The following is a 45,840-nucleotide window of genomic DNA, read 5'->3' as shown; positions in this document are numbered from 1 at the left end:
AAAAAGCGCAAAATGTGTGGATAACTGAGCTTTTTCAGGGTTCATGTTGAGAATATTTGAAAAAATTGTGGATAACTACAAAGTAGATCCTGGAAAGCTGGACTATTTGGTATTACGCAAAGGTCTTCTCTTTGGTATATCCTTGCTCGATGGCTTTGGAGAGGGTGTCTGCGAAGTTCTGTCTGACATCCGCTTCGAAGTGATTGCCAATCCAGAACAGTTGCTGCTTCTGGATGGTGGAGGAGAGATGCTGATCTTCGATGCCCCAGAGTCCGATGCTGGTCTTGGTTGGGGCTTGCACCTGCGTGTCTTTGAGTCCAAGCCGCACACAGCGGTCTATTATCGCTTTGGTGGGCTCATTGACCAGTGCTGCGAAGTCATCTCCCAACTGGGTATTGATGATGCCCGTAAGCTTATCTATGGAGTTCTGGCTAAGCTTCTCGGCTCTGGGCATATCACTCAGCATCTGGATGGCAAGCCGTGTAGCATCTCTGATCTCGGTCTTCCAGGCATTGTTGAGGACCCGGTAGTACTCAAGCATGAGCTGATCATAGTAGTTCATTAGAAGCTGAATCTCCTAACCTTGACTCTATTCCTTCCAATATCATATTCCGAGAAACGTTCCAAGCATCCTGCCAGTGCATCACAGCCATCGATATAGCCATCAGGATAAGTGAGGAACTGGGATATCAGGGTTGGTGTATCTTGACCTTCCGGAAAGAGCACCTTAGCTGTCTCGATAATTGTCTCGGTTCTCTCGATGCGCAGATTCTTGTTGTCTTTGTTATCAATGCGCTTGATTCTATGACTGATGGGTTGCAAATGATTATCTTGTGCCCACCGATCAAAGTCGGCAAGGATTCTGCCTTGTCCGTAGGTAGTTTCACAAGCAGCTCTGGCTTTCACTCTGTAGATACGATCCAACTCCTGATAGGCATCATAGTAGTATCTGAAGAACTTGGTATTCTCTGTCTGACGTATCCAGACATGAAGCACGTAGAAACGATTACCATCATAGCCAATGGAGATGACAGCCTTGTAACAGCCCTTCTCTCCCCAGGCAGGATCGGCATAGAGCCAGACTCGCTTCATCTGGGATGGCTCAGATAAGGTTCTATACTTGGTGAACCAGTGGTTCTTGAAGATGTTCCCTTCGATCACGGGCTGTCCAAGCATCTCCCTCTGATAACCGGTATGGCCGAACTTGGCTCGCAGATTTGGCAAAGTGGCAGTAGGATATTGCTCTTCCCAGATGGACTTGCCATGCATATCTTCGAGAGAGAAGCGCAATATCGCCTTTTGGTGCGTCTTTAATGCAATCTGGTAGGTAACGTCTAATTCTGGATTATCTGCTCGTAAATCGCCTAGTATGAGATCCTGATACTGGCAGATGGAGTAATTAGGGTGTACCAGGTTACCGAGCCAGACGATCTTACCATTTCCCTCCGGGGAGAGTGCTCCGGCAAGCTCCTGGGTGATCTTCTCCATACGCCTCTTACCGATGGACTGGTTACCCATGTTCTCTTCTTTATCGATATCATCGCAGACGATCAGTCCGGGTCGCTTGGCAGTCTTGGGATTGATAGTTCCACGATGGCTCTGCTTGATACTCCTGGCTCGTATCCTTGCCTTGTTCTTGAGATAGAAATCCAGATCAAAGGCATCCACAGGCTGCAGCTCTGGATAGTCCATTGTGAGCCGCTTATTGTTCTGCAGTTCATGCAAGGTGAAGGCTGTACGCTCCTGTGCCAGATCTACGTCTGCGGCAGTATGGATCACGTATCTCTCACCTCGGATGATCCTCCAGATGGGATAGACCACTCCCATGAGTACCGTTTTGCCCAGTCCACGAAAGCCTGTGATTCCGATGATGCCTGAGCCATTATCAGTCTCATCGAACATAGTCTCATGTGCTGGGCAAAAAGGTAGTGGGAAGATATGCGGGAAATAGGTATGGCAGAAGAACGAGAAGGCATCCCAACCCTCTCCGGTGGTACGCCTGATCCTATCAGTCTTGGCTTCAGGATTATCGTCTATAAAAGGCAAGACGGAGATCGTTTTTGATGCGATCTCCGCCAGTGCCTTGTTATGTCGCTGAATAAACTTCTTAGACATAACCTGTGTCCGGAGGCTTAGGGTAGGCCGGAAGGATCAGGGGAGCCGGAGGCGACGACTCCCCTGTTTGGAGGGTTTGGAGGGTAGGCTTGGAGGCAACCATGTCCGTGGTTGTAAATCTATCCATTTCTCGTCCTCAAGTAGTCGGCCAGGTCTATCACGATGCCCTGGAACTGCTTAAGCAAGGTCTCGTGCCCTTTCTCGATCATGAAGTCGGTCACCTGATCCAGGAAGCGGACGATATAGTCGTTCAGTTCCTTGGATGGCTCAGCGTCTTTCTGGTTCTGCTTGATTAGGCTTACGAGGCTCTGCAAAGCAGTATCGGCAGGGTTCTTGGCATATTCCCGGAGCGCTTGGATGAGCGCTTTCTTGCGAGCCAAGTTGATCTCGTGGTCGAGCTTACGCTCTTCCTTGAACAACTCGTCCCACTTACCGTTCTTGACCCACTTGCGGACGGTGATGTCAGATACTCCGAAGATCACCGCCAGCTCCCTGGGTTCGGTCTTGCCGTTCAGATAGGCTTCTTTGCAGTTGTCCCGCTTGATGCGGAACTCGATGGAGTTACTCATATTCGGGCTTAACCTGGTTCTTGAGGACATATTGGTTGAGGTCTTTACCGGAGCAGCGCAGCTGTCCGTTTTCAGTAGTGCGAAAGGCTCGCAGAGGGTTGGCAATGTCTCTGATCCAACGATAGACGGTTTTCCTGCTCACTCGGAGAGCGGCAGCCACTTCGTCAGGCCGGTAGTTGCGATTGATGTCGAACACTTTCATTGGCTCCTCTGCTGTTATCGATTCTATGGATGCCATGTTTCAATCTCCCTTGCTTTGATCAAATCAGGATGGGCTATCATGAGACAGTATCTACAGGGCACTGAAGTTCAGCACTACCTTGTTGTAGTTACCGGCCTCGTCTCGCACTGCGAAAGAGATGTATTGCTTAGTAGAAGTGACCAGGATGGCCTTGTCAATTAGCTCCATCGCTTCCTTCCAAGTCGGGTCTTTGATCTTGTAACGGCGCAAGGCGAAGATGCGGTAACGAGCCAGTTGACCACGCTTATCCACTTGGAATGCTTCGTTGATGATAGCTTTGAGGTTATCGTTGGAGTCTACTGACCAGGCTTTGATGCACTCGTCTATCTTCTGCTTGGCGAGCTGTAGTTCGATTCCGAACTGAATCTTCTCCCGGAACCGCATCTCGATTTTGTACTTCTCATCGAAAGTGAAGAGGAGGGCATTGCCTTTCCATTCCAGGCCGTTTCTGCGAGCAGCGTCGTTCAGATAGTTCTCGATGATCTGGATCATTTTCTGTTTGTCGGTTAAGATACGTTCTTGCAGTTTGAGTGCGCAGTCCATCGCTTTCTTGACTGCGGCATCCTTTTCCAATATCTCGGTGTGCAGCACCTTCACAGGGATTTCCCTACCTTGAGCATCGGTTAAGGTGCGTTCTTTGACTGGCTTGCTCGCTTTACTCATTTGAATCCTCCTTAGGATCGCTTTGTTTATTTGGTGATTGATTGATCTCTTGTTTCTTGATATAGGACTGGAACATAGCGATGATCGCTCTGCGCTCCTTCTTGGAGAGCAGGTTCCAGTGGCTTTTGGAATAGTGACTGATCGTGAATGCCCGCAGCTGGGACTCGGTCCAGCCGGCTTGCTTCATCAGGGCATGCATGTACTTGCCCTGCTTATCATAGTTGTACTCGAGAGGTCTGCCATGTCTGCGATACTTCAACATAATAGCCTTGAACTCGAGCAGCTTATCTTCAGATAGTGCTGAAAGCGAATCGCCATAGCCCATACCGTTCATGATGTACTTGAATGCGTCCAAGGGCCAGTGGAACTTCTTGACCCTTAGGCCGTGAATCTGTTGACGTAGTTTTCGTTCTCTCTGTTCCTGATCCATAGAATGCCTTCTTTGTGCTTAATTTCTTTTAGGCCAAATACGTACTGTGTTGCGTCTGCTTTGGCCGGGATGCAACCGTTCCCACTCTTCGCTACGAGCTTTCCTGGCTGCTTTTGCCTCAGCCTTCTTTATCTCGGCTTTCTCTTGTCTTATTCTAAGTTTTTCAGGATCGACCGGCTTGGATGTATAAGATGTGTAAGGACGGTTACTAACCTTGGACTTTGAGTAGTAGTCATTATAGATCTGGTTGATGGCACCCTTTACTATCTTCTTGCCGATATCTTTGAGATTACCTCTTGTTTCAACTTTGTAACCATCGGCACTGTAAGTGAGTATTCCAATAGATGCAAGCGCTTCCAGATATACGTAGACCCATTGCCGACTGCGTGGAAAGTCTTTAGCCACCTCTCTTATTGTGAAGAAGCCCCCTTGTTCAATATGATCAAGCAGAGCATTTGCAGCGATCGGGTCAAACTGCCACTTGCCCTTCTGGTGATAACACACACTGGTCAAATACCTGTTATTCCTTACATAGATGCCCTGTTCCGGGTCTACCAATCTGATCCTCCCGGCAGTGAGCAGTACATTTAACACTTCTCTGACCCCCTCCGGTTCTCTATCGATCATGTTAGAGATCATGTTCAGATCAAAGGGCTTGTTGAACTGGTTAACGAAGTTGTTTACCAAGTCACTTGTGGTCATTGCACTACATCCTGGTCCGGGTCGGTGATCATGTCATGGGTAAGATCTAAGTTACCATTCTCATATCCGTGCAGCATCTTAATGGCTCGCCTGAGGCTGCCTTTGGAATACTCGAAGATTCTCTCGACGGTAGCGGCATCCACTTTGACATCGAGGATCTCATCGGCGATCAAACGCAGGTCGGTCTTGGTAGGCGGTTTGAACTGATAGAAGGCATTGCAGCGATCAAAGTAGTGTTCGCTTATCTGGGAGAGGCGATCTTTGGCATTCTGCATTCCCACTAAGATGATAATGGTCAGAGTCTCATCAACGATGTCCCGGATGGCACCCAAGATCTTATCCAGCTTGAAGGCATAGTCTATCTCATCGATGATGATCACCGTATCGGGATGCTCATCGAGGATCTGCATGCTGAGTTTGAAGAGGTTATTGGTCGACCCGCTGGGGATGAAGTTGCCCAGATCGAACTTACGATACAAAGCGGTTAAGAGCATGGTCGAGAAGGCCTTGGGTGTGGTCATCGACTCCAGTCTCAGATAGATGTAGTTTCTTTGAAAGGCGATGCGTTGGGCATAAGTGGTCTTGCCAAGGCCGGGACGTCCATAGATCATCCCAAGACCCACCATTTCAGTTTTTGGCCTGCGTAACAGGTATTGAACACACTGATCCGCTTCCACTACGTTGCTGATCATTACAAGCTTGTTGGCTTTCACGTATCCTCCTATTTGATTCCTATAAACTCGAGCATCTCTTCGAAGCTCTTTTCTTTAGGTTTAATCTGCCCGTTCTCAAGCACGGTTGTTTCCGCTTGTTTGGGTTGCTCCTCCTGCAGAGGTATCTGTTTGATCACCTGCTGTTCCAACTGCTGCATCATCTCTTCCGAGGCATGGCTGGGTTGGGTCAGGATGGGAGCCTGTTCGAAAGTGGGATTGCTCTCAAGAGCCGGTAGGGGCTTCATCAGTCTCTGCACCGCTTCCTGCGATGACTTGATCACCATCTTGGTGCGCTTGGCGATCTGCCGCTGATGCCGTTTGATCGATTTGTATTCCTTGGTGAACTCCGAGTGGGAGATCGGATCATCCATGTTCAGATGAATGAAGGGATCGACTGGTCTGCGGACCTCAGCCTGGCAGATGAAGTTGTCTTGCATGTCATAGACCGCGATCCACCTCAGGTCTGCCAGATCGTATCTGATCACCACTTCTTTACCGATATGCTCCATCAAAGCCGTATCCCAGTACATCAGCTTGTTCAGGGTGATGCCATTGTTACGGAGCGTCTTACGCACTGCAGACATCATCAGGAAGTTGAGTCTGCGAGATTTCACTTTGCGCTCATCCGGTACCGGTGCGGAACTGAATACTTCATAGGGTAAGCGATCATTCAGTCCCCCATGCTGGTTCTCTCCGTAGATATGCCTTACATAGAAGCCAATCATCTGCATGGCTTCCTCTAAGGTAGGCGGCTTGCCTTCGAACATCTTCTTTGCCCACTTCTCGTTACGCATCAGGGTGGCAGGTTTATCATCGATACAGGCACCCCGGAAGCTGACTATGAAGCGTTCAAACTGCTCCTGGAAGGTTTTGAAGAAGCGTTCGATGATCTTGGCTTTGGCATTGTAGCTCTCTGCGAAAGCCACTTTGATCCCCAGTCTGGGGAAGATACCGGCCAGGTCACTAGAGAGGTCATGTTCCTGCCACTTCTCATTGAACAGTTTTGATCTGAAGGCCTTGCCGTTATCGAGATAGACATACTTGGGAACCGCTCCCCAGTTGAGGAAGGCGTTGCGGAAGGCCATCTGAATGTGCTGGCTGTCCTCTGTATAAGCGAGTGCCGCTCCCACCGGATATCTCGATGCCCAGTCCATCACCATGATCATAGTCATGCGTTGGGCTTTCCCGGTCTTAGGATTGACGATATCGAAGGCGAGGGTATGTCCATCCGCTACCCAGACATCGCCCACGCTAAGGAGGTTGTTATCCCGGTAGATGGTCTTTACGATATCCTCGGCTACTGCTTTGCTGCCCAGTCTGGCTTGGGTCCAGATCGCTTTGTTGTTATGCTCGTAGTCCTGGCACCATCGAACCAGCGTGGGAATCGAACTTGGCGATTCCAAAGCTCCCATGCGTGCATAGGCCTTGAGCGCATTGACTGCGGTATAGATCTTAACCTTCTGTGGACTGAGCAGTATCTTCTTGAGGAAACTCTGTTCCAGGAAGGTTACTTTCCGACCCCGCATCTCTCGTTTGGCTTTATGGATCAGAGCGAACATATCCTGATTGTTTTCCAGATATAGATCGATCCACTTACGCAGGGAGCGTTCGGTTCTGTTACCCTTGAGTTGGTATAGCTCCGGAACCAGACTGCCGTTGTTGTATTCGTCGGCGATGCTCTTCCAAGTCTCAATCTTGGACTCGGCAGACTCCAGGCGATCCAGCACTGTCTCGCAGAACTGGGCATACAACTGAGCCTCACCCATGAAACTGAGCAGTTCCTTCGATTCCACTTCCATATTGATCGTCGGCTTCTCTTCCTTATATATGGGAGCCGGTAACGACTCAATCGGCTGAGGGGAAGGCACAAGCTCGACTGCTTTAACAGGATGCTCTGTTTGAGCCTGATTTCTTGTTTTGGCTCGTTTCTTCTCCATACGGATAGATTTCTGCGATCCAGAGTCGTACTTGGTGAACTTGATCGGGACTCCGGACTTGATCAGATCAGCTATCCTCCGGCAGTCAGCGTCATATTCCGCTCTGTCATACTGCCCGATGATCTCTTCCAAGGTCTGCATTATTCCTCCTTCCTGCCTACCTTAATATATGACGTGATGAACAGGCAGTCCCGTTTATCGGGGCCGATGTCCATCAACTCCCGATCCAGGCAGACTCCCTGTTTGTTCTTACTCTTGCAGTCGGCTATCTCCAGGTCGAGAAGCTCGTTTACCGCCATGACAAAGGTCTTGGTAGTATGGCTCTTCCCACTAGGCACCAATCTGTTGATGGCGGCCATGTTCCCTTCTTTCACCAGTCTGCGGATCGTCTTTACCGATTTGCCTGTCAGTTCTGCTACCCTCGCAAGGGGCAGCCAGATCAGTGTGTAATCTCTCTCCATTTCATATCCTTCCCATGATATCCGATTACCTGTAATTGGACTTGGACAAATTGAAGGTGCCGGACATGGACTTGGACATGGACATTCCTCTGGACTTGGACACGGACTTGGACATGGACTTGGACATTTTTCGTAGCACTTGGACACAATTTCGCACAAAGAATGGATATTGTGCCCGGATGCTATACGCAGTGAGAGCTTGAAGCTGTTTTGTCCAAGTCCGAGTGGATATTTTTGGACTTGGACATTCTGCGATTGGCAGGCTTCGCAGCTCGACTTTTTGCACTGTTTCGCGGTCATTTTCACCTCTCTAGTTAGTTTTAACATGGTGCTAACTATCTTGCATCCAATATCTTGGGAAGTCCTTTCTACAGTCCGGCGGATTTTTCCGGCACTTTTCTGAAGGGTCTCAAACTCGCCGGCACGAATGCCATTGAGATAAGAGCACCCCGAAAATTATCATTGACACAACTATACGGCTTTTTATCATTGTTCCAGAACAAGGATGTATGCCGTATGGATAAAGTCAATGAAAAAGATGCCTAATGGAGGAATTATGGCGAGCAACGAGATTGGTGAGAGACTGGCAAAGCTCTTAAAAATAATGCGCTTGAAGAACTACCAGTTTGCTGAAAAATTTGGTATTTCTACGGCCTCACTCGCCCGTTATAAATCCGGAGATCGACTCCCCGAAGCCCAACTTCTGCTCGATCTGTGCAAAGCCAGAGTGAACATAAACTGGCTGCTTACAGGGGAAGGTACCACCCAGATTACGCAGGATTTTGATGGTTGGATGAAGGAGAAATTGGAGAAGCGGATGCAGACCGTCGATACCAAGACCGGGTTAATCCAATCCCCTACAATCGATTACACTCGCACAATTACCCTCCCGATTTCTGGCGAAATTTCCGCCGGCCCCAGAGAGGACATCATAGACTGCCGGGAATTAGGCGAAACCATAGAGGTACCGAGAACGCTCGCACCCGGAAACGATAGTCAGTACTTGGCTTTCAGGGTTAACGGCAGGAGCATGGAGCCCAATATTCTTCACGAGGACATCGTGATCATCAAACAGAGCATCGACTGGGAATTGGCTGATGGAAGAGTGTGCGCAGTCCGAGCTACCGACGGTGTGACACTTAAGAAAGTGGTACTTGATCCGGCTAATAGTCGTATTATTTTACAGCCATTTAATATGGACTATAACGTCCAGATTATAGACCCGGATCAGGGTTTGGAATTATATCTGATCGGGATTTTGTCACTTCAGTTGCGGCTTTTTAAACTCGACTGATTTCGGCCTACCCCTCGGATGTCCAAGTCCAGTCCAAAATCGGCCTGAATTTGAAGTAAAGGTGATAAAAATACGTCCAAATACGTCCAAACCCTCGCATGTCCAAGTCCAAACATAGTCCATCATATCTCCGCACCACATAAGGATTTATCCCTGTTTGTCCAAGTGAGGGTCATTTGAAGTTTGGGGTGAGGGTTTATACCAAGATGTTGGCACTCTGCCTGATCCTGGTTTCCAGCCTGGCTGGAACAAACATTGGACCCTGGCAAAACATCCGCTGCAGCGGCAAATCAGCCGCCAATGAGGTCTTCGTGAGGCTGGAAAACACCGTGGATCCCGCAACTGAGAACAAACTGCTCCATTACAACGGAACGTCGATCGTTCAGCAAAGTTTCTCTTCCTTGAATTCACAAACCGGCACCATGCAGTCGGTGTACACCCCGGTGGGCTCCAACGCCGATCTGGGGCTGATCTCAAACGGAACGGCGAAGAATATTACTCCAGTTTATTACAGCGGAACCGCCAACTTTCCCGCTCCGGCCCAGTTTACAGAAGTATCAGCCGATACTCTGAACGAGCAGTCAACCAATTACATGGACATAGTGAAAGATTTTTTCAGCTTCTCCGGCACCAAGTTCTACGCGGCCATCCAAAACCGGGGTGGAGGATTTCCTCTGGGAGGGACGTTGGGCATGCCACCCTATTATTCATACATGGTGGTGATCGCCAACCTGGCGGACACCGGAACCCCTCCCGACGAAGCCACCATCTGGGCGATGAACTACATGAACGTGACGTTTGGCGGCATTTCGCCAGGGCTCTACCGCATCCAGGGCACGGGGCAGGATGCGCTTAACAGGATCGGTGACATCAGCACGGAAATCGTCAGCGGTTCAAATCTGCTCAAATTGAGTTGTAACATCTCCGATTTGCTGGCTGACCCTGCATTCACTGCCTGGTACAATACAGCAGATCCCGTTTTCGGCATGGTGAGCATGACCCAGAAAACCACTCTCAGCGGCTTAACTCCGGTGGTGGAATTGATGGATGTAAGCCCCGGCGCGAACATTTATCCCAAGCGCCTGAACAACCCGCTGCATCCTGAAACCCTGCCTGTCCTGAGCAATTTCAGCTTCAACGTCGCCCCGGAAGACATCTGGTTCCAGACCACCTACCAGGACAGCTACGGCCGTTTTCCCCTCTCCATGTCGGCCAGTTGGCAAAACGGGCAAACTTTCAACCTGTATCCCCAAAGCCTGGACCACAGCGATGCCGTGATCTACCGAACCGCTGACCTGACCGGAGATCTGGACGAATACGACGACCGCCAAACCTCGGCCAAGGCGTCGGTTGACAACAGCAGTTACGCATATTCAACCAGCCCCTCCCATTCCTACATTCTGGGTCTGCAACCGCCTCAAAACCTGTATTTCAGCCAAAGCGGCGGCAACTGGCAACTGAACTGGGATGCCTCCGTGCGCAGCTTAACGGATGAACTTGTCTATCCGGACAGCTTCACGGTGGAATACTCAACCGATCCCAATATCAACACTTTCAGCACCTTGGGAACCTACACCGGCAGCAGCGCCAGCCTGGACAGCAGTCCCGCCCGCAGGTTTTTCCGCGTGAAGGCTTTCGAGCAGGTTCCCTAAACTGGCAAAAGGTAAATCAGCATATGAAAAAGATCAAAACAGTCATCCTCCTGGGGCTTTTCGCCCTCATCCAGAGCGGGCTGCTGGCCGCGCCTCTGGCCAAGGCTTATCCCGCGTATTACAGCGGAACAGGCTGGCCCACGCTAAGCCAGATGACCAAGATCTCCGGTGATGCCTCCGGCGACCAGAAGAACGATTATCTGGACATCGTGGCCGACTATTTCTGCTTTTCGGACACCAAGCTCTACGCCGCCATCCAAAACCGCGGCGGCGGCTTCCCCACCTCCGGCAAGATGGGCCTGGAGTACTATTCCTACATGGTGGTGCTGGCCAACAGCGCCGACCGGAAATACGTTTGGGTGATGAACTACATGAAGGTTCCCGCGGCGAAATACAAGCCCGGGCTCTACCGCATCGAAGTGAAGAAAGACCAGGACCTCATCCGCATCGGGGATATCTCCACCCAGATCGTGAAGGGTTCAAACCTGCTGAAAATGAGCTGCAACATCTCCACTTTGCTGGCCGATCCGCTGTTCAAATCCTGGTACAACAGCTCCAAACCGGCATTCAGCATGCTTTCCCAGAGTTTCCGCACCACGGTGATCCCCTTCGGCACCAAACAGCAGGACGGCACCGATCCCGGCAAGGAATTGAACCTGCTGAAGAAATAACTTTCCGCCCAGCGCGATTGATGCGCCTGGTTTCCTTGCGGAAATAGGCCTGGGAACCACCGGCGGTTTTTGGCTTGACAGCCTGAGCCGACAGAAAAAACTGGCGCACGAATGTGCATCTCTAGCTCAGTTGGTAGAGCAACTGACTCTTAATCAGTGGGTCCGGGGTTCGAATCCCCGGAGATGTACCAGATCTTCAGCGGCTTGCACAGGAAATCTCGGCCCGGATTTCCGGCAGGCCGCTTTTTTCATTTTGGGGGTGGGGGCATTCGCCAAAATCTTTTTTGAAGCCAAAATCTTCTTGACAGAATATCTGAAGCATACATAAGGAATCTCACCGGTCCGGAACAACTTGGTAGGAGCCGGGATCCATTCCAGAAGAGGCCGGAAGGAGTTCATAATGAAGAAGTTTACTCTGTCTTTGCTTATCGCTTGGGGACTGGCATGTGTTCTGGGCGCCACCACCGTCACCATCGGCACCTACGCGGGTTACAACAGCTCCACCAGCTATCCCAGCCCCTATGCCAACACCGATGTGGTGGACCACGAGCAGTATTTGATCACAGCCGCGGAAATGGAAGCCGCGGGAGCAGGTTTTGGCCAGATCCAAGCAATTTCGTTTTACGTGCAGGAAGTGAATGGTTGCGCGGCGCTACCCCGCTACACAATCAAGATCGGATCCACGCCAGACGAGCAGTTGACGGACTATATCCCCGACGAAGATCTGAGCACGGTTTTCTACTCAAACCCCTATCAGGTGGTGGCAGGATGGAACGAGCATGTGTTCAGCGATCCCTGGATCTGGGACGGCTCGTCCAACCTGGTGGTGGATGTAGGCTACCGGATCATGAACACCACCTCGGCCAACGCCAGTGTGCATTATGCCGATACCTCGCCCTCGTACCGCTGCCTGTATCAGGACGGGCTGAGCCATACCCAATCGCTACTGCGGCCGATTATGAAGCTGGAGATGGCTGACATTCAGCTTGAGATCGGTGGGGTTGAAACCGAGGATAACTTGCTTCCCATGTCCGGCCTGCACAACTACAGCTACTCGCAGTGCCTGTACCTGCAGAGCGAGATCGATATCAGCGGCCTCTACATCACCAGGATCGCCTATTTCTGGAACGGAGCCGCGGCCAATGCAAACTCCACGAACTGGACTGTCTATATGGGGCACAAGGCCGGCAACGTTTTCAGCAGCACCAGCGACTGGCTGCCCCTGGCCCAGCTTAGCCAGGTTTTTGAAGGCATTGTGCGCCTGCCGGCTTCACCGGGCTGGGTGGAGATCATACTGGACACGCCCTTTGCCTACGACAACGTAAACAACCTGGTGATCGCGGTGGACGAGAACAGCCCCGGCAATGACAATCCTAGCGGCTTGTTCAGAAACACGGTCAGCGATTTCAGGGGCCTGATCGCCGTCTCGGCGAATGACATCGATCCCGCCGGGCCGGGATCCTCCGTCAGTTCCAGCAGGTTTGCCGACGTTATCCTGGCTTTTCTGCCCGAACCCCTGGGGTCGCCCGCGCCGCCGCTGCCGGTGTTTCCTCCTGAGGGTTACAGCCAGGTGGACTACGCCGGTCTCGATCTCAGCTGGGGGCCGAACGCCCAGGGCGGCCTGCCCGACAGCTATACCCTTTATCTGGCCAACGATCCAGGGCAGATATTTGCCCAGCAAAGCTTTCCGGGGCTCACTGCCAATCATTTCAATCCCGTGGCGCAGGGCGGGATGAGCTTTGTCTATGGGCAGCAGTGGCATTGGGCAGTGAGGGCGGTAAACACGGAAGGGAACGCGGTTTTCACCCCGCCTCTGTCTTTCTCCGTCTTGCCCTATCCTGCCGCGGTTCCTCCTGCCGAACAGCATTTTAACGGCCCGGATTTCCCCGTGGGCTGGTCCCAAGCCCAAAGTGGAGGCATGACCCAGGATTGCTGGGAAGTAAGCAACACCAACTACGCCGGGGGGTCCGCGTATGAGATGAAATTCACCGCGCCCTACGGCCAGACGGGGATCTCACGTTTGATCAGCCAACCGGTGAGCACCGGCAGCGGATCGGGCTTCATGGTGTCGTTCCGCTACAGAGTTCAAACCACCCAGCCGGGTTTCAGCTTCAGCCTGCAATACAGCCACGATCTGCAAAACTGGCAGAATCCCCTGTGGCAGTTCGACCCTCAGAACGATCCGCTGAGCGGCACCGTGACGGTCTTCGTCTCTCCCCTCAGCTGGCCTTACACTTTTCTGGGCTTCACCCTGGCAGGGAGCTTCAGCTCCTCCATCTATTGCGCCATTGACGACCTGATCCTCAGTCCGTCTTTGGATCACGACGTGGGAGTGGGGAAGATCCTGCAGGTGAATGGAGTCGTGGAGCCTGAAGCAGTATTTGCCGGGGCCAGGATCTTTAATTATGGCAATAATGCCCAGAGCTTTGACGTGTTCATGCGCTCCGGGGTCCGGTTCACCGATACGCAGACTGTAACGGATCTGGCGCCGGGGGCCTTTGTGGATGTGTATTTCGATCCCTTCATCCCGGTAGCCGGGGAAGTCAACCAGATCGAGGTCCAAACCGTTCTGACCGGAGACGAGGATACGGATAACGATGTGATGTTCCTGGATTTTGCCTGCGTGTACCTCGACGTTCCCGCCCTGGCCAACGTGGCGCTGGATCCCGCAGGCCAACTGAGCGGCCCGGCCGGTTTCAACCTGGAGCGGCCATCTCAGGTGAACGACCTGCCCGGGGCGGCGGTGGCCCCCTCCTACATCAGCGGCGGCTGCTGGGTTAACGGGCAGTGGTGGTTTTTACAGGATTATTCCCATAATCTGTGGAAGGTGGACCCGGTCACAGGCAACGCCAGCATTATCGGCAACACCGGGCAGTGGAATATGAAGGGTCTGAGCCAGGCTGGACCGGGCCAAACCATTTACGCCTGTACGGAAGACCGCCTCTATACCCTGAATCCAATTAGCGGTTATGCCACAGCCGTGGGCGGATATTTCGGCATCGGAGGCGGCATGGCCTGCCTGGCCACGGACTCAGCGGATAACACTCTCTATGGCATCAATATAAACACAGATATGCTGTACACCATCAACACCAGCACTGGCTCTGCCACTCAGGTGGGGCCGCTGGGCTTCGAACTAAACTACTCAACTCTGGATTGCGCTTTCGACCAGGACAACGGCAGTCTGTTCCTCGCCACGCCTGACTTCACTTCAGCGCTCTTCTGGATCGATACTGCCAGCGGCAAGGCCTACAAGGTGGGAAACTTTCCCTCAGGTACGCAGATGACGGGCTTCGCCCTTCCCTTCGGGCCTCCTGAGGCCCCGGTGGCCTTCATCGCCGAGGGCGGCAACCTCAATTGGGAGCCGGTTTACCGCGCCAGCAGCTACAAGGTCTATGGGTCCGCCACGCCCGACGGTGGCTTCAGCCTGCTGGATACGACAACCGACACCAACTGGAGCGACCCCACCTTTCCCCAAAGCAGGAGATTCTATCGCGTGACGGCTTCCAACTGAAAAACTTGGGTTCGGCCCTGATTTCAGCTTGGCTGGAATTTTGGACGGGAACCTTTGTGGCATCTTTGATAAAAAAGGAGGGATGGAACAAGCCTTGCTTTATAAAATGCCACGGAAAAGAAAACCAACCGTTGGAGGCCCTGATGAAACAGCTTTGCCTGATGATCCTGATCATGGCAACCTGCGCCGCCGCGTTGGGCGGACAGGAATTTCCGCTGCGCCAGGCGACGGAGATATTCTGGGAAGGCACGCATGTCCGCAGCGCGGATGGTTGCGAAATTGTGTTTTGGGCGGACGCCGTAAATGGCGACCTGGACATCTTTGCCCAGAAGATCAGTCCCTCCGGCCAGGCTCTGTGGCCCGCACCGCTGGGAGTGGTAAACCATTCCGGCGACCAAAAGCTCTGGGACGCGGTGAAAACCTCGGACAACAACATCTTTGTCCTGTGGAGCGAATGCGAGATTGGCACCAACACAGGGTTGGGCGCGCAAAAGATCAGTTCCAACGGCCAGAAGCTCTGGGGCGAACAGGGAGTTGCTGTCAGCATGCCGGGCGCGTCGCTGAGGCTGGCGGTCCCGGTTGCCAACGCCACCGGCAGCGCCTTTGTGGTCTTCCAGGATATCGGCGAGGACTGCGTCCGGGGCCAGCATCTGGATGCTTCCGGCAACCAGTTGTGGCCGGACGGCGGGCTTCTTCTTGGAGACAACATCCTGCTCGAGCAGGCCTGTGGCGACGGTGGGGGAGGCCTGATCGTCAATTGTTCCGTTTTCCCCTTTAACCGCCTGATGCGGATCTCGCCCGCCGGAGAAGTGATGGGCAACGATCCCCTGCTGCCTCCCGGCGCTTTTCCCGGCAACGTTTATCAAGTGCTGTCCGGCCCTAACGGCGAATTCATCCTGTACACCGTGGTTCACGCCCCTGATCCCTATATCCTGCTGAACAAGATGGACATCACCGGCAACCTGCTGCTGCCGCAAACAGTCCAGCATCAGCTTGCTGCGGCTTCCTGCGTGTCCGAAGTGGCTTTGGCCCTCTATCCCGACGGCGGGTTGGGCGCGGCCTGGCGCAGCGGCTTGGATGGCGCGCTGAGCTGGCAAATGCAGAGGTTTTCCGCTGATCTGGTGCCCCAATGGCCTTCTCCGGGCGTGGAATTCAGTGCTCCCAGCCCCAGCGGCGGAAACCTTTCCCTGGCTGTGGGGGCCGATGCCACTGCCTGGCTGGCCTGGTATGGCGGCAACGTCAACTTCCTGGAGCGGGAAGTGAAGGCCCAGGCCGTAAGCGCGGCAGGAATTCCGCTCTGGGGAACGGCCGGAAAGGTCCTGTCCCAGGATCATGGCAGAACCTGCGCCATAGCCTGGCCGGACCGGGGGATGTTTGTCTGGAACCCCTCCCTGGAAGGGGTCAAAAGCTTGCGCAGGCAGATTTTCACCAGCAGCGGCAGCTCGTTTGTGCCCCCGGAGGCGGAACCCCTCGCCCAGGGGCTGGCAGGCATGGGCTTCCTGCAGGACGCGATCGCAATCGGAAACAAATATCTCACCCTCTGGGAGGACAACCGCGAAGGTAACCCCCAGCTTTATTACCAACTCAGCAACGATGCCTTGGACGCGCTGCTGGAGCCGGGCGGACGACCCCTCTGGGCGGATGAGACCCGCGCCACGCGGCTGATCAGCGCTGCCAAATTGAATGAAAGCAGCGTTGCCCTGCTTTACTGCGCCAGCTCAGACAGCGTCCCGTTCACCTGTTACCTGCAACGGATCGATTCCACCGGCAACACCCTCTTTCCCGGCCCCGGGATCGAGGTGCAGACAGGCCAAAGCTCCGGCACTTCCATGTCCCTGGGCTGCTTTGAAGGGGAGATTTACCTGATCTGGCAGGGCGGAGAAGCAGGCAGTTTCCAGATCAAGGGCCAGCGCTATCTGGAGGGCCAACCCCAGTGGGGCGAAAACGGCCGCGTGATCAGCACCCTGGGGCAAGACTCCCATGCCAGCCAACTGGCGGTGCGGGGCCGGTATTTCCTGTGGACAAATGCCGACATATATCTTGAGCAAATGCGCGCCAGGGCTCTGCTGGTGGATCAGAACGGCGATCCCGCCCTGGGTTGGTACCCCGGCGGGGAAAACCTGCTGATGGGGAGCCTCTCCGAAGTTTCCTCCTTTCAGCAGAGCGGACTTCAGGGCAACGACCTCGTTGCCTTTGTCAGCCGCTACAACGGCTATGCCTCTGAGCTCAGGGTGCAAAAACTAAGCGCTGCCGGGGCAAGGCTCTGGGGCGACGGTGGCAGGCCCTTTGTTTCGGAAATTGCCAACTTTGTTTACGACGCGGTCTTCGGCGACGGCGTTGTCTGCCTGCTGCGGGGCTACGGCGACGGCGGCAACACCCTGAGGGCCCAAAAGCTTTCCCCGGACGGAGACCTGCTCTGGGGTGACAGCGGCGTGCTGCTGGCCTCCGGGCTGAACAACTGCTATGATGCCGCATTGGCTGATTTTGCCGACGGATCCTTCGCCTGCGTCTATTCCGACGACGACGGGCAATTGTTGGAAAACCGCGATCTTTACATCCGCCGCGTCTCCTCCTCGGGCGAAGCTTCGGGAACCGCTCCGGACCTGCTCTGCCAGGCCCGTTACCAACAGAGGGACGTACACCTGGATGTTTTGGGCAACCGGGCCCTGGTGGCCTGGAGCGACGACCGCGCCGGCATCGAGAACAGCGAGATCGCCTACACGGGAGTTTGGGCCACGCGCATCGCCAGCGCTTCCGTTGCCGCCTCCGATCCCGCCCTGAACCCCGCCGCTCCGCTGGTTATGAAGGGAAACCATCCCAACCCCTTCAATCCCTCCACCACCATCGCCTTCAGCCTGGAGATGCCGCAAAGCGTTGATCTGCGGATCTACAACCTCAAAGGGCAGTTGGTGCGAGCCCTGCTGAGGGGGGCCGAGCTGCCCGCAGGGCAACATGTTATCGTATGGGATGGCAGGACCGGGAATGGAGAAGCCGCGGCCAGCGGCGTCTATTTCTGCTGCGCCCAGGCCGGAGGATACCGCGCCACCCGGAAAATGCTGCTGAGCAAGTAACCGGTGCTCCAGACGAGCGCAACAAGTTTGACTTTGCTGTGCAGATGAGCGGTCCTCTGGACAAGTGCAACAATTTCGTGGGTTGCGATGGATCACCGGATCAATAACCACCACCCAGCCGTGCATTGTCATTCCGGGGTGGGGGTTTCAACCCCCGGGGCCCCGGAATCCAGCCCGTCAACCCAAAACAACGTCACATCCAAGGCGGGGCCGATACAGATCGCGTCTGTGTCGGCATCCTCTGGGGGCTATTCCCGCGAGGCCTGGATTCCGGGCCCCTGCGTTCTGGCGCACGCTTTCCCGGAATGACACACCGGGGCGTGGAGGGTGATGTGGCTGCCGTCGATGCTCGCTCCTCGCCCGACGCCAGCGCCGCGGGAACGCCACCTTCATCCACTCGATTTGAACATGAGCCTTGATTCGTGCAAAGATTAGTAATTTGTGGACAGGATACTTTGTGGGAATGGAGCCTTATACATCCCCGGCGGGAATTTTTTGGTGGACAAAGATTCCGCCTCCCATTTTATGGAATTTCCATGAAAAAACAACAAAAGGTGAGTTTAGGGATATTAGCATGAACAGCGACTCCGACAGTCCGCTACGCAAGATACGGAACATCGGCATCATGGCCCACATCGATGCCGGGAAGACCACGACCACAGAGCGGATCCTGTTTTACACGGGCTTTTTGCACAGAATGGGCGAGGTGCACGACGGCAACGCTTTCACCGACTGGATGGAACAGGAGCGTGAACGCGGGATCACCATCACCTCAGCTACGGTGACCTGCGTCTGGAAAGACACCCAGATCAACATCATCGACACCCCGGGCCACGTGGACTTCACCGCCGAAGTGGAACGCAGCCTGCGCATCCTCGATGGCGCGATCGGCGTTTTTTGCGCCGTGGCCGGAGTCGAACCTCAATCCGAGACGGTCTGGCACCAGGCCGACCGATACAAGATTCCGCGCCTGGCCTACGTGAACAAGATGGACCGCCCCGGCGCCGATTACGACAGGGTGATCAGCATGATCCACGAGCGCCTGACCCCGCTGGCCCGCGCGGTGAACATCCCCATCGGCCGGGAAGACAGCTTCGACGGCGTGATCGACCTCATCACGATGAAGGCCTGGCTCTTCGATCCCCTCACCAAGGGCAGCGAAGTGCATTTGAAGGAGATTCCCGCCGAGCTGCTGGATGACGCCGCCGAGCAGCGCAACGCCCTGCTGGAAAGCGTGGCGGAATTTGATGACGAGTTGCTGCACGCCTACCTGGAGGGTCTGGAGATTCCGGATGAGCTGATCCGCCGTGCCATCCGCGCCGCCACCATCGGCGGCAATTTCATCCCGGTGCTCTGCGGCTCTTCGCTGAAGAACAAGGGCGTGCAACTGCTGCTGGACGGCATCCGCGATTTTTTGCCCTCGCCGCTGGAAGTGCCGCCCTGCGAAGGTTTCGATCCCCAAACCCAAGCCCCCGTCTGCCTCGAGCCGGATCCCCGCGCGCCCTTTGTGGGTATGGCTTTCAAGGTGCAAACGGATAAATATGTGGGCAAACTGGTCTATGTGCGGGTCTATTCCGGCACCCTGAAAAAAGGGGCTTCCTTTTACAATCAGAGCAACGGCAAGCGCGAGCGGGTGTCCCGCATCCTGCAGATGATGAGCAACCGCAAGCACGATCTGAACGAGCTCCACGCCGGCGATATCGGCGCTTTTGTCGGCTGCCGCTTTCTGGCCACCGGCGACACCATCACCGACGGCGGGCTGGACGTGGTGCTCAACCGCATGCATTTTCCGGACAGCGTGATCTCCATCGCCATCGAGCCCCGCACCAAGGCCGATCAGGAAAACCTGAGCGACGCCCTGGCCCGCCTCGAGGAAGAGGATCCCACCTTCCGCGTGAGCGTGGACAAGGATACCGGCCAAACCCTCATCTCCGGCATGGGCGAGCTGCATCTGGAGATCATCGTGGACCGCCTGCGCCGCGAATTCAACGTTTCCGCCAACGTGGGCAACCCGCAGGTTTCTTACAAGGAAACCATCACTCGGGCCGTGGACTGCGAGGAGACCTTCATCCGCGACATGAACGGCAAAGGCAATTACGCGCGGGTGAAATTCCGCCTCACGCCCCTTACTTTGGAAGAGCTTCCGGAAGGGGAGAAAAACCTTTTCTGCAGCAGCGTTGGCACCGACAGGATCCCCGGCGAATTCCACAAACCGATCGAAGAGGCCGCGCTCAACGCCCTCAACGACGGGCCCCTGATCAGCGGAAACCTGGAGCGGGTGAAGATCGAACTGCTCGACGGTGATTTCAACCCCGTGGATTCCAACGAACTGGCCTTCCGCATCGCCACTTCGATGGCCATCGGCAAAGGCCTGCGCGGGGCCGCTCCTGTGATCATGGAACCCATTATGCTGCTTTCGGTTATATCTCCGGACGACTTTGTGGGCGACATCATCGCCGACATCAATTCCAAGCGCGGACACGTCAGCGTGCTGCGCCGGCACAACGAATTTCAGCAGGAGATCGTGGCCGAGGTCCCGCTCTCCGAGCTCTTTGGCTATTCCACCCGGATCCGCTCGGTCAGCCAGGGCCGCGCGGTTTACAGCCTGGAATTCCGCAAATACGAGATCAGCCCCGCCCAGGTGCAAAGCGCCGTGCTGAAGCGCATCCGGGGCTATGGCTGATAATCTGCTTGACAGGCGGGGAGCGGAGCGTAAACTTGGCCACACAAACGAAGCATCAAAGGGGATGGTTATGAACATTGATCTCAGCTTCACCGGCGACAGGGCGCTGATGGTCGTCGACGGCTTTCTGAACAGCGACAACGCCTCCGTCCTGCAGCAAAAGCTGGACGAAGTGCTGCAATCGGACGCGCGCTTTCTGGATATCGACCTGTTCGAGTGCAAAAACATCAGCAGCACCGGCATCGGCAAATTGCTGCTCTTTTACAAGGACTTCATCGGCAAAGGCGGAGAGATCGAAGTGGTGCGCAGTTCGGACTCCATCTACGAGCTTTTCAACATGCTCAAGCTCAACCAACTTTTCCTCGTCAATCTGGAATGACCCCTCAAGCCCACAGCATCCTGATCGTTGACGACAGTCCCGAGCTCGCGGCGACCCTCGGCGCGCTGCTGGCCATCCACGACTACCGGGTGGATACTGCCACCTGCGGCAGCGACGCCCTGCGCAAGCTGCGCAGAAATCTCTACGACATAGTGGTTTGCGATATCGAAATGCCCGGCATGAACGGCCTCGATTTTCTGGAGAAGATCCGCCAGGACGGCCGCGACCAGGAAGTGATCCTGATGACGGGCTTTCTGGAGCAGGAATACTTTGTCCGCGCCATTCGCCTGGGCGCCGCGGACTTCATCAGCAAACCGATCGAGACCCCGCACCTGCTCAAGTCCATCGAGGCCATCACCGCCCGCCTCATGAACCGGCGCAGCAAGGACAAACTGCTGAACAGCTTTGACCGGGCGGAGTTTTCCTGCGTGATCGACCCCCTCAAGTTCTCCGGCGCGGGAGTCACCAAGATCCTCAGCCCCATCCTGCAAAACAACCTGGACCTCCCTCACGACACTCTCAGCGATCTGCTCACCTGCGCCGACGAAATGCTGCAAAACGCCTTTATCCACGGAATTTTGGAACTCACCGACGCGGAGCGGCTGAGCGAGCAGGAAGACCTGGGTGAGATCATCAGGCGCAAACTGCTCCAGCCAGGCATAGCCGGGCGCCGCATGCGCTTCTCCATGTGGCTGGAAAAGGCCAGCGAAGCCATCGTGATCAGCGTGGAGGACGACGGTCGGGGATTTGATTTCGAGGCCTGGCTGAAACGGCTGCAGGCGGACGACAATCTGAGCCTGGAAGCTCACGGACGCGGCCTGGCCATGCTGTATTTTCTTTCCGACCAGCTTGATTTCGAAGACGGCGGCCGCAGGGTGAAGGTGCTGCGCAAGCTTCAGCCCCGGCCGAACGCGCAGGCATGACCCTGGCCTCTCTGCTGGCAGGCGCGGAACCCAAACTGGAGCCTTCCGCCGATCTGGCCTGGCTGCTGGCCGGTTGGCTGGATTGCTCCGTACCCGCCCTCACGCTGCAACTGAACAGGGAACTGGACCCGGCCAGGCAAGCCCTCATCCGCGCCGGCCTCCTCCGGCTGGCCCAGGGAGAACCGCCGCAGTACATTTTGGGCAAGGCCTGGTTTTACGGGCTGGAACTTCTGGTGGATCACCGCGTGCTGATCCCCCGCCCGGAAACCGAAGGCCTGGTGGAACTTGCCCTGCAACTGCTTGAGCCTGCTGCCCGGGTGCTGGAGATCGGCACCGGCAGCGGCGCCATCGCCATCGCCCTGAAACATGAACGGCCGGACCTGGCGCTCACGGCCACGGATATCTCCGCCGCCGCGCTGGACCTGGCCCGGGCCAACGCCTCCCGGCACGGTTGCCTGATCGGTTTTTTGGCAGCGGACCTCTATCCCGCCGGCGCCGGGCCTTTCGACCTGGTGATCAGTAATCCGCCCTATATCAGCGCGGCTGATTATGGTGAACTTGAGACCAAAGTGCGGGATTTCGAGCCGCGGCAAGCCCTGCTGGCGGAAGAGAACGGCCTGCAGATCTACCGCCGCCTGTTTGCCCGGCTTCATAACCATCTGGCAGACAATGGCCTGTCCCTCTTCGAACACGGCTTTGCCCAAAGGGAGGCGATCACCGCCCTGGGCACGCAGGCTGGCTTTACTTGTTTCCTGGCCCAGGACGACCTTGCCGGTCGGAACCGCTATCTGGGCTTTAGATAAAACAGAGAAACAGTTACCACAGAGAAAAGCAGAGTGATGCAGAGAAAAGCAGAGATGGTAAGTTCCCTAAGCTTTAGCTTGTTGGCTGCCCGTAATTCAATTTGCGGCCTCGGACTGGACGGGATGGCTATTCCCGCCAGGGCTGGATTCCGTCTCTTCGCGCCAGGGGCGCTGTGTTCCGGAATAACATTGCGGCTGATTCCTCAGGTTGAAAAGCCTCGGCTGGTTTTACACCCTTATCACGACCTCTGCTTGTACTCGGCGTATACTCTGCTTTTCTCTGCGTTGAAAACTCTTTATCTCCCCGTCTCTGTGTTAAAAAGGAACAACAATGGACAGATTCATTATTGAAGGCACTCGCGAACTCAGCGGCACCATCGAGGTGAGCGGGGCCAAAAACGCCATCCTGCCCGTGATGGCGGCTTGTCTCCTCGCGCCCGGTAAATCCTTGCTGCGCAACGTGCCCAGCCTCATCGACCTCAAAACGATGGCCCATCTGCTGCGGGTTTTGGGTGCCCGCGTGGTCTACGAAAACGGCATGATGTCGATCGATTCGCGCGACGTGGTTTACAACGAAGCGCCCTACGAACTGGTGAGCAAGATGCGCGCCTCCATCTATGTGCTGGGGCCGCTGCTGGCCCGGCTCGGCGAAGCCCGGGTCTCGTTCCCTGGCGGCTGCGCCATCGGCACCCGGCCCGTGGACCTGCATCTGCAGGCGATGGAGGCCCTCGGCGCAAAGATCGAGATCGAACACGGCTACATTCACGCCAAGGCGGACAGACTCACCGGCGCTGACATCCATTTCGCCAAATCCTCCGTGGGCGCCACCATCAACGCCCTCATGGCCGCGGTTTTCGCCACCGGCACCACCCGCATGTTCAATGCCGCCATGGAACCGGAGGTGGATTCCACCATCGAGTTGCTCAACAAAATGGGCGCGAAGATCTCCGGCCTGGGCTCCACCACCCTCACCATCGAGGGCGTGGACGACCTCTTCCCGGTGGAAATGCCGATGATCTCCGACCGCATCGAGGCCGGCACCTTTCTCATCGCCGGCGCCCTCAGCACCCAGCCGGTCACCGTGGCCAACTGCCAACCGGAGCATCTGGGCATCCTGCTGGAAAAACTGCGCGCCGCGGGCTGCGAATTGGACGTTCAGGCCTCCAGCATCACCGTGGTCCCGCCCCGGGTGATCAAACCGGTGGACATCCTCACCCTGCCCCATCCCGGCTTCCCAACCGACCTCCAGGCCCAGTTCACCGTGCTGATGGCCTTGGCCGACGGCGCTTGCTTCATCGAGGACACCATCTTCCCAGACCGCTTCATGCACGTGGCCGAACTCAACCGCCTCCAGGCCGACATCCGCATGGAACGCAACGTGGCCCACGTGAAAGGTGTGGCCAAACTCAGCGGCGCGGAAGTGATGGCCACCGACCTGCGCGCCTCCGCGGCCCTCGTCCTGGCCGGCATGGTCGCCGAAGGCAGCACCACCGTTTCCCGCATCTACCACATCGACCGCGGCTACGACCGCATCGAGGAAAAACTGAACGGCATCGGAGCCTGCATTACCCGCGATATTGCCTGATCTGCTTGTCCACGAATTACACGGATTTACACGAATTATAAAAGCAGAGGGATAGAGAACCGAGTGTACGTCATTCCGGGCTAAGGTGCTTTTGCGCCGCAGACCCGGAATCCAGTCTTTGTGCACAAAGTACACGGATATACACAGATAAAAAAACAAGGAACAAAGCCATTGTAACATAAGCTTCAGCTTGTTGGGTGCCCGGGATTTATCTCGCGGCACCTGGCTTGAAGCCGGGCATTACCATTCTCATACGGATTTACGGATTGAACTGATTTACGGATAGACCTGATTTACGCATTAACAAAAGCTTTGCGGATAGAACCGGAAGGTCGACGTCCCCGTCGACCAAAAGCCCGCGGGGCTTTGCTAACATCCGTCTCAGACTCAGTATTCGTTATGGCCAGAGATGGCTCCTGCGGAGCCAGGTTAACGGGGACGTTAACCTTCCAGATCACATCTCGATATGTCGCCACTGATGAGATGGACGACATGTATTCTGGAAGGTCGACGACCCCGTCGACCAAAAGCCCGCAGGGCTTTGCTGATTTGCACTAAAGCCTAAGCCTTGTGGGTTATGATAAGTATTCTGATGGCTCCTGCGGAGCCAGGTTAACGGGGACGTTAACCTTCCAGATCACATCTCGATATATCGCCATTGATGAGATGGTAGGCATAGATTCCGGAAGGTCGACGTCCCCGTCGACCAAAAGCCCGCAGGGCTTTGCGGACATCCATGCCACCCTCAGATCAGACCGGGGCAAAAGTATGAGTATTTCCATGCCTCCGCTTTTTTCATCAGGCCAGCCTTAACCGGGTTTGCCAGGATATAGCTCACCACATTGCGGTAATCATCAGGATTTCTGATAAATCTGTCAAAATAGTCCCGGTGCCAGATCTTTCCCAGCCTTTCATATCGCTGGTTGATCATTTTGGCAGTATAGCATTTCAAACGCTGAACCATCGCGCTAACTTTATGAAAGTCAACACCTTGTCCCGGCAGGGGCCTGATCAGGAGATGCAGATGGTTGGGCATGATGCAGTAACTGTGTAGTTCGTAGAAGTTGCCTGCGTAGAAATTGATGGCGGAGATCAACGTTTGAGGATTTTCATCAGCGCATAAGGACAGATCATCTAACTCAAGCTTGCCCAAAAATGTATCCAACTCTTCCAGTTTTTGGATGTATCCTGCATACTTGACTGATAGATCTGATGTGTTTTCCCTGCGTATTTCCGCCAGTTCTTCTTCCAGATCTGTCTGCAATTTCAGAAGGTTTTTTGGCAGGGTAAAAGCCAGCCGCCAGGTCAGGGATATGATCTGCCTCTCCAGCTGAAAGTGCGGCAGATGACTCCGGTGTTTCTCCACGATCTTTTCCATGATGTTCCTCCCAAACACAGGATGCAGGATTATTTTTTGGCAAAATTTGTAAAGGGAAAAAATATTCGGCAGGCCGACTTCCCATCCCGGAAGGTCAACGTCCCCGTCGACCAAAAGCCCGCAGGGCTTTGTGCTAACATCCGTCTCAGACCCAGTATTCGTTATGGCCAGAGATGGCTCCTGCAGTGCCAGGTTAACGGGGACGTTAACCTTCCAGATCACATCTCGATATATCGCCACTGATGAGATGGACGACATGTATTCCGGAAGGTCGACGTCCCCGTCGACCAAAAGCCCGCAGGGCTTTGCGGACTCCGAATCCGAACCTAGCCCCAGTCTGCGTTACAGCCAGAGATGGCTCCTGCGGAGCCAGGTTAACGGGGACGTTAACCTTCCAGATCACATCTCGATATGTCGCCACTGATGAGATGGACGACATGTATTCCGGAAGGTCGACGTCCCCGTCGACCAAAAGCCCGCAGGGCTTTGTGCTAACATCCGTCTCAGACTCAGTATTCGTTATGGCCAGAGATGGCTCCTGCGGAGCCAGGTTAACGGGGACGTTAACCTTCCGGGTCCCGTCCTTATCGTCCGCGTCAAACCTCCTCGCCAGCCCCCCGGATGATCCCCGCACCAAATGCGGGCATTGGGCGGGGGGCGCGTCCGGGGGCCGGGAGCCGGGGTTAACTGCCAGACGTCCCTGGCTGCATTTATTATCGGAGCGGCAGACGTCCCCGTCTGCCAAAGCCCGCAGGGCCTTTCATTTACCACCCAAACAAGCATGAACCAGGAGCGGCAGACGTCCTCGTCTGCCAAGGCCCGGAGGGCCTTTCATTTACCCCCCAAACAAGCTTCTGCGAAGCTTCGCCTGCGGCTCCAGTAGCGAGGGTTGAACGGGGACGTTAACCTTCCGGGTCCCACCGGCGAAAATCCGAGCTTTTTTCTGCGTCAACTGCGTGAACCAAATTCCCGGGCACAAAAAACCCCCGCGGTGTTGCGGGGGTTTGATATTTATGCTGCGGATGGTTCCGCGGCGGTTACGGTTTATTTGCTTAGTCTAGCCCGAACCTTGGGAACAGCGGGGGCGTCCGCGGATCTCAGTTTTCCTTCTTTGGCAGCCAGAACAGGCCGGTTGGCAACGCTGCCGCGATAATCAGTCCGATAGGTCGCGGAGGTTACTTTGAAGAACTCCCTCACGTCATCCACACCGGGGGTTACGGTCAGGTTGTTGGTGTACACCGTGTATCCCGGAACGGTGCCAAACACATAAGGATCGTCGGAGGTATACACTTCATAGGAATAGGCGTAGGGAACCAGATCCCAGTCAACACTCACGTCGCTGCCAACATTGCTGATGGTTATCTCCGGAGCGGCGATCGAGGTGATCGGCGTGGCGGGATCCAGTATGAACAGAATGTTGGGCACATAATTGGAGGTAGTGCCACCCACGGGCGCAGTATGATCTACGAATTCAGAGTCTTCACGGTAGAATCTGGTCCTATTGGTATAGTTCAGGTTATCAGTGATGAGCCATTGTTTTCCGCTGGTCCATTCGCCCTGCCAGGTGCGGCTGGTGCGGATCGCCAGGTTGCCACCGGTATAGGTGAACGGAGTGATCGGGATGATGATCTCGTTGAAACCCGCGGGGCCGACTAAATCGCCGTCAAACACAGGCACATAGCCAGTCCAATCCAGCCAGCTGGCCGCCAGATCGTTGGCATCGGTGTTCTTCATCCAGATCTGCACGGGTCTGGTGTGGGCAGCGTCGAAGTAGTTGTAGTAAGCAAGGGCATTGATTGTACCGCTGGTCATCATCATTTCGCTGGACAGATAGATGGTTTCGGCCACGAAATCCTCATAGTACATATCGAACGGATATGCCGAGGATACCCAGGTAGTGGCAGGATCGCCCACATAGGCCAGCACGGTGGTGGCGGTGAATACCACCACGTCCATGGTGCCGGTGGTGTTGTTGGCCAGGTTGGCATCGCCAGTCACGACAACTTCGCCGTAGATGCTGATGGTGCCGTCAACCGTGGGGGTCCAGCTGAGCACATGGTCTCTGGAGTCCAGGGAGCCCAGTTCAACTGTTTCTTCGAACTGGTCCAGGATGGAGTCGTCAGCCGCGTCTTTCACATACACCGTGTAGCTCGATTGGCCGGTAGTGCCAAGGTTGCTGACGGTTACAGTGGTGGACACAGGTGAACCCACGAAACCGCCGCCGTCACCGGAGATGCCGGTGGCAGCCAGGTCAACATCTTCGGGAATGAAGATCATGACGTCGTCCACGGCGATGTAATCCACATTCGCCACTGAATAGGCATGCCAGCCGAAGTAATAAACTCCGTCCGCAGCCGGGGTGAACGGCACGGTCACGTTGATCCAGTCGGCCACTTCCAGCGCGTTGTTGTCATATAGGGTGGTGCCGGCGGTCATGGCGGCCACGGTCGGTGCATCGCCCACGTGGAGGGCAAGCGCTTCCGGAGTGCCATCCCAGCCCGGGGCCTTGAGCATGAAGGAGACGTTGTACAGAGTACTTTCTTCCATGTACATCGGCAGCGTGATCATCCAGTCGTCCTTGGCCAGGGTGGAATTGTAATAGATGGTCGCGGCATAGGGCAGGGAATAGGGGCCGATGTTTTCAGCTGCCTGCCAGCCGCCGGAATAATCGATGAGGGTCCAATCTTCCGGAAGTGCGCCAAGCGCAATTTCGTCGAAGGGCTCTTCGTAGGGGTAATCGTAGTTCGTGGGATCGCTTTGGATCACGAACCAGCGGGAATCGGCAATCACTTCAGTGGTGCCGACCACAGCGGACACGGTCCAGTTCCAGCGCTCGTCATAAGCGAAGGTGAGGGGTTCAGTTTCACCTTCCGGGATCACCACAGTCGGGTTCAGGGTGGTCACGCTGGCGTCGGCGGTTTCCCAGAAGGGGCCGCCAAATTCGCCCTGAGCATCGGTCCACATATAGACAACGAAGTAATCCGGTTCCAACCCCAGCGGATTGTTCTGCCAGGACAGGTCGAAACCGGTCTTGGGCAGGTCCGTAGCGTCAGTACCGGGATAAACCAGGAGCGGCGCTTCGGGAGCGGTGGGCGGAATGCGGATCATCACGTTGTTGACCATCAGGTCATTGTCACCGGCGGTGTCAGTGATCGATTCAGCGTACCAGGCGAAGTGCTTGGTGCCGGTGATCCCGGCCAGGGGATAGCTGATCGTCTCACCGGTGGGTGAGATGTTGTCGAACACGTTGGATGAGCCGGTGTTGTTCCACTCCATCAGGGTGGTGGGGCTGCTCATGTCCGCGTTGTCGCTCATCACCAGCAGCAGGCGGTCGTCGGCCTGGTTGCCAGCTGTCACCGGGGTAGACAGGCTGCTCCAAACCATCAGGGCCAGGTCGAATTCCAGCACGTAATCGCCACCGGGAACCTGGATGGGAGGAGTGACCAGCCAGGAATTGTGGGTAGAGTAGATGTTGATCTTGGCCGCTTTGTCCACGGGGCTGGTTACATTCAACCAGTCGTCCTGCAACCAGCTACCGCCCATGGCGGGAGTGCCGCCATAGAGGTAGTTCATCTGCGACCAGTTGGTGGCAGGCCAGGTCTCGAAGTTCGTCAGATAGTCCGGAGGAATGATGACGGTGGGATCTGCCATGGTGGTGAAAGACCACTCGGTGATGGGAGTGGCGTCGCCAAGGTAGTTGTAAGGGGTAACGGTCCACCAGTATTCGGTGCCGTAGGCCAGGGTCGGATCGTAGGTGGTTAGCATGTCCAGGTCCACGTCGTTGACGATCACGGCATAGGGATCGACGGTACCGAAGGAAAGCCGGTAGCCTTCCACGTAGCCGCCGCCGCTGCTCCAGTTCAGGGTCTGGGTGAGGGGTACGTTGATGGCGTCGTCAAGCGGGCTCACCAAATTGGCGGGGTTGGGCGCGCTGGTGACAGCTTCGAAGGAGACGTTCAGCACGAAGTAGATGTCCGCGGGGCTGGGCCAGTTGTCCACGATCACATAGTAATCTCCGGCTGCTACCACCGCGTCAGTGATGGTTTGAGGACCACTGGAGCCAGTTGCCTGGGCCAGCACGGCGGCAGGTGAAGCCAGGCTGGGAATGGTGTTGACCAAAAACACTCCCATCCACTGTGAGCTGTATCCGGTCTGGTCAGCCAGGCTGACATCCAGCCAGCCATCCGCTGGCACTGTGATCTTGGCGACCCAGTCTTTACCTCCTACATAGGAGGTGCTGCCCAACCCGGTGAACATCGCCGAAGTGTAGTCGTTGGCGTATCCGGCAGTGGTGCCGGCATAGTCAACCAGCGGCAGGGTGGCCAGATAGGGGTTCTCGCAGATCTCGCCAACCAGAGGATCCACGCCGGTGCCGTTAACCACGATGCTGGAGTTCAGACGGGTGTCGTTGATCAGCAGGTTGGTGGTCAGGGCGCCAGCCACGGTGGGATTGAACACCACGGTGAAGGTAACGGCGGGATCGCCGGGATTGATGGTTACGGGCAGGGTGGGGAGGTCGGCCAGATCGAAGTTGGTGTAATCTTCCAGGGCGATGGTGCTTACGATGAACGCCGCCACTCCGGTGTTGGTGAGTGACACCTGCACGTTCTTATCGAATCCGACATAGCCGTTTCCACATTCCACCGGGTTCGGAGAGACGGTCAGAATCCCGGCCAGGGGGGTTTCGCGCACGATCACGTTGTCGATATCCACGTAATAATCCCCGGCACCCCAGGTGCTCAGGAACTTCACCAGGATGATGTCCCCGTCATAAGCCGTAACGGGAAGGTTGAGCGTGGCAAAGGCGTTGCTGGTAACATGGTTGGTACTGTCGATCGTATAGATGGTGGTGAAGTTGGCTCCGTTGTCGGTGGAAACCTGCACCTCGATCTTGTCGCTGGCCCCCAGGGTGGTTCCGGTGGAGGGATAGCCAGAGTAATTCACGATCCGGTAATCGAACAGGATCTGGCAGTCGTCGGTCATCGGCCCGATGGGAGGGGTTACAGCGTTGGTAGTGGTAGTGTAGCTGTAGAGGTTCTTATACAGGCCGTTGGTGCCGGCATTGCCGTGTGTGGAGCTAATAGACATGTCTCCGGTCCAGTTGATGGCAGGCAGCGAAGTGCCGCTGTTGAAGTCCTGGCTGTAATCCAGAGCCTGGGTGGGGTCTAGAGTGGAGGCGTTCACCGTCGGGATGGTCCCGTCGGTTTTGAAATCAATTGCGGCCAACGAATTTGTGTAGGGCCAGATCTTGAATTCATAGGCCGTGTTGGCAGTCAGCCCCGTGAAAGTGTAGGTGTTGGCACCCACTACATGGGCCACGTTGATCGCGGCGTTGTTGTCTGTCCAAACCGCGTCGTTGGCCACCGGAGTTCCATCTGCCACCGCGGCATAGGTTCCGGGACTCTTGATCGCTTGGATCAGATAATTGCCGGGCAGCTGCGCGCCGGTGGAACCGGTCCAGTTCAACTGGATAGAGGTATAGGCCAGAGTCCCTGCGGCAAAATCCGTCACATGGTTGGTGGGTTCGTCCCACACCGCAACGTCGATGCCCACGAATGTTATATTCGGTCGGGAATAACTCGTGTATACATCTGGAGGGTTTGTACCGTCACTATTGCCAAGCAGACTTAAGTAGGTTGAGGTGCTGGTATAGCGCCAGTAGGAATGAGGAGAGGTATATGGCGCGTTCTGGGTGCGAACGGAAACCATAAGGTTCCCACCGGAATAATCGAAATCAGCAATATCCACGTTATACCAGCCACCGCCGGAACCCAGGTCTATGTTGGAAATGGTGGCAACCAGGGTTCCCTCAGTCTGCCAGGTGGACAATGTGGTCAAGGGTGTTTCCGTAAGCCAGATTTCGGTGGTGCCTATGGCGTTTGGATCCGCGCCGGTATCATTCCGATACCATTGCAAAGCGGTTATTGTGCCAGGGTTGGCACTTATTTCCGAGCTCAAATATATGCATTGCGACCTGGAATACACGAAATAATCGTTCAGGGGATACCTTCCGGTACTTGTCCCTGATCCGATTATTACGTCAGCAAAAGCCAGTCCCGCCAGGGACAGGGCCATTAGCAGAATTAGTAATTTCTTCATAAATCATCTCTCCTTGAAGAGGCATTGTTGGGTTGAAGAATTTCTGGGGATAGGTCTGCGGGGCCGGTTTCAGCCCGGAGGTTTGTTCTCCCGGCCGGATTGCGGCCCCGGATTTGTTTTTGAAGTTACTAAGTGAAGCTGTTTTCCCGTGGCCTGGATTCGCGCGGAAGGCCGCTTGTAATGTGCGATGTTACGTTTGGACGCGTCGCGCAAAGCGGGGGACGGGGGAAAACTGTTTTCGGACGATGCTTTGAAATAAAAGGGTGGAAAGCCGGGGAAAGTTGATGCTGCTCTTCCTCGCGGCAGTTTGGGGCTGCCGGAAGCTTGAAGCTGGTATGCTCGGTAGCCAAGTTTCATCAACGCTCCCTGTGTTTGCGGCTGTCCCCTGCTGGGAAGCCGTAGCGGTTTCCGGAATCTGTGGATCGGGCCTGCATGGCAGGCCAATAAAGAGATCCAAGCTAGGCAGAAAATATTCAACGCTATAAAAGTCAAGGCTGCCGGTACCGAACTTATTGTCAAGGACTTTTCTTCCTGGGGGGAGGAATCATTTCCCGAAGCATGGATTTTTTTCCACTCCTTTCCATTTGTTCGCGCGGAGTGAAGAATAAAATATCGGAGTGGCAGACGTCCCCATCTGCACAAAACACACAAAACATCGGAGTGGCAGACGTCCCCGTTTGCCAAAGCCCGCAGGGGTTTTTCTTTTAGTTCCAAAAGTCCCTCCGGGCCTTGGCAGACGGGGACGTCTGCCGCTCCTGTATATGCTACTGGAGCCGCAAACGTCCCCGTTTGCGGAGCTTCGGAGAAGCTTGTTCTCTGTGTCAGAAAGTCCCTCCGGGCCTTGGCTCGGGGTCCTCGCGGACGAGCGCAGTGAGTTCGTGGGGTGAATGACGGGGACGTCTGCCACTCCTGGATCAGCCACTGGAGCCGTAAACGTCCCCGTTTGACGCACCTCCAATAGCCTCACTTGTCTCAGATCAAGCCTGGCTGGTAATAAGCGTGCTTCCACTCATCATGGCGTTTAACCAATCCGGCTTTCAAAGGATTATCCAGGATGTATTTCACAACATTCAGATAATCAGCAGGATTCCGGATGAATCTGTCAAAATAGTCTGCCTGCCAAACCTTTCCCCGCCTCCCCAAGTGCGCGTCTATCCGTTTGGCAGTGAAGCTCTTCAGGCGTTGCACGATCGCACTGGTCTGATGGAACCCGCCCTGACCGTCCAGTAGTGGCCTGATTAGCAAATGAACATGGTTGGGCATCAGGCAATAACTGTGCAATTCATACAAACTGCTGTCGTAGAACCGGAACGCGGAGGCCAGCATGGAGGCGATTGCATCCTCAGTCAAAGATATTCCCGCCAGTTCGAATTTCCCCAAATAGGCATCGTAGTCCTGTAGCTTTTTTACATATTCTGAGTATGTGGCTGCAGCATCCAGATGTTTCTGCTTGCCGATTTTGGCCAAGGTCTCTTTCAAATCGTCCTGCATGTCCAGCAAGGTTTGGGGCAGGGTGAAGGCCAGCCGCCAGGTGAGGGAAATGATCTGTCCCTCCAGCTGTAAATGAGGTAATGAGCGCCGGTGTTTTTCCACGATCTTTTCCATAAGGCTTTCCCAAGATGTTTTTTCCAAGGGATGGAAGTATCTAAAACTGTAAAGTAGTTTTTTCGGGAGTTACAACTGACCCAGATCGGAGTCGCAAACGTCCTCGATTGCAAAGATTCGAAGGAGCTTGTTCTTTGAGTTTCGAAAGCTCTCCATCCTGGAGCTGCAAACGTCCCGTTTGCGAAGCTTCGGAGAAGCTTGTTCTCTGCGTCAGAAAGTCCCTCCGGGCCTTGGCAGACGAGGACGTCTGCCACTCCTGTATATGCCACTGGAGCCGCAAACGTCCCCGTTTGCGAAACCCCGCAGGGGTTTGTCTTTTAGTTCCAAAAGTCCCTCCGGGCCTTGGCTCGGGGTCCTCGCGGACGAGCGCAGTGAGTTCGTGGGGTGAATGACGGGGATGTCTGCTACTCCTGGATTGGCTTCCGCCGCTCCCCGCGAAAAAAAGCTTGACACCCCCGGCGGGCTAAAAAAAATGATGGCCGGGTGGTGAAATGCCATCCCCGGGGCGAACTTGGTTCACGTCCCCGGTCGGCTTGACGCGTATTTCAAGCCACACAACGAACGGCCTTAAGCAGTTTAACCAAACCGGACAAAAACTGACCAAGGAGATTGAATGCGGGAAGAACTCACGCATTTCGATCGTAGGAATTCGAGGAGATCTGGGGAAGGAGGATGCAACCGCATCCCCGATCAGGAAAGAAGCATTCAAAACCACAACAACATAACATCAATCCCAAGCAAGGACCATCCCCAAACCCGCGTCCGGCACCCATTACATGAGGATAACGTCGCACATTATCACATCAAAACCGTGCCCGCGCCCGCCCCGGAAGTCCTTACCCCTTCTTTTCAACTTCAATACCCAAGCAGGCGGAGTCAATTTATCGCTTAGATCCCGTCTGATGACATTCACACCTACCCAAGGAGTTAACATGAAAAAACCCTTGCTCTTTACCCTGCTCCTGCTCTTGGCGGCGTTTGCCTGGGCCGACGTTTATCCCATCGGCACCCTGGGCACCAGTTCCTCAGCCACGTATGGACCATTCAGCGGACTATATGACTTTGGCTGGACCAAGACCATCGTCACCGCCGCGGAGATGACAGCAGCGGGCTATGACGGCACCGACAACATGGTCGGGGTCGGATATTACGTCGGAAACACACCGTCCAACTATGAAATGCTGGACCTGCACATGTTCATCCGGCACACCACCCTAACCACCTACAACACCACCGCCGACGAGACCGGAACCGCCATGCCGGATTCCACCGCTTTCACCCAGGTCTTTTCCGGCAACCTCACCTTCAACGGCGGCGGCTGGTTTTACATCGCTTTCAACCTGGCCAATTTCGACTGGGATGGGACCAGCAACATCGAGATCTTCTGGAAAAACTGGGACGGCGATTATGTGACCGGCTATCCCACCTGGCGCTACAGTAGCACCAGCCCGGACTACAAATTGGTTTACAAGCAAGCTGATACAACCTGGCCAACAACAGCCGGGACGCGTTCCACCAGTAGATCCAATTTGGCCCTCGTAACCCCGCAAACCGATCCCCCCAACCCGGCCGTGCTGGTCTATCCCGCCAACGCCGGCTACTGCTTCCTGGACGGAGTGCTGTCCTGGAGTGACGGCGGGGGCATGCCAGATGGTTATGACGTCTATCTGGACACGGTGGACGGCAGCACCCTGGTCAGCAATGATCAGCCCGGAACCTCCTACACGCCCACCCTGGCCCCCGGGACCACCTACTACTGGAAAGTGGTGCCTTACAACGCCAACGGGCCGGCCACCGGCGTGACTACCTGGAGCTTCAAGACGCCCACTGCGGATCAGATCGCCGAAAGCTTCGATGCCACGGAGTTCCCGCCCCTGGGCTGGCTGAGGACCACCACCAGCACGACTTACTGGGGACGCAGCACCACCTCGCCCTTCTATGGCGCGGCCAGCATGTATGCCTACACGTCTACATCCACTGCCTACACAATTTCAACACCCATCCTGGCCGTAGACGCAACCAGCAGCCTGGATTTCTATGCCAAGGCATCCGCCACAAGCCAGGTGCTTCAGGTTCTGCAATCGACCGACAGGACCACTTGGACCCAGGTGGGCGCGGATATCACCTTTGCCGCAACTGGCATCTGGTATCCGGTCACAATTGATCTGAGCGGACTGACCCCCGGCAATTACTACCTGGCCTTCCATTCTCCCCAACAAACCGCAGCGTCATACATTTACGTCGATCATCTCTTCGGTCCGGACCTTGCCGCGGTAGCGCCCGGCGCGCCCACATTGACTGCGCCCGCGGACCTGGCCACCGATGTGAACGAATACACCACCTTCGAATGGGATCCTCCCACCACGGGCGGCATCCCCACCGGCTACAACCTCTACCTGGATACCACCGACGGCAGCACACTCTACGCCAGCGACGTGACCTCGCCCTATACCCTCACCACGGCCCTGAACTACAACACCGCCTACTACTGGACTGTGGCAGCCTACAACGGCTCAGGCACCGGACCCGGCGCGACGGTGCAGAGCTTCACCACCAGGCCGGATCCCATCATCTACACCATGCCCTGGCTGGAGGATTTCGGCACCACCGGAACCACCTTCCCGCCCACCAACTGGACCAGATGGTCGGGTCTGCTTACCACCGAGCCTGTAACGCTCACAACCACCACCAGTGGCTGGTTGCAGGATGACTTCGCCAATATAGTAACCGACCCTACCAACAAATCAGCCAAAACGAACATATACGGAACAACTTGGAAATACTGGCTGATGACCCCGCCCATACAGATGCCCGGGGCGGGCTACCAGTTGGAATTTGATATTGCCCTGACGGATTACACCAATGCCTTGCCTCCGGACGATCCTGCCGGTCTTTCCGGCGTGGACGACAAGTTCGTGGTCCTGATCAGCGACGGCACATCCTGGTCCACCGCCAACGCCGTGAAGGTCTGGGACAATGACGACCTGACCACCGGCGGCATCTACGAGGTGTACAACAGCGTCTCCCACACCGGCGACCATTATGTGATCCCGCTGGATGCCTACACCGGCATCAAATACGTCGCCTTCTACGGGGAATCGACCGTCAGCAATGCCGACAACGACTTCTTCGTGGACAACGTGCGCATCCGCCTGGGCGGACAGGCACCCGAGCATGTGACCCTGCTGGCTCCGGAAGACAATTCCACAACCGTTGATCCTGCCAACTGCATCCTGAACTGGCAGAACGCGGTGGGTGGCGGAGCCCCGACCTACTACGAAGTGTTCGTGGGTACCAGCCTGATCGATCCCGGCAACGACTACTACGGCGAGTACCTGTATGAGACCACCAACAGCAATCTGGATCTGAGCGCGCAGGCCGACATCGATCTGGGATTCAACACCACCTGGTACTGGGCGGTGCTGCCTTACAACGATGACGGCAACCCCGATCCCACTTCCGGTTTGCAGGTGTTCCGCTTCACCACCCTGCCCGATCCCACCATCGTGGCCCTGCCGCACGAAGAGTACTTCGACAGCGTCACCGCTCCGGACATGGCCTATGGCTGGACCGGATACGTGAACTCGACCTCAACCTCGGCTTACGTGCGCACCTACAGCTCCACCACCTACGCGCAAAGCCCGCCCAACAGCGTCCAGATGAGCAACAGCGCCGACGCCGCTGCCGACCTGCGCTTGATCACGCCTATGATCGACCTGGGCCGCTCCCTCAGCCAGATCAAGCTGAAATTCTACGCCAGCAGCAGCAGCACCGGATATCCGCTGCTGGTGGGAACGGTGGACGTCCCCGACGGCACCGGGACCTTCAACCAGATCGCTTCCATCAGCCTGACCTCCACCAAAACCGAGTATGAAGTGTCCTATGCCGATTACACCGGCACCGACCAGTACATCTGCTTCATGCATGGCCTGGGCGGCACTTACAGAAGCCTCTACATCGATGACGTGCGCCTGCTCGAACTGCTGCCCAACGACCTGGCCGCCACCGCGGTCTCCAATCCCGGCATAATGACAGCCGGCACCGCTTACGACTTCACGGTTGACGTCTATAACGAAGGCACAGCCACCCAAAGCGCCTACACCGTGAAACTGATGAGCGTGGATGCCCGCACCGAACTGGCGACCCTGGATGTAACAACCCCGCTCGATCCTGGCGCCAGCGCCCAGCACATCCTGTCCTGGACTCCCGCCACCGGCGGAGTTTACGAGGTCTATGGCAAAGTGGTGCTCACCGGCGACCAAAACGCCACCAACGACGATTCCCCCACCACCGAGCTCTACGTTCTGGACAACACCATGACGGTGATCCCCGTGGGCGACGACGAAACCACCACCTCCGGCTACTACCTGCCGCTGAGCATGTATTACAAGAACAGCGTCACTGAAGAGCTGTATTTCACCGATGAAATGCACTTGCAATCCGGAACCATCACCGCCATCGTGTACAAGAACACCTTCCTGAATGATCTTACAGGAAAGGCGGTAAAGATCTGGATGGCGCACACCACGGTGACCGACCTGACCGGCGGCTGGCTGCCCGGCGTGGACTACACCCTGGTCTTTGATGGCACGGTGGACTTCCCCTCCGGAGTGAACTACATCGTGATCCCGCTGGATACCCCGTTCTCCTACACCGGCGGCACCCTGGCCACCAGGGTCAACCGTCCCATGGACACGGTCTATCACTCCGCCAGCGACAAATTCTACTACACCACCACTCCGGACCATACCAACCGCTCGCGCTATCTCTACAGCGACAGCGTCACCTACGATCCGCTGGCTCCCTCCGCCACGGGAACGGCTGTAGGATATGTGCCCAACACCCTGTTCGTGGTGCAGAACGCGACCTTCGATCCGCAGGCCATCCTCTCCGGCCATGTGTACCAGTCTGGCACCACCACCCCGATCGAAGGCGCCATGGTCAACCTCACCGAACGTGCCGTTGCCTACACAGATGAATTCGGATATTACGAATTCACCTATTGGGACAGCACCTTCGTGGATCTGACCTGCTCCGCCACCGACTACTACAGCAGCACGGCCACAGGCATCTCCTTCGAGCCCGGTACCCCCGTTACGCAGGACTTCTATCTGCAAGCCCTGCCCAGCCTCACCGTGAGCGGTGTGGTAACCTCGAACGACTATCCCGCCGGCCTTGTTGGCGCCACAGTTGAGCTCTTCGGATACCACAACTACAGCACCACCACAGGCGCGGGGGGCGTGTTCAGCATTGCCGACGTGAAAGGCAGCGTGGACATCCTCGCCTACACCTGGGAAGTCAGCAAAGCGGGATACGCGTCAGCAAGCGGTTCCTTCAACGCCATCGAAACCAACGTCGACCTGGGCACCATCAACCTCACCGAATACCTCTGGACGCCCTACAACCTGGTGGCCAGCCACGAAGGCGACAACGCGCGCCTGCTCTGGGAACCTGCCGGAGAACCCGACTACCTCTTCTTCGATTTCGAGGATGACAACGGTGGCTGGGTGAGCGGCGGATATGGAGACTGGCAGTGGACCGATGCCTACAATGTGGCCAACTACGTTGTTGGCGGTTATCCAGACAGCGAAGTGCCACCCACGGCGGCTTATTCCGGAACCGGACTTTGGGGAACCATCCTCTACGCTCCCTACTCCATGTCCGGTGCCTGGAGTTACCTGACCAATACCGTGGACCTGGCTGGTTTCACCAGTCCGCAAATGCGCTTCTGGCGCTGGAACAACCTCTACTATACTTTCGACTACTACTATGTGGAGGTTTCAACCAACGGCAGCACTTGGACCACGGTCCTTACTGAAACCGCCATCGAAAATGCCTGGGCTGAGAAAGTGGTCGATCTTAGCGCTTACGCGGATCAGACCATTCAGATCCGCTTCTCCGTGTATGCCACCACCGTGGTTTCCTACGCGGGGTTGTACATCGACGACATCTACATCGGCCCCGCCCCCAGCAAGGCCATGGCCGCCCAGTTTGGCGCCCGCAACGACGACCGCTGGTTCCTGAACTACGACGTCTTCCGCTTCCTGGCTGCCGATGAAGCAATTCCCGGCAACTGGAACCTGCTCGACGGAGCGGTTGCCGACACCACCTACCTTGATACCGGTTTCGCCGCCTTGGGTGAAGGATCCTACAAGTGGGCGGTGAAAGCCAACTACAGCGGAGCCTTGGAATCCGAGGCCATCATCTCCAACGCCCTGGGCATCTTCATCACGCCTCCGGATGTGGAGAACGGCACCATCGGCGCCACCGGCAACAATGTCACCATCGCCTGGCCCGCCGAACCCGGCGCCAGCTACTACACCGTCTATGGCTCCAACGACCCCTATGCCCCGGATCCCTGGGCCATACTGGGTTACAGCGCCACGCCCAGCTTCACCTTCGACGCGGGCGCCACAGCCTACAAGTTCTTCAAGATCACCGCGAGCGACGGCGAAATGCCAGCCTCCAAAGGCGTTTGGCCGCAACTGAACAAGTAAACCCCAGCCCGGGAGGGTCATCCTCCCCGGCTTGCAAACATGGGCGGGACCTCGGTCCCGCCCTTTTTCTTGTCCATAAATTACACGAATTTCTTTCCCTACGGATTCAACTGATTATACGGATTTCAATCATATGAACAATCTGCGTCAATCTGCGTTTTTTTCTGCGTTATCTGCGTGAACCTCTATTCATCTCGAGGCACAGCAATAAAAGATTTAACACAGAGGCACAGAGACACGGAGAGGTGTATGTATTTGGTCACAAGGTACACAGCAACGTCATTCCGGGCGGTGAGGCTGGCGTCGAGCGACGCAGGAGCATCGACTACAGCGGAACCAGACCCGGAATCCAGGCAGTTGTCCACGAGTTACGCGAATTGGCACGAATATCTTTCTCTACGGATTCAACGGATTTTACTGATTATACGGATTAGATCCCGTGTGTTTTCATCTTTTTCTGACCACGCTTTCCCTTTTTCCGCGCTTTTCCGCGACCTATTCTGTCCACGAATTACACGAATTAACACGAATTATCTCCATTGCCAGTGTTTTTGCGTACCCTGCTCACCTTGTCCCTCTGTTATCACTCTTCCTTGTGCCTCGAGATAAATCTCGGGCATCCAACAGACTGAAGTCTATGCTACAAAAACTCTGTCCCTCTGTCCCTCTGTCCCTCTGTTTTCGTGTTCCCTGTGCCTCGAGATAAATCTCGGGCACCCAACAGACTGAAGTCTATGCTACAAAAACTCTGTCCCTCTGTCCCTCTGTTTTCGAGTTCCCTATGCCTCGAGATGAATCTCGGGCATCCATCAAGCTGAAGCTTATGTTACATTGATCTGCGTAAATCTGCGTCTTTTTCTGCGTAAATCTGCGGGAACCCTCTCTGTGCCTTTGTTTTTATCGTTTTTTATCCTGTCGATCCTGTCATCCGGGTTCCATTTCCCCACGGATGCAAAGGATTCAACGGATCAAGCGGATTCTGGCGGTTACAGGTGTTCCCGTCATTTCTTCTTTTTCTGACCACTCTTTCCCTTTTTCCGCGCTTTTCCGCGACCTATTCTGTCCACAAATTACACGAATTAGCACGAATTCTCCATTGCCGGTGTTTTCGCGTACCCTGCTCACCTTGTCCCTCTGTCCCTCTGTTTTCGTGTTCCCTGTGCCTCGAGATGAATCTCGGGCATCCAACAAGCTGAAGCTGATGTTACATTGATCTGCGTAAATCTGCGTCTTTTTCTGCGTAAATCTGCGGGAACCCTCTCCGTCCCTCTGTTTTCAAAAAAGTCATTTCCCGCAACAAATGAATGCTGCCCGCGCCAAAGCCGGAACCATATGCGTTGATACATCTTACCGCGGTTGTGTTTCTTTTTCCACAGGCAAAGCCGAAAAGGGGCTGAGAAATTCCTTGACATATAAATTGCAGGCGCATAAAAGGGAAACCATAACAAAGTTGTGTTCATTTGGGGAAACCCGCCTCAGGGATTATGGGCCGGCCAAGCCTTGTCCGCGCGGCTTTCCCGGAAGATGTATTTTTGTTTTTCACGCTACGCGAAGTGGAATGAAAGGAGCGATGATTGGCCCCAACAGCCTTTGGCCCGATCCAGTCTGTTCTCTGCCGCTCTCGAAAGAGTCCCGCTGCAGAAGCGCCCACTTTCGCGTTCACCCTCCGCAAACAAACCCCAACCCCCCATCAAACCACGGATCTCCCTCTTCCAGCCAGGCGCCGCCTTCGCCACCACATCATCGCACATGTACACGCCAACGCAGTGCCCGGCCGCGCAGACAGCATCCGTAACCGTTCTTTGGTATCGATACCAAACAGGGAGGCCGCAGCCCGGCCGGACTAATAAACGGCCGCGCGGAAAGGACTCCCATCGCTTAACTTCTTCAAACCAACTCTGAAAAGAGGAGAACTTAATTATGAAGAAACTAGTAATATTAATGCTGGTGCTGCTGGCGTTTTCCGGCTTGGCGGCTGTTCAGCTTAAGTATTGGACCAGTGAGGTCTATTTGCAAACCATACCAAGGGAAATGACCGACGGTTCAGTCTTGACAAGAGCGGCAACGGTGTTTACGCCTCCAGTCAATTGCGATTTGGAAGGGGTCTATTTCCCTTTCTATGGACCAGGTGCCCTCGGACAGGCCAACGTGCTCATCGAGATCTGGCCTGTTGATGTCAATGGTTTACCAGACCAGAGCGGGATGTTCCCTCTGGCTAGTGCAACAATACTGTACGCGGACCTCATTAACTGGGCCACGGCACCCGTCGGAGAAGATTTCAACTATGTGGATTTATCCGCCGCCAACCTCGTCTTCGGCCCCACCGGCGCCAACGGCACCGCCTTTGCCATGGTGATGACATCTCCGAATGGTCTTTTGCCAAACACTAAGACTGCCACCATGCACGACGCCTCTGTCGCCGGAAGTAGCTACAACTATTACACCGTTGTGGAACCAGTAGGCTGGGATATGTGGTACGATTACTGTTTTACGGCTGAAGTCACTTACTTGGGTGACCAGGTCGACGTCGAGGCCAGTTCACTCTGGTTCACGGGCGATTTCTTCATGGCGCCCGGTGAGGTCATCAATTATGAAGCCGACGTGACCAACAACAGTATGGATAATACCGGGACACCCATCGCGGTGACCGGCGTGGATGTTGCTCTGGCCCTTTGGGACGCTGCGGATATGACCACACCTCTCTGGGTAAGCTCCACCACGGTCAACCTGGCCGCCAGCCAGGAACTGCATCTCGACACCTTCGCGGATTGCACCCTGCCCACCACCCCTGGACGTTACATCCTGCAACTCCAAGCTTGGCACGACCTTGACGTTACCCCGGGTAACAACAATGTCTATCTGCAGCAAGATGTGCCGGATCTCACCCTGGGTGACGCACTGGCCTACGACGAAGACAACAGCAGCATGGCGCACGCCTACTACGATGCGGGTGACGGCTGGGCCAATGCCTTCTGGTATTACGACCAGCCCGTAAAGATCACCGAAGTAAGCTTCGAAATGAGGGACAACACCTGGCCTATCGGTGCTTTGGGCAACCTCAGCTACGCCATCTTCCCGGATGACGGCACCGGCCTTCCGGACATGGCCAATCCCCTGGTGCCCATCACCCCAGCCACCTGCACTCTGGGAGAGTGGAACACCTATGATGTCTCCGCCTATGATATCAACATCCCGGCCGGCGAAACCTTCTACGTGGCCTATTTCCAGGTTGGTGATTACGAAGCCGGCGCGCCCGGACTCATGGGTGACATGTCAATTCCCATCTCCAGTTGGGCCACCTCCTGGGCCTATTATTACGATGCCGACCTTCTCGATTATACGTGGGTAACTCCCAACGCCACCGATGAAGACATGTGCATCAGATGCTCCGTCGAACTCGGCACCATAGGTGTGGAAGCCCCCATCATATCCATCGTTCTGGACAGCGGCTATCCCACCATCTCCTGGGACGCTGTGACCGGAGCCCTCTCCTACAACGTATATGGCTCCAACGATCCCACCGCTCTCCAACCCTGGACACCGCTCGCCACCGCTATTGGCGACCTCGGTTACATGTATGAGGGCGCAGCCCCCTACCAGTTCTTCTATGTGACCGCCTCCACCGAAACCGACGGTAGCAAGATGGCCCTGAACCCCAACAAGGTGAAGGCCAACCCCGCTCCCGCGCCCCTGGAGAAATCCGTACCCCGCGCCACCTACAAGAAACGCATGATCACTGACCAGGTCAACTGATCCCGGTCTAAATTGGCAGGAACTTCCTGCTGCATATTTGCCCCCGCAACGCCGCGGGGGTTTTTCTTTGTCCGCAAATCACAGGAATTCCCACGAATTGGCGGTTACAACAGAGGGACAGAAAAAGACCTTTTGAAAACAGAGGCACAGAGACACAGAGTTTTTTGTAGCATAGACTTCAGTCTGTTGGGTGCCCGAGATTTATCTCGAGGCACAGGAAGAATGAAAACAGGAGGGTTCCCGCAGATTTTCGCGGAAAAAGACGCGGATTCACGCGGATGTGAAATAGGACCCGGATGACAGGATCGACAGGACAAAAAACGATAAAAACAGAGGGACAGAGTTTTTGTAGCATAGACTTCAGTCTGTTGGGTGCCCGAGATTTATCTCGAGGCACAGGAAGAATGAAAACAGGAGGGTTCCCGCAGATTTTCGCGGAAAAAGACGCGGATTCACGCGGATGTGAAATAGGACCCGGATGACAGGATCGACAGGACAAAAAACGATAAAAACAGAGGGACAGAGACACAGAGTTTTTGTAGCATAGACTTCAGTCTGTTGGGTGCCCGAGATTTATCTCGAGGCACAGTAAGAATGAAAACAGGAGGGTTCCCGCAGATTTTCGCGGAAAAAGACGCGGATTAACGCGGATGTGAAATAGGACCCGGATGACAGGATCGACAGGATAAAAAAACGATAAAAACAGAGACACAGAGTTTTTGTAGCATAGACTTCAGTCTGTTGGGTGCCCGAGATTTATCTCGAGGCACAGGAAGAATGAAAACAGGAGGGTTCCCGCAGATTTTCGCGGAAAAAGACGCGGATTCACGCGGATGTGAAATAGAACCCGGATGACAGGATCGACAGGATTAAAAAACGATAAAAACAGAGGGACAGAGAGGGTTCCCGCAGATTTTCGCGGAAAAAGACGCGGATTCCCGCGGATGTGAAATAGAACTCGGATGACAGGATCGACAGGATGAAACGAAAAAAACAGAGGCACAGAGTTTTTGTAGCATAGACTTCAGTCAGTTGGGTGCCCGAGATTTATCTTGAGGCACAGGAAGAATGAAAACAGGAGGTTTCCCGCAGATTTTCGCGGAAAAAGACGCGGATTCACGCCGATGTGAAATAGAACCCGGATGACAGAATCGACAGGATAAAAAAACGATAAAAACAGAGGCACAGAGACACAGAGAGAGGGTTCAAACATCTGACAGGTCCATACAAGCCTGTGTCGACACCCGGTGATGGCCCTGCTGGAGTCGATGCTCGTGACTCGCTCGAATCCAGCCTCACCACCCGGAATGAAGATCTGAGGCCGGTCGGTTGAAAGTATTGTGTCCAGCCGACCCCTTCACTCACCCGGCTTGAAAAAGAGCTTTCCATTGAACCTGGTGGTTCATACCGACCAACGAAAAAAGTCGCCAGAAATTCGGTAAAAACCCGGGTGGCTCCCAATATCAATACGGTATCAATACGGAATCATTACGGATGAAATCCGTATTGATTCCGTATTGATACCGTATTGATATTGGGAGCGAAGCAAGAAATATTCCCCGTGAACCCCCTGTCCATACCTGGTCCATACCTGGTCAGTTAATATCAGCACAGCCCGGGGAGAAACCGGAGCTTCCGAAAAACCGGTCTCAACCGGTGCGGGAATATAGGCGGGGGTTCCAACCCCCATACACAGGTTGCATCCATGCGATAAAATATATGCCCGCCCCTCCCCAGGCACAGGCCGCGCCTGCGCCTGGGGAGGGGCGGGCCAAAGCAACATTGTATGGCACGTTGCGGCTACGGGGGTTGAAACCCCCGCCTATAGCACCCCGCGAGCGGGGTTTATGACTGAATTCCGGGGCCACTACCCCGGAATGACAGCACAGCGCTCAATGGCAGACGTCCCCGTCGGCCAAAAGCCTTGAGGGCTTCGCTGATCTGCGGTAAAATCTAAGCCTTGTAAGTTATGATGGGTATTCTGATGGCTCCTGCGGAGCCAGGTTAACGGGGACGTTAACCTTCCGGATTACATCTTGATATGTCGCCGCTGATGAGATGGTAGGCATGTATTCCGGAAGGTCGACGTCCCCGTCGACCAA

25 protein-coding genes and 1 tRNA gene are annotated in these 45,840 nt (G+C 55.3%); 13 read left to right on the top strand and 13 right to left on the bottom strand.

Going from position 1 to position 45,840, the window contains the following annotated elements; translation table 11 throughout:
• Positions 1–112: 112 nt before the first annotated feature.
• The 10 genes from LHW45_07220 to LHW45_07175 form a co-directional block, all read right to left on the bottom strand.
• Positions 113–562, bottom strand: a complete 450-nt coding sequence (locus LHW45_07220; GenBank protein ID MCB5285364.1) for a hypothetical protein — start codon at positions 560–562, stop codon at positions 113–115.
• Complete coding sequence (locus LHW45_07215) at positions 562–2,115, bottom strand: hypothetical protein (GenBank protein MCB5285363.1); 1,554 nt, start codon at positions 2,113–2,115, stop codon at positions 562–564. Before LHW45_07215 ends, LHW45_07220 begins: the two co-directional genes overlap by 1 nt.
• 119 nt (positions 2,116–2,234) lie before the next feature.
• The gene (locus LHW45_07210; protein MCB5285362.1) at positions 2,235–2,684 is read right to left on the bottom strand and encodes a hypothetical protein; all 450 of its coding nucleotides are present in this window, start codon (positions 2,682–2,684) and stop codon (positions 2,235–2,237) included.
• The gene (locus LHW45_07205) at positions 2,677–2,886 is read right to left on the bottom strand and encodes a helix-turn-helix domain-containing protein (GenBank protein ID MCB5285361.1); all 210 of its coding nucleotides are present in this window, start codon (positions 2,884–2,886) and stop codon (positions 2,677–2,679) included. The genes LHW45_07210 and LHW45_07205 overlap by 8 nt, the downstream gene beginning before the upstream one ends.
• 90 nt (positions 2,887–2,976) lie before the next feature.
• Positions 2,977–3,588, bottom strand: coding sequence for a DUF3164 family protein (locus LHW45_07200; protein ID MCB5285360.1), 612 nt, complete (start codon positions 3,586–3,588; stop codon positions 2,977–2,979).
• Positions 3,581–4,018 carry a hypothetical protein gene (locus LHW45_07195; protein ID MCB5285359.1) on the bottom strand — a complete coding sequence of 146 codons (438 nt, stop codon included), beginning with the start codon at positions 4,016–4,018 and terminating at the stop codon, positions 3,581–3,583. The genes LHW45_07200 and LHW45_07195 overlap by 8 nt, the downstream gene beginning before the upstream one ends.
• 18 nt (positions 4,019–4,036) lie before the next feature.
• Positions 4,037–4,720 carry a hypothetical protein gene (locus LHW45_07190; GenBank protein ID MCB5285358.1) on the bottom strand — a complete coding sequence of 228 codons (684 nt, stop codon included), beginning with the start codon at positions 4,718–4,720 and terminating at the stop codon, positions 4,037–4,039.
• Complete coding sequence (locus LHW45_07185) at positions 4,717–5,433, bottom strand: ATP-binding protein (GenBank protein MCB5285357.1); 717 nt, start codon at positions 5,431–5,433, stop codon at positions 4,717–4,719. The genes LHW45_07190 and LHW45_07185 overlap by 4 nt, the downstream gene beginning before the upstream one ends.
• A gap of 8 nt (positions 5,434–5,441) precedes the next feature.
• A complete protein-coding gene (locus tag LHW45_07180; protein ID MCB5285356.1) occupies positions 5,442–7,511 on the bottom strand; it encodes a Mu transposase C-terminal domain-containing protein in 2,070 nt (689 codons plus the stop codon).
• Positions 7,511–7,831, bottom strand: a complete 321-nt coding sequence (locus LHW45_07175) for a hypothetical protein (protein ID MCB5285355.1) — start codon at positions 7,829–7,831, stop codon at positions 7,511–7,513. Before LHW45_07175 ends, LHW45_07180 begins: the two co-directional genes overlap by 1 nt.
• 529 nt (positions 7,832–8,360) lie before the next feature.
• On the opposite strand from LHW45_07175, the gene LHW45_07170 reads away from it, so the two are divergent.
• From LHW45_07170 to murA, 11 genes are all read left to right on the top strand, one after another.
• Positions 8,361–9,125: a hypothetical protein gene (locus tag LHW45_07170; GenBank protein ID MCB5285354.1), complete on the top strand. Its 765-nt coding sequence runs from the start codon at positions 8,361–8,363 to the stop codon at positions 9,123–9,125.
• A gap of 206 nt (positions 9,126–9,331) precedes the next feature.
• The gene (locus LHW45_07165) at positions 9,332–10,777 is read left to right on the top strand and encodes a hypothetical protein (GenBank protein MCB5285353.1); all 1,446 of its coding nucleotides are present in this window, start codon (positions 9,332–9,334) and stop codon (positions 10,775–10,777) included.
• Between the two features lie 23 nt (positions 10,778–10,800).
• On the top strand, positions 10,801–11,448 hold the full coding sequence (locus LHW45_07160) for a hypothetical protein (GenBank protein ID MCB5285352.1): 648 nt from the start codon (positions 10,801–10,803) through the stop codon (positions 11,446–11,448).
• Between the two features lie 115 nt (positions 11,449–11,563).
• Positions 11,564–11,639 (top strand) — tRNA-Lys (locus tag LHW45_07155).
• 209 nt (positions 11,640–11,848) lie between these two features.
• On the top strand, positions 11,849–14,962 hold the full coding sequence (locus LHW45_07150) for a DUF4394 domain-containing protein (protein ID MCB5285351.1): 3,114 nt from the start codon (positions 11,849–11,851) through the stop codon (positions 14,960–14,962).
• A gap of 143 nt (positions 14,963–15,105) precedes the next feature.
• Positions 15,106–18,033 (top strand): hypothetical protein, encoded by a 2,928-nt coding sequence (locus LHW45_07145; protein MCB5285350.1) that lies wholly within the window; start codon positions 15,106–15,108, stop codon positions 18,031–18,033.
• A gap of 574 nt (positions 18,034–18,607) precedes the next feature.
• Entirely contained in the window at positions 18,608–20,716 is a 2,109-nt protein-coding gene (gene fusA / locus LHW45_07140; GenBank protein ID MCB5285349.1) for an elongation factor G, read from the top strand.
• Positions 20,717–20,786: 70 nt separating this feature from the next.
• Positions 20,787–21,095 carry an STAS domain-containing protein gene (locus LHW45_07135; GenBank protein MCB5285348.1) on the top strand — a complete coding sequence of 103 codons (309 nt, stop codon included), beginning with the start codon at positions 20,787–20,789 and terminating at the stop codon, positions 21,093–21,095.
• Positions 21,092–22,018: a response regulator gene (locus tag LHW45_07130; protein ID MCB5285347.1), complete on the top strand. Its 927-nt coding sequence runs from the start codon at positions 21,092–21,094 to the stop codon at positions 22,016–22,018. The genes LHW45_07135 and LHW45_07130 overlap by 4 nt, the downstream gene beginning before the upstream one ends.
• Entirely contained in the window at positions 22,015–22,821 is an 807-nt protein-coding gene (gene prmC / locus LHW45_07125; GenBank protein MCB5285346.1) for a peptide chain release factor N(5)-glutamine methyltransferase, read from the top strand. The genes LHW45_07130 and prmC overlap by 4 nt, the downstream gene beginning before the upstream one ends.
• 331 nt (positions 22,822–23,152) lie before the next feature.
• Complete coding sequence (murA, locus tag LHW45_07120) at positions 23,153–24,406, top strand: UDP-N-acetylglucosamine 1-carboxyvinyltransferase (GenBank protein ID MCB5285345.1); 1,254 nt, start codon at positions 23,153–23,155, stop codon at positions 24,404–24,406.
• A gap of 745 nt (positions 24,407–25,151) precedes the next feature.
• Here the strand turns inward: murA and LHW45_07115 are convergent.
• From LHW45_07115 to LHW45_07105, 3 genes are all read right to left on the bottom strand, one after another.
• Positions 25,152–25,784 carry a transposase gene (locus LHW45_07115; GenBank protein MCB5285344.1) on the bottom strand — a complete coding sequence of 211 codons (633 nt, stop codon included), beginning with the start codon at positions 25,782–25,784 and terminating at the stop codon, positions 25,152–25,154.
• A 1,044-nt stretch (positions 25,785–26,828) separates the two neighbouring features.
• Positions 26,829–31,622: a choice-of-anchor J domain-containing protein gene (locus LHW45_07110; protein MCB5285343.1), complete on the bottom strand. Its 4,794-nt coding sequence runs from the start codon at positions 31,620–31,622 to the stop codon at positions 26,829–26,831.
• Between the two features lie 1,233 nt (positions 31,623–32,855).
• A complete protein-coding gene (locus LHW45_07105) occupies positions 32,856–33,488 on the bottom strand; it encodes a transposase (protein ID MCB5285342.1) in 633 nt (210 codons plus the stop codon).
• 932 nt (positions 33,489–34,420) lie between these two features.
• On the opposite strand from LHW45_07105, the gene LHW45_07100 reads away from it, so the two are divergent.
• Together LHW45_07100 and LHW45_07095 are read left to right on the top strand one after the other, a co-directional pair.
• The gene (locus tag LHW45_07100) at positions 34,421–39,985 is read left to right on the top strand and encodes a choice-of-anchor J domain-containing protein (GenBank protein ID MCB5285341.1); all 5,565 of its coding nucleotides are present in this window, start codon (positions 34,421–34,423) and stop codon (positions 39,983–39,985) included.
• A 1,920-nt stretch (positions 39,986–41,905) separates the two neighbouring features.
• The gene (locus tag LHW45_07095; GenBank protein ID MCB5285340.1) at positions 41,906–43,738 is read left to right on the top strand and encodes a hypothetical protein; all 1,833 of its coding nucleotides are present in this window, start codon (positions 41,906–41,908) and stop codon (positions 43,736–43,738) included.
• Positions 43,739–45,840 lie beyond the last annotated feature (2,102 nt).

The organism is Candidatus Cloacimonadota bacterium (genome assembly GCA_020532085.1).
Taxonomy (GTDB): Bacteria; Cloacimonadota; Cloacimonadia; order Cloacimonadales; family Cloacimonadaceae; genus Syntrophosphaera.
This window is presented reverse-complemented; position numbering and strand designations above follow the sequence as displayed.

Excerpts from the sequence above, each read along its gene's own strand:
- LHW45_07145 (MCB5285350.1), top strand. The coding sequence starts at position 15,106 with ATGAAACAGCTTTGCCTGATGATCCTGATCATGGCAACCTGCGCCGCC.
- LHW45_07175 (MCB5285355.1), bottom strand. The coding sequence starts at position 7,831 with ATGGAGAGAGATTACACACTGATCTGGCTGCCCCTTGCGAGGGTAGCA.
- LHW45_07200 (MCB5285360.1), bottom strand. The coding sequence starts at position 3,588 with ATGAGTAAAGCGAGCAAGCCAGTCAAAGAACGCACCTTAACCGATGCT.
- prmC (MCB5285346.1), top strand. The coding sequence starts at position 22,015 with ATGACCCTGGCCTCTCTGCTGGCAGGCGCGGAACCCAAACTGGAGCCT.
- LHW45_07150 (MCB5285351.1), top strand. The coding sequence starts at position 11,849 with ATGAAGAAGTTTACTCTGTCTTTGCTTATCGCTTGGGGACTGGCATGT.
- LHW45_07165 (MCB5285353.1), top strand. The coding sequence starts at position 9,332 with ATGTTGGCACTCTGCCTGATCCTGGTTTCCAGCCTGGCTGGAACAAAC.
- LHW45_07105 (MCB5285342.1), bottom strand. The coding sequence starts at position 33,488 with ATGGAAAAGATCGTGGAAAAACACCGGCGCTCATTACCTCATTTACAG.
- LHW45_07095 (MCB5285340.1), top strand. The coding sequence starts at position 41,906 with ATGAAGAAACTAGTAATATTAATGCTGGTGCTGCTGGCGTTTTCCGGC.
- LHW45_07205 (MCB5285361.1), bottom strand. The coding sequence starts at position 2,886 with ATGAAAGTGTTCGACATCAATCGCAACTACCGGCCTGACGAAGTGGCT.
- LHW45_07210 (MCB5285362.1), bottom strand. The coding sequence starts at position 2,684 with ATGAGTAACTCCATCGAGTTCCGCATCAAGCGGGACAACTGCAAAGAA.
- LHW45_07220 (MCB5285364.1), bottom strand. The coding sequence starts at position 562 with ATGAACTACTATGATCAGCTCATGCTTGAGTACTACCGGGTCCTCAAC.
- LHW45_07115 (MCB5285344.1), bottom strand. The coding sequence starts at position 25,784 with ATGGAAAAGATCGTGGAGAAACACCGGAGTCATCTGCCGCACTTTCAG.
- LHW45_07130 (MCB5285347.1), top strand. The coding sequence starts at position 21,092 with ATGACCCCTCAAGCCCACAGCATCCTGATCGTTGACGACAGTCCCGAG.
- LHW45_07180 (MCB5285356.1), bottom strand. The coding sequence starts at position 7,511 with ATGCAGACCTTGGAAGAGATCATCGGGCAGTATGACAGAGCGGAATAT.
- LHW45_07215 (MCB5285363.1), bottom strand. The coding sequence starts at position 2,115 with ATGTCTAAGAAGTTTATTCAGCGACATAACAAGGCACTGGCGGAGATC.
- LHW45_07170 (MCB5285354.1), top strand. The coding sequence starts at position 8,361 with ATGAAAAAGATGCCTAATGGAGGAATTATGGCGAGCAACGAGATTGGT.
- fusA (MCB5285349.1), top strand. The coding sequence starts at position 18,608 with ATGAACAGCGACTCCGACAGTCCGCTACGCAAGATACGGAACATCGGC.
- murA (MCB5285345.1), top strand. The coding sequence starts at position 23,153 with ATGGACAGATTCATTATTGAAGGCACTCGCGAACTCAGCGGCACCATC.
- LHW45_07100 (MCB5285341.1), top strand. The coding sequence starts at position 34,421 with ATGAAAAAACCCTTGCTCTTTACCCTGCTCCTGCTCTTGGCGGCGTTT.
- LHW45_07135 (MCB5285348.1), top strand. The coding sequence starts at position 20,787 with ATGAACATTGATCTCAGCTTCACCGGCGACAGGGCGCTGATGGTCGTC.
- LHW45_07160 (MCB5285352.1), top strand. The coding sequence starts at position 10,801 with ATGAAAAAGATCAAAACAGTCATCCTCCTGGGGCTTTTCGCCCTCATC.
- LHW45_07195 (MCB5285359.1), bottom strand. The coding sequence starts at position 4,018 with ATGGATCAGGAACAGAGAGAACGAAAACTACGTCAACAGATTCACGGC.
- LHW45_07190 (MCB5285358.1), bottom strand. The coding sequence starts at position 4,720 with ATGACCACAAGTGACTTGGTAAACAACTTCGTTAACCAGTTCAACAAG.